General features: G+C 72.9%; 56 protein-coding genes and 1 pseudogene (2 of these 57 only partly in view). 28 read left to right on the plus strand and 29 right to left on the minus strand.

Features of this window, described 5'->3' with window-relative positions; genetic code table 11:
* The 8 genes from ABZ386_RS37645 to ABZ386_RS37680 all read right to left on the minus strand — a co-directional run.
* Nucleotides 1-873 carry the 5' portion of an MCE family protein gene (locus ABZ386_RS37645; RefSeq protein WP_358968093.1) on the minus strand. Its footprint begins 222 nt before the window's first position, so the window shows 873 of its 1095 coding nt (coding positions 1-873); it begins with the start codon at nucleotides 871-873; the stop codon falls past the left edge of the window.
* Nucleotides 870-1907, minus strand: a complete 1038-nt coding sequence (locus ABZ386_RS37650) for an MlaD family protein (protein ID WP_355723136.1) — start codon at nucleotides 1905-1907, stop codon at nucleotides 870-872. Before ABZ386_RS37650 ends, ABZ386_RS37645 begins: the two co-directional genes overlap by 4 nt.
* Nucleotides 1904-3148, minus strand: coding sequence for an MCE family protein (locus ABZ386_RS37655; RefSeq protein WP_358968096.1), 1245 nt, complete (start codon nucleotides 3146-3148; stop codon nucleotides 1904-1906). The genes ABZ386_RS37650 and ABZ386_RS37655 overlap by 4 nt, the downstream gene beginning before the upstream one ends.
* 5 nt (nucleotides 3149-3153) lie before the next feature.
* Nucleotides 3154-3957 carry an ABC transporter permease gene (locus ABZ386_RS37660; RefSeq protein ID WP_351347405.1) on the minus strand — a complete coding sequence of 268 codons (804 nt, stop codon included), beginning with the start codon at nucleotides 3955-3957 and terminating at the stop codon, nucleotides 3154-3156.
* Between the two features lie 3 nt (nucleotides 3958-3960).
* The gene (locus ABZ386_RS37665; protein ID WP_355723144.1) at nucleotides 3961-4731 is read right to left on the minus strand and encodes an ABC transporter permease; all 771 of its coding nucleotides are present in this window, start codon (nucleotides 4729-4731) and stop codon (nucleotides 3961-3963) included.
* Entirely contained in the window at nucleotides 4728-5657 is a 930-nt protein-coding gene (locus ABZ386_RS37670; RefSeq protein WP_358968099.1) for an ABC transporter ATP-binding protein, read from the minus strand. The genes ABZ386_RS37665 and ABZ386_RS37670 overlap by 4 nt, the downstream gene beginning before the upstream one ends.
* 145 nt (nucleotides 5658-5802) lie before the next feature.
* The gene (locus ABZ386_RS37675; protein WP_358968102.1) at nucleotides 5803-6882 is read right to left on the minus strand and encodes a sigma-70 family RNA polymerase sigma factor; all 1080 of its coding nucleotides are present in this window, start codon (nucleotides 6880-6882) and stop codon (nucleotides 5803-5805) included.
* A gap of 55 nt (nucleotides 6883-6937) precedes the next feature.
* Nucleotides 6938-7975 (minus strand): lytic transglycosylase domain-containing protein, encoded by a 1038-nt coding sequence (locus ABZ386_RS37680; protein ID WP_356505162.1) that lies wholly within the window; start codon nucleotides 7973-7975, stop codon nucleotides 6938-6940.
* Between the two features lie 222 nt (nucleotides 7976-8197).
* On the opposite strand from ABZ386_RS37680, the gene ABZ386_RS37685 reads away from it, so the two are divergent.
* The 7 genes from ABZ386_RS37685 (at nucleotide 8198) to ABZ386_RS37715 (ending at nucleotide 13882) form a co-directional block, all read left to right on the plus strand.
* Nucleotides 8198-8449, plus strand: coding sequence for a hypothetical protein (locus tag ABZ386_RS37685; protein ID WP_356671291.1), 252 nt, complete (start codon nucleotides 8198-8200; stop codon nucleotides 8447-8449).
* Entirely contained in the window at nucleotides 8446-8814 is a 369-nt protein-coding gene (locus tag ABZ386_RS37690; RefSeq protein WP_114256191.1) for a helix-turn-helix domain-containing protein, read from the plus strand. Before ABZ386_RS37685 ends, ABZ386_RS37690 begins: the two co-directional genes overlap by 4 nt.
* A gap of 143 nt (nucleotides 8815-8957) precedes the next feature.
* Nucleotides 8958-9470: a 2-oxo-4-hydroxy-4-carboxy-5-ureidoimidazoline decarboxylase gene (uraD, locus tag ABZ386_RS37695; protein ID WP_351347393.1), complete on the plus strand. Its 513-nt coding sequence runs from the start codon at nucleotides 8958-8960 to the stop codon at nucleotides 9468-9470.
* Between the two features lie 2 nt (nucleotides 9471-9472).
* Complete coding sequence (gene uraH / locus ABZ386_RS37700; protein WP_355727758.1) at nucleotides 9473-9868, plus strand: hydroxyisourate hydrolase; 396 nt, start codon at nucleotides 9473-9475, stop codon at nucleotides 9866-9868.
* 2 nt (nucleotides 9869-9870) lie between these two features.
* Nucleotides 9871-10794 (plus strand): factor-independent urate hydroxylase, encoded by a 924-nt coding sequence (gene pucL / locus ABZ386_RS37705; RefSeq protein ID WP_114256194.1) that lies wholly within the window; start codon nucleotides 9871-9873, stop codon nucleotides 10792-10794.
* 109 nt (nucleotides 10795-10903) lie between these two features.
* Nucleotides 10904-12283, plus strand: a complete 1380-nt coding sequence (locus ABZ386_RS37710; RefSeq protein ID WP_356505166.1) for an 8-oxoguanine deaminase — start codon at nucleotides 10904-10906, stop codon at nucleotides 12281-12283.
* A 213-nt stretch (nucleotides 12284-12496) separates the two neighbouring features.
* Complete coding sequence (locus ABZ386_RS37715; protein ID WP_358968107.1) at nucleotides 12497-13882, plus strand: nucleobase:cation symporter-2 family protein; 1386 nt, start codon at nucleotides 12497-12499, stop codon at nucleotides 13880-13882.
* Nucleotides 13883-13894: 12 nt separating this feature from the next.
* Here ABZ386_RS37715 and ABZ386_RS37720 read toward each other — a convergent pair whose 3' ends face one another.
* The 3 genes from ABZ386_RS37720 to ABZ386_RS37730 all read right to left on the minus strand — a co-directional run bounded on the left by ABZ386_RS37720 (nucleotide 13895) and on the right by ABZ386_RS37730 (nucleotide 16310).
* Nucleotides 13895-14317 carry an acyl-CoA thioesterase gene (locus ABZ386_RS37720; protein ID WP_351347384.1) on the minus strand — a complete coding sequence of 141 codons (423 nt, stop codon included), beginning with the start codon at nucleotides 14315-14317 and terminating at the stop codon, nucleotides 13895-13897.
* Nucleotides 14318-14395: 78 nt separating this feature from the next.
* Nucleotides 14396-15025 carry a hypothetical protein gene (locus ABZ386_RS37725; RefSeq protein WP_351347382.1) on the minus strand — a complete coding sequence of 210 codons (630 nt, stop codon included), beginning with the start codon at nucleotides 15023-15025 and terminating at the stop codon, nucleotides 14396-14398.
* 76 nt (nucleotides 15026-15101) lie between these two features.
* Entirely contained in the window at nucleotides 15102-16310 is a 1209-nt protein-coding gene (locus ABZ386_RS37730; RefSeq protein WP_356505216.1) for a pyridoxal phosphate-dependent aminotransferase, read from the minus strand.
* Between the two features lie 86 nt (nucleotides 16311-16396).
* Between ABZ386_RS37730 and ABZ386_RS37735 the strand changes: the two genes are divergently transcribed.
* A complete protein-coding gene (locus ABZ386_RS37735; protein WP_351347380.1) occupies nucleotides 16397-17023 on the plus strand; it encodes a helix-turn-helix domain-containing protein in 627 nt (208 codons plus the stop codon).
* 174 nt (nucleotides 17024-17197) lie between these two features.
* On the opposite strand, the gene ABZ386_RS37740 is transcribed toward ABZ386_RS37735, so the two are convergent.
* From ABZ386_RS37740 to ABZ386_RS37750, 3 genes are read right to left on the minus strand one after another with little or no spacing between them, the layout of a single operon-like run.
* Nucleotides 17198-17998 carry a hypothetical protein gene (locus tag ABZ386_RS37740; RefSeq protein WP_358968111.1) on the minus strand — a complete coding sequence of 267 codons (801 nt, stop codon included), beginning with the start codon at nucleotides 17996-17998 and terminating at the stop codon, nucleotides 17198-17200.
* Nucleotides 17998-19263 carry a VWA domain-containing protein gene (locus tag ABZ386_RS37745; RefSeq protein ID WP_351347376.1) on the minus strand — a complete coding sequence of 422 codons (1266 nt, stop codon included), beginning with the start codon at nucleotides 19261-19263 and terminating at the stop codon, nucleotides 17998-18000. The genes ABZ386_RS37740 and ABZ386_RS37745 overlap by 1 nt, the downstream gene beginning before the upstream one ends.
* A 44-nt stretch (nucleotides 19264-19307) precedes the next feature.
* Nucleotides 19308-20801 (minus strand): IucA/IucC family protein, encoded by a 1494-nt coding sequence (locus tag ABZ386_RS37750; RefSeq protein ID WP_358968113.1) that lies wholly within the window; start codon nucleotides 20799-20801, stop codon nucleotides 19308-19310.
* A gap of 112 nt (nucleotides 20802-20913) precedes the next feature.
* Between ABZ386_RS37750 and ABZ386_RS37755 the strand changes: the two genes are divergently transcribed.
* Entirely contained in the window at nucleotides 20914-22455 is a 1542-nt protein-coding gene (locus tag ABZ386_RS37755; protein ID WP_351347372.1) for an IucA/IucC family protein, read from the plus strand.
* On the opposite strand, the gene ABZ386_RS37760 is transcribed toward ABZ386_RS37755, so the two are convergent.
* On the minus strand, nucleotides 22446-23396 hold the full coding sequence (locus ABZ386_RS37760) for a hypothetical protein (protein WP_358968114.1): 951 nt from the start codon (nucleotides 23394-23396) through the stop codon (nucleotides 22446-22448). The two genes, ABZ386_RS37755 and ABZ386_RS37760, sit on opposite strands and share 10 nt — an antisense overlap.
* 162 nt (nucleotides 23397-23558) lie before the next feature.
* Between ABZ386_RS37760 and ABZ386_RS37765 the strand changes: the two genes are divergently transcribed.
* Nucleotides 23559-23972 carry a (2Fe-2S) ferredoxin domain-containing protein gene (locus ABZ386_RS37765; RefSeq protein ID WP_351347368.1) on the plus strand — a complete coding sequence of 138 codons (414 nt, stop codon included), beginning with the start codon at nucleotides 23559-23561 and terminating at the stop codon, nucleotides 23970-23972.
* On the opposite strand, the gene ABZ386_RS37770 is transcribed toward ABZ386_RS37765, so the two are convergent.
* The 3 genes from ABZ386_RS37770 to ABZ386_RS37780 are packed head-to-tail and all read right to left on the minus strand — an operon-like array spanning nucleotide 23967 to nucleotide 27903.
* Nucleotides 23967-26045, minus strand: coding sequence for an iron ABC transporter permease (locus ABZ386_RS37770; RefSeq protein ID WP_358968116.1), 2079 nt, complete (start codon nucleotides 26043-26045; stop codon nucleotides 23967-23969). The genes ABZ386_RS37765 and ABZ386_RS37770 overlap by 6 nt on opposite strands.
* Before the next feature lie 8 nt (nucleotides 26046-26053).
* Nucleotides 26054-27037: an iron-siderophore ABC transporter substrate-binding protein gene (locus tag ABZ386_RS37775; RefSeq protein ID WP_355717313.1), complete on the minus strand. Its 984-nt coding sequence runs from the start codon at nucleotides 27035-27037 to the stop codon at nucleotides 26054-26056.
* On the minus strand, nucleotides 27034-27903 hold the full coding sequence (locus ABZ386_RS37780) for an ABC transporter ATP-binding protein (RefSeq protein ID WP_358968119.1): 870 nt from the start codon (nucleotides 27901-27903) through the stop codon (nucleotides 27034-27036). The genes ABZ386_RS37775 and ABZ386_RS37780 overlap by 4 nt, the downstream gene beginning before the upstream one ends.
* Nucleotides 27904-28069: 166 nt before the next feature.
* Here ABZ386_RS37780 and ABZ386_RS37785 point away from each other — a divergent pair, with 166 nt between their 5' ends.
* On the plus strand, nucleotides 28070-28975 hold the full coding sequence (locus tag ABZ386_RS37785; RefSeq protein ID WP_351347360.1) for a HipA family kinase: 906 nt from the start codon (nucleotides 28070-28072) through the stop codon (nucleotides 28973-28975).
* Complete coding sequence (locus tag ABZ386_RS37790; RefSeq protein ID WP_355717306.1) at nucleotides 28972-29241, plus strand: SelT/SelW/SelH family protein; 270 nt, start codon at nucleotides 28972-28974, stop codon at nucleotides 29239-29241. Before ABZ386_RS37785 ends, ABZ386_RS37790 begins: the two co-directional genes overlap by 4 nt.
* Before the next feature lie 11 nt (nucleotides 29242-29252).
* On the opposite strand, the gene aceB is transcribed toward ABZ386_RS37790, so the two are convergent.
* Both aceB and ABZ386_RS37800 read right to left on the minus strand, forming a co-directional pair.
* Nucleotides 29253-30878 (minus strand): malate synthase A, encoded by a 1626-nt coding sequence (aceB, locus tag ABZ386_RS37795; RefSeq protein WP_351347356.1) that lies wholly within the window; start codon nucleotides 30876-30878, stop codon nucleotides 29253-29255.
* 205 nt (nucleotides 30879-31083) lie between these two features.
* A complete protein-coding gene (locus ABZ386_RS37800) occupies nucleotides 31084-31698 on the minus strand; it encodes a nucleotidyltransferase family protein (RefSeq protein ID WP_356505181.1) in 615 nt (204 codons plus the stop codon).
* 223 nt (nucleotides 31699-31921) lie between these two features.
* Between ABZ386_RS37800 and ABZ386_RS37805 the strand changes: the two genes are divergently transcribed.
* Nucleotides 31922-32251 (plus strand): DUF5955 family protein, encoded by a 330-nt coding sequence (locus tag ABZ386_RS37805; protein ID WP_114256241.1) that lies wholly within the window; start codon nucleotides 31922-31924, stop codon nucleotides 32249-32251.
* 19 nt (nucleotides 32252-32270) lie between these two features.
* On the opposite strand, the gene ABZ386_RS37810 is transcribed toward ABZ386_RS37805, so the two are convergent.
* Together ABZ386_RS37810 and ABZ386_RS37815 are read right to left on the minus strand one after the other, a co-directional pair.
* Nucleotides 32271-32957, minus strand: coding sequence for a DUF6304 family protein (locus tag ABZ386_RS37810; protein ID WP_358968123.1), 687 nt, complete (start codon nucleotides 32955-32957; stop codon nucleotides 32271-32273).
* Nucleotides 32954-33751, minus strand: coding sequence for an IclR family transcriptional regulator (locus tag ABZ386_RS37815; protein WP_114256243.1), 798 nt, complete (start codon nucleotides 33749-33751; stop codon nucleotides 32954-32956). Before ABZ386_RS37815 ends, ABZ386_RS37810 begins: the two co-directional genes overlap by 4 nt.
* Before the next feature lie 163 nt (nucleotides 33752-33914).
* Between ABZ386_RS37815 and allB the strand changes: the two genes are divergently transcribed.
* Together allB and alc are read left to right on the plus strand one after the other, a co-directional pair.
* On the plus strand, nucleotides 33915-35255 hold the full coding sequence (gene allB, locus ABZ386_RS37820; protein WP_351347351.1) for an allantoinase AllB: 1341 nt from the start codon (nucleotides 33915-33917) through the stop codon (nucleotides 35253-35255).
* A gap of 36 nt (nucleotides 35256-35291) precedes the next feature.
* A complete protein-coding gene (gene alc / locus ABZ386_RS37825) occupies nucleotides 35292-36407 on the plus strand; it encodes an allantoicase (RefSeq protein WP_358968125.1) in 1116 nt (371 codons plus the stop codon).
* Nucleotides 36408-36644: 237 nt separating this feature from the next.
* Here the strand turns inward: alc and ABZ386_RS37830 are convergent, their stop codons facing one another.
* Nucleotides 36645-37388 carry an SDR family oxidoreductase gene (locus ABZ386_RS37830; protein WP_351347347.1) on the minus strand — a complete coding sequence of 248 codons (744 nt, stop codon included), beginning with the start codon at nucleotides 37386-37388 and terminating at the stop codon, nucleotides 36645-36647.
* Nucleotides 37389-37569: 181 nt separating this feature from the next.
* Here ABZ386_RS37830 and ABZ386_RS37835 point away from each other — a divergent pair, with 181 nt between their 5' ends.
* From ABZ386_RS37835 to ABZ386_RS37855, 5 genes are all read left to right on the plus strand, one after another.
* Complete coding sequence (locus ABZ386_RS37835; RefSeq protein ID WP_351347345.1) at nucleotides 37570-38196, plus strand: dihydrofolate reductase family protein; 627 nt, start codon at nucleotides 37570-37572, stop codon at nucleotides 38194-38196.
* A gap of 63 nt (nucleotides 38197-38259) precedes the next feature.
* Complete coding sequence (locus ABZ386_RS37840) at nucleotides 38260-38724, plus strand: helix-turn-helix domain-containing protein (RefSeq protein ID WP_355717289.1); 465 nt, start codon at nucleotides 38260-38262, stop codon at nucleotides 38722-38724.
* A gap of 137 nt (nucleotides 38725-38861) precedes the next feature.
* A complete protein-coding gene (locus ABZ386_RS37845) occupies nucleotides 38862-40205 on the plus strand; it encodes an SCP2 sterol-binding domain-containing protein (protein ID WP_358968128.1) in 1344 nt (447 codons plus the stop codon).
* A 58-nt stretch (nucleotides 40206-40263) separates the two neighbouring features.
* A complete protein-coding gene (locus ABZ386_RS37850; RefSeq protein WP_351347339.1) occupies nucleotides 40264-41226 on the plus strand; it encodes a PDR/VanB family oxidoreductase in 963 nt (320 codons plus the stop codon).
* Between the two features lie 56 nt (nucleotides 41227-41282).
* Nucleotides 41283-41669 (plus strand): hypothetical protein, encoded by a 387-nt coding sequence (locus ABZ386_RS37855; RefSeq protein WP_358968130.1) that lies wholly within the window; start codon nucleotides 41283-41285, stop codon nucleotides 41667-41669.
* A gap of 40 nt (nucleotides 41670-41709) precedes the next feature.
* Here ABZ386_RS37855 and ABZ386_RS37860 read toward each other — a convergent pair whose 3' ends face one another.
* The 3 genes from ABZ386_RS37860 to ABZ386_RS37870 form a co-directional block, all read right to left on the minus strand.
* On the minus strand, nucleotides 41710-41907 hold the full coding sequence (locus ABZ386_RS37860; RefSeq protein ID WP_355717279.1) for a CocE/NonD family hydrolase C-terminal non-catalytic domain-containing protein: 198 nt from the start codon (nucleotides 41905-41907) through the stop codon (nucleotides 41710-41712).
* Nucleotides 41908-41970: 63 nt separating this feature from the next.
* Entirely contained in the window at nucleotides 41971-42849 is an 879-nt protein-coding gene (locus ABZ386_RS37865) for an alpha/beta hydrolase (RefSeq protein ID WP_358968132.1), read from the minus strand.
* A 17-nt stretch (nucleotides 42850-42866) separates the two neighbouring features.
* The gene (locus ABZ386_RS37870) at nucleotides 42867-43568 is read right to left on the minus strand and encodes an SDR family oxidoreductase (RefSeq protein WP_351347331.1); all 702 of its coding nucleotides are present in this window, start codon (nucleotides 43566-43568) and stop codon (nucleotides 42867-42869) included.
* A gap of 252 nt (nucleotides 43569-43820) precedes the next feature.
* Here ABZ386_RS37870 and ABZ386_RS37875 point away from each other — a divergent pair, with 252 nt between their 5' ends.
* The 3 genes and pseudogenes from ABZ386_RS37875 (at nucleotide 43821) to ABZ386_RS37885 (ending at nucleotide 45819) form a co-directional block, all read left to right on the plus strand.
* Nucleotides 43821-44951, plus strand: a complete 1131-nt coding sequence (locus ABZ386_RS37875; protein ID WP_358968135.1) for a 4Fe-4S binding protein — start codon at nucleotides 43821-43823, stop codon at nucleotides 44949-44951.
* Nucleotides 44952-44998: 47 nt separating this feature from the next.
* Nucleotides 44999-45191: pseudogene (locus ABZ386_RS37880) on the plus strand (ABC transporter); the annotation flags it as partial.
* 58 nt (nucleotides 45192-45249) lie between these two features.
* Complete coding sequence (locus ABZ386_RS37885; RefSeq protein ID WP_358968138.1) at nucleotides 45250-45819, plus strand: TetR/AcrR family transcriptional regulator; 570 nt, start codon at nucleotides 45250-45252, stop codon at nucleotides 45817-45819.
* 157 nt (nucleotides 45820-45976) lie between these two features.
* Here the strand turns inward: ABZ386_RS37885 and ABZ386_RS37890 are convergent, their stop codons facing one another.
* Together ABZ386_RS37890 and ABZ386_RS37895 are read right to left on the minus strand one after the other, a co-directional pair.
* Nucleotides 45977-46363 carry a ribonuclease domain-containing protein gene (locus tag ABZ386_RS37890; protein WP_351347323.1) on the minus strand — a complete coding sequence of 129 codons (387 nt, stop codon included), beginning with the start codon at nucleotides 46361-46363 and terminating at the stop codon, nucleotides 45977-45979.
* 85 nt (nucleotides 46364-46448) lie between these two features.
* On the minus strand, nucleotides 46449-46655 hold the full coding sequence (locus tag ABZ386_RS37895) for a hypothetical protein (RefSeq protein ID WP_351347321.1): 207 nt from the start codon (nucleotides 46653-46655) through the stop codon (nucleotides 46449-46451).
* A gap of 236 nt (nucleotides 46656-46891) precedes the next feature.
* On the opposite strand from ABZ386_RS37895, the gene ABZ386_RS37900 reads away from it, so the two are divergent.
* The 3 genes from ABZ386_RS37900 (at nucleotide 46892) to ABZ386_RS37910 (ending at nucleotide 51658) form a co-directional block, all read left to right on the plus strand.
* Nucleotides 46892-48109: a histidine kinase gene (locus ABZ386_RS37900; RefSeq protein WP_358968162.1), complete on the plus strand. Its 1218-nt coding sequence runs from the start codon at nucleotides 46892-46894 to the stop codon at nucleotides 48107-48109.
* A 280-nt stretch (nucleotides 48110-48389) separates the two neighbouring features.
* Nucleotides 48390-48548 carry a hypothetical protein gene (locus ABZ386_RS37905; protein ID WP_356505201.1) on the plus strand — a complete coding sequence of 53 codons (159 nt, stop codon included), beginning with the start codon at nucleotides 48390-48392 and terminating at the stop codon, nucleotides 48546-48548.
* Entirely contained in the window at nucleotides 48545-51658 is a 3114-nt protein-coding gene (locus ABZ386_RS37910) for a CHAT domain-containing protein (RefSeq protein WP_351347317.1), read from the plus strand. The genes ABZ386_RS37905 and ABZ386_RS37910 overlap by 4 nt, the downstream gene beginning before the upstream one ends.
* Before the next feature lie 7 nt (nucleotides 51659-51665).
* Here ABZ386_RS37910 and ABZ386_RS37915 read toward each other — a convergent pair whose 3' ends face one another.
* A complete protein-coding gene (locus ABZ386_RS37915; RefSeq protein WP_351347315.1) occupies nucleotides 51666-53537 on the minus strand; it encodes a caspase family protein in 1872 nt (623 codons plus the stop codon).
* 364 nt (nucleotides 53538-53901) lie between these two features.
* On the opposite strand from ABZ386_RS37915, the gene ABZ386_RS37920 reads away from it, so the two are divergent.
* Both ABZ386_RS37920 and ABZ386_RS37925 read left to right on the plus strand, forming a co-directional pair.
* On the plus strand, nucleotides 53902-54738 hold the full coding sequence (locus tag ABZ386_RS37920; RefSeq protein ID WP_358968141.1) for a hypothetical protein: 837 nt from the start codon (nucleotides 53902-53904) through the stop codon (nucleotides 54736-54738).
* 99 nt (nucleotides 54739-54837) lie between these two features.
* Nucleotides 54838-55018, plus strand: the 5' end (the start) of a protein-coding gene (locus ABZ386_RS37925) for a response regulator transcription factor (RefSeq protein WP_351347311.1). It continues 494 nt past the right edge of the window; only the first 181 of its 675 coding nucleotides appear in the window; it begins with the start codon at nucleotides 54838-54840; its stop codon lies beyond the right edge, outside the window.

Consider the following 55018-nt stretch of genomic DNA (forward strand, 5'->3'; position numbering starts at 1 on the left):
CAGGCCGGAGAGCTGGATGCCGAGCGCGGCGGAGCTCTTGAGCAGCTTGTGGATCGCGGCGCGTCGCTTGGCGATCTCCTTGAACAGCTTGTCGCCGTCCTCGACCAGCGCGGAGAAGTCCTTCGAGCGGTCGGCCAGCACCCCGGTGACCCCGTTGGCGTGGTCGAGGAGTTCGCGCAGCTCCTTGTCGCGCGAGGCCACCGTCCGGGAGATCCGCGACAGGCCCTTGATGGAGGCCCGTACCTCGGCGGGCGAGTCCTCGAAGGTGGTGGAGACGGTGTCCAGCGCCTTCGCGAGCCGCTCCGTGTCGACCTCCTCGGTCGTGGTCGTCAGGTCGCTGAACGCCTGCACGACGTCGTACGCCGACACGGTCCGCCGCAGCGGGATCTCGCTCCCCGGCTCCAACTGGCCCGGCCCCTTGGGGTGCAGGGCGAGGTACTTGGCGCCGAGGATGGTCTTGACCCGGATGGAGGCGCCGGTGCCGGTGCCGAGGCCCGGGTCGCCCTTGACCTTGAAGGTGACCTTGACGTGGTCGCCGTCCAGGCCGACCTCCTCGACCTTGCCGACCTTGACCCCGGCGATCCGCACCTCGTCGCCCGGCTTGAGCCCGCCCGCCTCCGAGAAGGCGGCGCTGTACCGCGCGCCGCCGCCGATCAGCGGCAGGCTGTCGGCGTTGAACGCGGCGAACGTCAGCAGGGCCAGGACGGTGAGGCCGGCCGCGCCGATCACCACGGGGTTGCGGTCGCGGAACGCCTTCGCACACGGCCGGCGCAGCCGCAGGCGCGACAGCCCCGGCAGTCTCGGCGGCATGATCCGCACCTTCATCACAGGCTCGGGGCGGCGGGCCCGCCGCCGGAGGACACGCCGGGTCATCCGCCGCACCTCGCCCTCGCCACGTGCAGCTCGGGAGTGAGCACCTGCTTGGTCTTCGGCAGGACGATCCGGCCGTCGAAGTCGCAGAGGTAGAAGTTGAACCACGAGCCGTAGGACGCCGTCCCCGTCAGCTCGTTCAGCTTGTTCGGCAGCCGCTTCAGCACGCCCTCCACGGTCTTCTCGTTCCTGTTCAGCGTTCCGGTGAGATCGGTCAGCCCGGCGATGTCGTCCTTCAGCGGCGGACGGGCGTCCCGGAGCAGCCCCGAGGTGGCCTCGGTCAGGTCGCCGATGCCCACCAGCGACTCCCCGATGGGCTTGCGGTCGGCGGACAGCCCCGAGATCACCCGCCGCAGCTGCTTGAGCAGCCCGGAGAAGCGGGCGCCGCGCTTGTCGAGCGTGGCCAGCACGGTGTTGAGGTTGTCGATCACCGAGCCGATCAGCTGGTCGCGGTCCGCCAGGGTCGTCGTGAGCGACGCCGTGTGCGCGAGCAGGCTGTCGACCGTGCCGCCCTCGCCCTGGAGGGTCCTGATGATCTCGGTGGCGAGCTGGTTGACGTCCTGCGGGCTGAGCGCGGCGAACAGCGGCTTGAAGCCGTTCAGCAGCGCGTCGAGGTCCAGCGCCGGCTGCGTCCGGGACAGCGGGATGGTGCCGCCGGGCCGCAGCCGGGTACCGTCGCCCGCGCCCTCGGTCAGGGCGATGTACCGCTGCCCGACCAGGTTGCGGTAGCGGACGACCGCGCGGGTGCCGGTGAGCAGCGGACGGTCCTCGCGCACCGTGAAACTGACCTCGGCCAGCGTCCGGTCCTTGATCCGGATGCCCTCCACTTCACCGACCCGCACGCCGGCGACCCGGATGTCGTCGCCCTCCTCCAGGCCGGTGACGTCGCTGAACACCGCCCGGTAGGTGTGCTCCGGGGTGAAGGAGAGGTTGACGATGGTGGCGGCGAGCAGGGCCGTAGCCGTGACCGTCACCAGCGTGAAGAGGCTGAACTTGATCAGCGGGCCGGCCGTCCGGCGTGCCTTCGACGTGCTCATGCGACGCTCACCGCCGTCCCCCGGGCCAGCGGTCCGAACAGCAGGGTCGCCACGGGCGGCACCTCGTCGGCCGGTACGCCCAGGACGGGCGCCACGAGCGAGCCGACGGCCCGCTGCTCGGCCGAGGTGGCGGACACCTCGCCGGGCGGCGCACCGCCGCCCGGACTCCCCGCCGACGTACCGTCGTCGAGCTTGGGCTTCGGTGCCGGCACCGGCGGGTGCGGCAGGCCCCGGCAGTCCGGCCCCGACCGGTCGGCGTAGCGCGGCTCCTCGCCGGGCCGGTACGCCCCCTGCGGCCGGACGACCTCCAGGGTGATCCGCATCGCCCCGCCCCGGAACGCCTCCTCCGACACCCGCTCCTGCCGCACCAGGCCGTCCAGCAGGCACGGATACTCGGGCGAGTAGCGGGCGAACAGCTCCAGCGTGGGCCGGGAGACGCGGCCGAGGGTGATCAGCCGGTCGCCGTTGTCGTCGAGGAAGTCCTCCGCGGTGCCCGCGACCGTCGCGGTCGTGCGGAGCCCTGCGGCCAGCCGGTCCTGCTTCTCCACGAGGGTCCGGCTGGTGGTGACGGTGTTGCGCAGGATCCTCATCAGGTCGGGGGCGGCGTCGCCGTACACCTCGGCGACGTCGGCGAAGCGCGCGATGTCCTCCTTCAGGGACGGCAGATGCGGGTTGAGCCGGCGCAGATAGCCCTCGACGCGGGTCAGGTTGTCGCCGACGCGGTCGCCCCGGCCCTCCAGCGCGGTGGCGAACGCCGAGAGCGTGGCGTTGAGTTCCCCGGGCTTGACCGTGCGCAGTAGCGGCAGCAGGTCGTTGAGCAGTCGCTGCACCTCCATCCCCGCCTTCGTGCGGTCCTGGGTGATGACGTCCCCGGCGCGGATCGGCCGGTCCGGGGAGCGATCGGGCGCCACGAGGTCGACGTACTTCTCGCCGAACAGCGTCTTGGGCAGCAGCCGGGCGTGCACGTCCGCCGGGATGTACGGGACGTACTCCGGCTTGAGCGCGATGCCGAGCGTCGCCTTCGTACCGTCGGCGCGCACCTCGCGCACCTCGCCGACCAGCAGCCCGCGCAGCTTGACGTCGGCGCGCGGCTCCAACTGGTTGCCCAGGCTGTCGGCCTCCAGCGTGACGCGCACCACCGGCGTGAACGCCTGCCGGTAGACGGCCACAGCGAGCGACAGCAGCAGCGCGAGCACGGCGAGGAACGTGAGGCCGTACAGGCGCAGTCGGACGGTTCTCATCGGCCTCACCCCGCGATCCGTACGGTCGTGCTCGCGCCCCAGATCGCGAGACTGAGGAAGAAGTCCAGGACGTTGATCGCGACGATCGACGTCCGCACCGCGCGGCCCACGGCGACACCGACACCGGCCGGTCCGCCGCTCGCGTAGTAGCCGTAGTAGCAGTGCACGAGGATGATCAGCACGGCGAAGACGATCACCTTGCCGAACGACCAGAGCACGTCGACCGGCGGCAGGTACTGGTGGAAGTAGTGGTCGTACGTGCCCGTCGACTGCCCGTAGTAGACGGTGGTGATGGTCCGGGCGGCCAGGTACGACGACAGCAGCCCGACCACGTACAGCGGGATCACGGCGACGAACCCGGCGATCATGCGGGTGGTGACGAGGAACGGCAGCGAGGGCACGCCCATCACCTCCAGCGCGTCGGTCTCCTCGCTGATCCGCATCGCGCCGAGCTGGGCGGTGAACCCGGCCCCGACCGTCGCCGACAGCGCGAGCCCGGCCACCAGCGGGGCGATCTCCCGGGTGTTGAAGTACGCCGACAGGAACGCCACGAAGTTGGAGGTGCCGAGCTGGTTGAGGGCCGCGTAGCCCTGCAGGCCGACCTCGGTGCCGGTGAAGAACGACAGGAAGGCGATCACCCCGACCGTGCCGCCGACGACCGCGAGCGCGCCGCGCCCGAAGCTGACCTCGGCGAGCAGCCGCAGGATCTCCTTCTTGTAGCGGCGCAGGGTGCGGCCGGTCCAGGCCAGCGAGCGCCCGAAGAAGGACAGTTGGGTGCCCAGCTCCTCCAGCCGGTGCAACAGCGCCATGCCTCAGCCCCTCTGCGGAACGACTTGGAAGTACACGGCGGTCATCACGAAGTTCGTCACGAACAGCAACATGAACGTGATCACCACCGACTGGTTGACGGCGTCGCCCACGCCCTTCGGCCCGCCCTTCGCCGTGAGCCCCTTGTACGAGGCGACGATCGCCGCGATCGCGCCGAACACCAGCGCCTTGACCTCGGCCGCCCACAGGTCGGAGAGCTGCGCGAGGGTGGTGAAGGAGGCGAGGTAGGCGCCCGGCGTGCCGTTCTGCAGGATCACGTTGAAGAAGTAGCCGCCCGCGACGCCGACCACCGACACCAGGCCGTTGAGCAGCACCGCCACCAGCATCGAGGCCAGCACCCGGGGCACGACCAGCCGGTGGATCGGGTCGATGCCGAGGACCTGCATGGCGTCGATCTCGTCGCGGATCCTGCGCGCCCCGAGGTCCGCGCAGATCGCCGTGCCGCCCGCGCCCGCGATCAGCAGCGCGGTGACGATCGGCGAGGCCTCCCGCAGCACCGCGAGCACCGAGGCGGCACCGGCGAAGGACTGGGCGCCGAGCTGCCGGGTCAGGCTGCCGATCTGCAGCGCGATGACCGCGCCGAAGGGGATCGAGACGAGGGCCGTGGGCAGGATCGTGACGCTCGCGATGAACCACGCCTGCTGGATGAACTCCCGCACTTGGAAGGGGCGCCGGGGCACGGTCCGCACGACGTCCAGCGCCATCGCGAACAGGTGGCCCGACTGCCGCAGCGCCCCGGTCGGTGACACGCTCACGCGTCCGCCCCCTCTCCGCGGTGCAGCTCGGCCTCGTGTCTCGCGATCGCCTGCCAGCGGGGCGGGCGGGTGATGCCCGGGCCCGGCAGCAGGCGGGGCGTCGGCTCCCGCACCACGGGAGCCTCGGTGAGCTGGGCCAGCTCCTGCTCGACCTGTGCCGCGTCCTTCTCCTCAGCCATGCCGATCGGCCCCTGCATCCTGCCGTTCAGGAACTGCCGTACGACCGGCTCGTCACTGGCCAGCAGCCGCTCGCGGGGCCCGAACATCACCAGCTCGCGGCGGAACAGCAGCCCGATGTTGTCCGGGACCTGCCGGGCCGAGGCGATGTCGTGCGTGACGATCAGGAAGGTCGCGTCGATCTGCGCGTTCAGGTCGACGATGAGCTGGTTGAGGTAGGCCACGCGCACCGGGTCGAGACCCGAGTCCGGCTCGTCGAAGAGGATGATCTCCGGGTCGAGGACGAGCGCCCGGGCGAGCCCGGCCCGCTTCCGCATCCCCCCGGAGATCTCGCCGGGCAGCTTCTCCTCGGCGCCGATCAGCCCGACCATGTCCATCTTCTCCAGCACGATGCGCCGGATCTCGCTCTCGGGCTTGCGGGTGTGCTCGCGCAGCGGGAAGGCGATGTTGTCGTACAGGTTCATCGAGCCGAACAGCGCGCCGTCCTGGAACAGCACGCCGAACAGCTTCCGCACCTCGTACAGCTCGTGCTCGCGGAGCCGGGTGAGGTCACGTCCCTGGATCGTGATCGAGCCGCGCTCCGGCTTCAGCAGCCCGACGAGCGTCTTGAGGAACACCGATTTGCCCGTGCCGGAGGGGCCGAGCAGGACCGAGACCTCCCCGGCGGGCAGCGTCAGCGAGACGTCCTGCCAGATGACCTGGTGACCGAAGGACTTGGTCAGCCCTTCCACACAGATCTCGACACCCATCCGGTCCACCCTTCAGCCGTGGAGCAGCTCCGACATCTGCTCTACGGGGAGGGGCGGGGCGTCCGTCGCGGCACAGGCCGGTTTTTTTCGGACGGGTTTCCGGGCGGGTTTCCGGACGGGTTTCCGGGCGGCTCGGCGGACGCCCCTACGGGAGCGCGCTCGGGGTGGGGACGGCCGAGGGAGAACCCGACAGGGCGGGAGTGTCCGAGGGGAGCGGCGGAACCGACGGCACCGACTGGACGGACGTCCCGGCGGGGACGGACGGGACCGTCGGGACGGCGGGTTCCACCGGCACGTCGGGGAGGGCCGGCAGCTCGGGCACGTCCGGCACCTCGGGAGCCGACAGCCCCGGCAGCGGGGAGACCTCCGGCAGGTCCGGCACCGACAGCGGCAGCAGGGAGCCGTCGGCGGGAGACGCCTGCGGCTCCGGCCGGGACAGGACGGCCGGGGACTCGGCGGGCCGGGGCACGGACATCCGGTCGGTGCCGTCGGGCCGCAGCACCGTCGCCGCGCCCGGGGAGGCCACGGCCGGCCGCGGAGCCGGACCGTCCCCGCCCTCGTCCAGCGCGTACGGCAGCACCAGCACCCCCGCCACGGCCAGCGTCGCCGCCGTCGAGGCCACCGCCACCGCCTGGGTCTTCCCGCTCCCGTGCGGCCGCCCGCGCCCGAGCAGGAACAGCACGGCACCGAGGGTCCCGGCCAGCGAGGCGCGCAGCGTGCGGCGGGCCCGGGCCAGCAGCGACTCGACGGTCCGGTAGCTCAGCCCCATCCGCACGGCGACCTGGCCGACGTCCAGGTCCTCCGACTTCAGCCGCAGCGCCTCCGCCTGGCGGGCGGGCAGTTCCCCGCTGCGCACGGCCAGCCAGCGGGCCTCCGCCCGGTCGCACACCACCTCCTCGACGGGCGCCGGGCCGGGCGCGACGAGCGTGGGGCTGGTGCGCACCTCGGCCTCGCGGTTGACCTGCCGGTACCGGTCGACGCACAGCCGCATGGTGACCGTCGTCAGCCAGGCGCCCAGGCGCTCGTCGTCCAGGTCCGGGCGCTCCGCGGCGCGCAGCATCGCCTCGTGCACGGCGTCCTCGGCGTCCTCCTGGCTCATCGACCTGCGCCGGGCCACCTTGAGCAACTGCTCGCGGTGGCTCCACATGCGCTCCCAGCGGTCGTGCGCCGCCTGTCTCCCGGCCGGCGTGTTCGCATGCGTCTCCGCAGGCATGTCCGTCGCCATGAGGGGCCCCTTCGTGCTCGCCCGCCGGGCCCGTGCCGCCCGGCGGGTGGCGACATTACCGCCCGGTAGCGGCGGTTGTGGAGGGGGTGGAGGCCATCGGATCCGTACCGTTGCTGGTCAGCGGGGCGTCACCGGGCAGCAGACCGGCACCGGGGAGGTCCACGCCGGGGTCGGTGCCGGGGAGGGGGCCGGGGAGCCCGGGCTTCTCCGTCTCCGTCGGTCCGTCCGCCGGACGGGACCGCGCCGGGGCGGGCGAAGGGGGCGCGCCGGGCGCGGTCGGCGTCCCCGTCCGGGGAGCGCTCGGCCGGGCGGACGGCCTCGTCGACGGCTGGGGCGTGGAGGCGGGGTGCGACGGCTCCGGTCGCCCCGGGGACGTCCCGGGACGGTCCGGCACCACCCGGTGCCCCGACAGGAAGTACGCGTACCAGGCGAGGACCGTGCGCAGATACGCCCGCGAGTGGTTGTAGCCCAGGATCGCCCGGTCCAGGTCAGCCGGGTCGGACAGGTTCCGGCCGCCGGCGCACAGGTAGTGGCCGGCGGCGAGCGCGGCGTCGAAGACGTTGTCCGGGTCGGCCCGGCCGTCGCCGTTGCCGTCCGCGCCCCAGCGGGCCCAGGTCGACGGGATGAACTGCATCGGGCCGACCGCCCGGTCGTACGCGGTGTCCCCGTCGTACGCACCGCCGTCGGTGTCCCGGATCAGGGCGAAGCGGACGCCGTCCAGCCGGGGGCCGAGGATCGGCGTCACGGTCGTGCCGTCCGAGGTCACCCGGCCGCCGCGCGCCTGCCCGGACTCCACCTGGCCGATGGCGGCCGTCAGCTGCCACCGCAGCCGGCATCCGGGAGCGGTGCGGGCGAGTTCCGCCTCGGCGTGCCGGTACGCGGCGAACACGGTCTCGGGCAGCGCACCGCCGGACACCCGCGCCCGGGGCTCGTCCCGCCGGGCGGCCCGCAGCGGCGGCAGGTCCGTACGGTACGGACTGTCGCCCGACACGCTCGGCCCCCGCCCGCCGGAGGCCTGCTGCGTCGGCGCCGACGCCCGGGCCGGTGCCGCCCCCGGTGCCTGCGACGCCGTCAGCACGGCGAGGGCGGCCACCGCCGCAGCCGTACCCCTGGCCCCTTTGAGCCCACCCCTGAACACACGCCCTGCCATCTCCCCGTCCCCTCCCTGTGCGGATCCGTCCTCTGCTCTACGCGGCAGGGGCACGGGTCCGTCGCACGCGCGGTGGCCGGCTTCCGGCGCCGCGTCCCGGAGCCGGCCGGCAGGGGTCGTCGAAGAGGCTGCACGAATCTCCGTGCCGCGCGTTAGGTTGAGCGCGTGCGACTGAGAGTGGAGTTCACGACCGAGCCCTTCGACCTGGACGAGGCGCCCGCGCACGCCGTGGTGGCCCGCGAGGTCGTCGAGGCCGCCGAGCTGGACGCCGTGGACGTGGGCCCCTTCGGCAACACCGCGGAGGGCGGTGCCGACGCGGTGCTCACCGCCGTGGACGCCCTGCTCCGCAGGACCCTGGAGGCGGGCGCCACCCGGATCACGCTCCAGGTCAACGTGGTCGAGGGGGGCGAGGCATGAGCGGCCCGGGGGACGAGCCGTTCATCGCGGCCGTCAAGCCGCTGGTCGACGCGATGGGCGGCGAGATGATCCCGCCGGACGAGGCCGGCCCCGACGACGTCGTCCTGTCCTGGGAGGGCCGCGACGCCGTCGCCGTGCGGCTGCCGCAGCTCGCCGACTCCCTGGACCACATCCTCGCCGCCATGGAGCGCCGCAAGGGCATGCCGCTGGCCGACCTGGACCGCAAGGCCAAGCAGGAGGTCGTGCGGATACTCGAGGCGCGCGGCGCCTTCTCCGTACGGCACGGCGTGGAGACCGTGGCGAGCGCCCTCGGCGTCAGCCGCTTCACCGTCTACAACTACCTCAACCGCGAAAAGGGGGCCTGACCGGGCCGCTGCCCGGTTTCGCCGCCTCGCCGGGTTTCGTCACACGGAATTTTCAACAAACTGTTGACGTGCTGTCGGGGGAGGGCGTTAGCTATCGGCACGCCCGTTCAGCACGACGGCCGTTCGCGGCCACGGAGGCTCCCGTGACGTCCACTTCCACGCCGCCGGGCCTGGCCCGTTTCAACACGCTCGAGGAGCACGCGGCCCTCGCCGCGCTCCACGAGGTGTGCGCCTCCTCGGCGTGGGCCCGGCGCCTGCTCGCCGCCCGCCCCTGCGCCACCGTCGAGGACCTGTACGCCGCGAGCGACGCCGCCATGGCCGAGCTGACCGCCGAGGACCTCGCGGAGGCGATGGCCGGGCACCCGCCGATCGGCCGCCCCAAGCCCGGCGACCCCGCCTCCGCCCGGGAACAGCGCGGCATGGCCGGCGCCTCCGCGGAGCTGAAGGCGGAGATGCTGGAACTGAACCTGGCCTACCAGGAGAAGTTCGGCCACGTCTTCCTGATCTGCGCCACCGGCCGCACCGGCGAGCAGATGCGCGACGCGGTCAAGGAGCGGATCGGGAACGCGCCGGAGCGGGAGCGCGAGATCGTCCGCACCGAGCTGGGCAAGATCAACCGCATCCGCCTGGCCCGACTCGTGGAAGAGGAAGCCTGATCATGAGCACCAGCACCACCGCATCCGTGTCCACGCACATCCTGGACACCAGCGTCGGCCGCCCCGCCGAGGGCGTCGCCGTCCGGCTCTCGGCCCGCTCCGGGCGGCAGGCGGACTGGCAGACGCTCGGCGGCTCCGCGACCGATGCGGACGGGCGGTGCAAGGACCTCCCGGCGCTGCCGGAGGGGACCACCCACGTACGGCTCGACTTCGCGGTCGAACCGTACTTCGAGAAGAAGCAAGCCGATGCGCAGCAGGACGCCCCCGCGAATCGGGACAGCGGCGCCGGTGTGTTCTTCCCGGAGGTGGCGATCACGTTCGCCGTCGTGCCGGGCGAGCACTACCACGTACCGCTGCTGCTCAACCCGTTCGGCTACTCCGTTTACCGAGGGAGCTAGCTATGCCCACCATCCTGGGACAGAACCAGTACGGCAAGGCCGAGAACCGAGTCGTCAAGATCACGCGGGACGGCGCCACCCACCACATCAAGGACCTGAACGTCTCCGTGTCGCTGAGCGGCGACATGGACGAGGTCCACTACTCCGGCTCGAACGCCAACGTCCTGCCGACCGACACCACCAAGAACACGGTGTACGCGTTCGCCAAGGAGCACGGCATCGAGTCCGCCGAGCAGTTCGGCATCCACCTCGCCCGCCACTTCGTCACCAGCCAGGAGCCGATCCACCGCGCCCGCATCCGCATCGAGGAGTACGCCTGGGAGCGGATCGAGGCCTCCGACGCCAACTCGAAGTTCATCGGCGCCGACGAGGTCAAGCACTCCTTCGTCCGCAAGGGCCAGGAGGTCCGGCTGACCCAGATCACCTACGACGGCTCGTCGTGGGAGGTCGTCTCGGGCCTGAAGGACCTGGTGGTCATGAACTCGACCAACTCCGAGTTCTGGGGCTACGTCAAGGACAAGTACACGACCCTCAAGGAGGCCTACGACCGCATCCTGGCCACCGAGGTCTCCGGCCGCTGGCGGTTCAACTGGACCGACGACGAGCAGCGCATGCCGAACTGGGAGAAGTCCTACGAGCAGGTGAAGAAGCACATGCTCCAGGCCTTCGCCGAGACGTACTCGCTCTCGCTGCAGCAGACGCTGTACCAGATGGGCGCGCGGATCATCAATCACCGCAGCGAGATCGACGAGGTCCGCTTCTCGCTCCCCAACAAGCACCACTTCCTGGTCGACCTGGAGCCGTTCGGCCTGAAGAACGACAACGAGGTGTACTACGCCGCCGACCGCCCCTACGGCCTGATCGAGGCGACGATCCTCCGGGACGGCTGCGAGGCGAGGATCCCCGTGGACCTCACCAACCTCTGACGTTCCCTCTTTCGGCACCCGTGGCCGGGGAACCCGTCTCTCCGGCCACGGCACTCAAACTCCCCGGGGTCCTGCCGTGCCCTCTCCACATCAGCGCAAAGGACGAACCATGGCAGCAGACCGGCGCATCGTCATCGAGAACTGCGCGATCGCGACCGTCGACGGACACGACACCGAGTACGCCTCCGGGCACGTCGTCCTCGCCGGCAACCGCATCGAATCCCTCGGCGCGGGCCCGGCCCCCGAGGGCCTGGACAACGTCGCCCGCCGGATCGACGCCTCCGGCCACCTCGTGACACCCGGACTGATCAACACCCACCACCACTTCTACCAGTGGATCACCCGCGGCCTGGCCACGGACCACAACCTCTTCGACTGGCTGGTCGCGCTGTACCCGGTCTGGGCGCGCATCGACGAGCCGATGGTCCGCGCGGCCGCCCAGGGCTCGCTCGCGATGATGGCCCGCGGCGGCGTCACCACCGCCATGGACCACCACTACGTCTTCCCGCACGGCTCCGGCGACCTGTCCGGCGCGATCATCGGCGCCGCCCGCGACATGGGCGTCCGCTTCACCCTCGCCCGCGGCTCCATGGACCGCAGCGAGAAGGACGGCGGCCTGCCCCCGGACTTCGCCGTCGAGACCCTCGACGGGGCCCTCGCCGCCACCGAGGAGACCGTCCGGCAGCACCACGACTCCTCCTTCGACGCCATGACCCAGGTCGCCGTCGCGCCCTGCTCGCCCTTCTCCGTCTCCACCGAACTGCTGCGCGACGGCGCCCAGCTGGCCCGCCGCCTCGGTGTCCGGCTGCACACGCACGGCTCGGAGACCGTGGAGGAGGAGAAGTTCTGCCACGAACTGTTCGGCATGGGCCCGACCGACTACTTCGAGTCCACCGGCTGGCTCGGCGAGGACGTGTGGATGGCGCACTGCGTCCACATGAACGACTCCGACATCGCCGCCTTCGCCCGGACCCGGACCGGCGTCGCCCACTGCCCCTCCTCCAACGCCCGCCTCGCCGCCGGCATCGCCCGCGTCCCCGACATGCTCGCCGCCGGCGTCCCGGTCGGCCTCGGCGTCGACGGCACCGCCTCCAACGAGTCCGGCGAACTCCACACCGAGCTGCGCAACGCCCTCCTCATCAACCGCCTCGGCGGCCACAAGGAGGCCGCGCTCAACGCCCGCCAGGCGCTGCGCCTCGGCACCTACGGCGGCGCCCAGGTCCTCGGCCGGGCCGCCGAGACCGGCTCCCTGGAGCCCGGCAAGCTCGCCGACCTGGTCCTGTGGCGGATGGACACCCTCGCCCACGCTTCCATCGCCGACCCGGTGACCGCCCTGGTCTTCGGCGCGGCGGCCCCGGTCACCGCTTCCTTCGTGGGCGGCCGGCAGATCGTCGAGGACGGGCGGCTGCTCACCGCCGACGAGGACGCCATCGCCCGCGCCACGCGCGACGAGGCCCGGCGCCTGGCGCGGATCGCCGCCGAGGCCTGACCCCACCCGGATACTCCGGCCGGGAGGGACGGCTCCCGGCCGGTGGCCGTGGACCCGAGCGGGGTCCGCGGCGGCCGTCTCCGGGGCGCGCACACACGCGCGCCCCGGAACGGCCAACCCGTCACCAGGTCCCGCACGACCACCCGCACCACCTCCTTGACACCCACGGCCGCCGCTCGGCGCCGCCGTGTAACCGACCGGAGGGACGCCGCCGTGGCCGACCACCCCGTTGACGAAAAACTCCCCGCGCTCAAGATGGCGACGACCGGCCTGCAGCACGTGGCCGCCATGTACGCGGGAGTCGTCGCCCCACCCCTGATCGTCGGCGCGGCCATCGGCCTGACCGCCACCGACCTGACCTTCCTCACCGGCGCCTGCCTGTTCACCGCGGGCCTCGCCACCTTCCTGCAGACCCTCGGCATCTGGAAGATCGGCGCCCGGCTGCCGTTCGTCAACGGCGTCACCTTCGCCGGTGTCGCCCCGATGACCGCGATCGTCGCCTCCACCGAGGACAAGTCCGACGCCCTGCCGGTCATCTTCGGCGCGGTCATCGTCGCCGGACTCCTGGGCTTCCTCGCCGCCCCCGTCTTCTGCAAGGCGATCCGCTTCTTCCCGCCGGTCGTCACCGGCTCAGTGATCACCCTCATCGGCATCTCGCTGCTGCCCGTCGCCTTCGGCTGGGCGCAGGGACCGAACCCGGCCGCGCGGGACTACGGCTCGGCGACGAACCTGGGCCTCGCGGGCGTGACGCTGCTGATCGTGCTGCTGCTGCGCCGCTTCACCCGGGGCTTCGTCAAGCAGATCGCCGTCCTGCTGGGCCTGGTCGCCGGCACGCTCATCGCGATCCCGTTGGGCGTCACGGACTTCGGCCCGGTCGCGGACGCGGACGTCATCGGCTTCCCGACGCCGTTCCACTTCGGCGCCCCGCAGTTCCAGCTCGCCGCGATCATCTCGATGTGCGTGGTGATGGTGGTGTCGATGACCGAGTCGACCGCCGACATGCTGGCCCTCGGCGAGATCGTCGACCGCCCGGCCGACGAGAAGACCATCGCCGCCGGCCTGCGCGCCGACACCCTCGGCTCGGCGATCAGCCCCGTCTTCAACGGCTTCATGTGCAGCGCCTTCGCGCAGAACATCGGCCTGGTCGCGATGACGAGGATCCGCAGCAGGTACGTCGTCGCGGCCGGCGGCGGATTCCTGGTCCTCATGGGCCTGTGCCCGATGGCCGCCTCGCTGATCGCCGTCGTACCGCGCCCGGTCCTCGGCGGCGCGGGCGTGGTCCTCTTCGGCTCGGTCGCCGCCAGCGGCATCCAGACCCTGGTCCGGGCCGGCCTCGACAAGGACAACAACGTCCTGATCGTCGCCGTCTCCCTGGCCGTCGGCATCATCCCCATCACGGCGCCGGAGTTCTACCACGCCTTCCCCGAGACGGCCCGGATCGTCCTGGACTCGGGCATCTCGACGGGGTGTGTGGCGGCGGTCCTGCTCAACCTGGTCTTCAACCACCTGGGCGACAGCGGCCGGGAGGCCCACGACGTGACCCACCCGATGGAGCCGGGCGAGGAACTCACGGGCACGCCGAAGGCACCAGCCGCGTAGCGCTCCGGAGCCCTAGAGCCCGAACAGGCCCGGGTCCGCCGCCAGCTTCCGGAAGACCTCGGCGGGGTCGGCGACCAGCCTGCGCTCCTTCAGGTCCAGGATCCCGCCGACCGCCGTGATCTCGGCGGCCACCGTGCCGTCGGGCTTGCGGACGGTCTGCTCGATACGGAACGTCTTGCCGTCGCCCCACTCGAAGGCGCAGGTCACCTCGACCTCGTCCCCCGCGAGCAGCTCCCGCTTGTAGCGGATGGTCGTCTCCAGCGCCACCGGTCCCACCCCCTGGGATATGAGACCGGCCTGGCTGATCCCGGCCGCCTCGAGCAGCGACCAGCGGGCGTGTTCCGCGTAGTTGAGGTACACCGCCTGGTTGAGGTGCCCCTGCACGTCCGTCTCGTAGCCACGGACGGTCACAGGGACGGAAAACGGCTCGCTCACGGCTTTCCCTTCTCGCACCGGGTTCTCGCACCGGATTCTCGTGTCATGCGCAACGATCCACCGATCTTGGCATGCCCATCACGCCCGGCGCGGGGAAGCCAGGAGAAAGCGGGTCCCGGTGCGCGGCTCGCGGTGCTCGCTCACCTGCCAGCCTGCCCCCTCCAGGGTGGCCGCGCAGGCGCGCAGCGCCCCGCCGTCCGGCTCGTGGACGGCGACGGCCTCCGGCTGCGGGGTCTCCCGCACCCGGTAGCCCCCGTCGTCCGGCCCGGCCGGAGGGTGCCCGGCCGCCTCCAGGGCGAGCGCGGCGGCCTGCACGAGATGCGTGCGCTCCCAGCCGCACGGCCGGTCCACCGCCCCGTCCCGGTTGGTCATGCGGCGCAGCTCCAGCAGGCCCTGCCAGGCGCTGTGCACCTCACGGCGCCGGGCGGGGCCGGACCGCGGAGGGTCCGGTTCACCACCGGTCCGTGCCGCGAACACACCCGTGGCGGCGGGAGCCTCCCCGGCGGGCCCGGGCACCTGTGTGATGCCCTGCCGGACCCGATGCCCCTCCGGCGTCAGGAAGTGGTCGTGCGGCGGCCGGGGGTGCCGGAAGGCGAGCCCGCGCTTCACCAGCGCCGTGAGCTGCGCCTCCGTACCTCGCAGCCGGCCGGTCACCGGGTCGGCGGCGTCGATGACCCGCCGCTGCGCGGCGGTCGGCGGTCGGGTCACGGCGTGCTCCTCTCCGGCCGGTCTCGGGCACTGGCCCACCTGCTCGAAGGCTACGACCCGCCACTGACAACCGCCCCTACTGGCGGTAGCCGCCGAGGAACCGCCCGATCCGCCCGATCGCCGCCTCCAGGTCGTCCGCGTGCGGCAGGGTCAGGATGCGGAAGTGGTCCGGGGCGGGCCAGTTGAAGCCCGTGCCCTGGACCACCTGGATCTTCTCCCGCAGCAGCAGGTCCAGGACGAACTTCTCGTCGTCGTGGATGCGGTGCACCTTGGGATCGAGGCGCGGGAAGGCGTACAGCGCGCCCTTCGGCTTCACGCAGGTCACGCCGGGGATCTCGTTCAGCTTCTGCCAGGCCACGTCCCGCTGTTCCAGCAGCCGCCCGCCGGGCCTGGTCAGCTCGCCGATGGACTGCCGGCCGCCGAGCGCGGCCTGGATGGCGTACTGGGCGGGCGCGTTGGCGCACAGCCGCATGGACGCCAGCATGGTGAGGCCCTCAAGGTAGTCCTTCGCGTGCTGCTTCGGGCCCGTGACCACCAGCCAGCCGGAGCGGAAGCCCGCCACGCGGTACGTCTTGGACAGGCCGCAGAAGGTGAGGACCACCAGGTCGGGGGCGAGCGCGGCGGCCGAGTGGTGCACGGCGTCGTCGTAGAGGATCTGGTCGTAGATCTCGTCGGCGAAGACCATCAGGCCGTGGCGGCGGGCGAGGTCGAGGATGCCCTCGACGATCTCCTTCGGGTAGACGGCGCCGGTGGGGTTGTTCGGGTTGATGATCACGACCGCCTTGGTGCGATCCGTGATCTTGGACGCCATGTCGGCCAGGTCCGGGTACCAGTCGGCCTGCTCGTCGCAGAGGTAGTGGACCGCCTTGCCGCCCGCGAGAGTCGTCACCGCCGTCCAGAGGGGGAAGTCGGGGGCGGGGATCAGGACCTCGTCGCCGTCCTCGACCAGCGCCTGGACGGCCATGGAGACCAGCTCCGACACGCCGTTGCCGAGGAAGACGTCGTCGACGCCGACCTCCAGCCCGAGCGTCTGGTAGCGCTGGGCGACGGCGCGGCGGGCGGAGAGGATGCCGCGCGAGTCGGTGTAGCCGTGCGCCTGCGGCAGCATCCGGATCATGTCCTGGAGGATCTCCTCCGGCGCCTCGAACCCGAAGAGCGCGGGGTTGCCGGTGTTCAGGCGCAGCACGCTGTGGCCCGCCTCCTCCAGCGCGTTGGCATGCTCTATGACCGGGCCGCGGATCTCGTAACAGACCTCGCTGAGTTTGCTCGACTGCCGGAACTCCATGCGCCGCTTCCCCTCGCTCACTGGTGTTGCTTGGTTTTACCAAGCAGCAGCTTGGAAAGTCCAACAACTTGTCTAGACTGCGTCGCATGCCACCTCGCCGAAGCTACGACCAGTACTGCTCCGCCGCCCGCGCGCTCGACGTCGTCGGCGACCGCTGGACCCTGCTGATCGTCCGGGAGTTGCTCGCTGGTCCCCGCCGCTACACGGATCTGCACGCGGACCTGCCCGGCGTCAGCACGGACGTACTCGCCTCGCGGCTGAGGGACATGGAGCGCGACGGCCTCGCCACCCGCCGCCGGCTGCCACCGCCCGGCGCGGCCACGGTCTACGAACTCACCCCGCGCGGAGGTGAGTTGCTGCCCGTGCTGCAGGCGCTGGGGGAGTGGGGGCAAAGCGAGCTCGGGGAGCGCCGGCCGACGGACGCCGTACGGGCACACTGGTTCGCGCTGCCCCTGCTGCGCCTGCTGGACGGGGAGGGGCTCGTCGAAGTCCGCCTGGAGGAAGGGCGGTTCCATCTGCACGCCGGTGCCGAGGAGGGGCCGGTGTACGGCGACGGACCCGCCCCCGCGGAGCCCGACGCCCTGCTGGTCCTGGACACCGCCACGTGCACGGCGCTCAGCCGCGGCGAGCTGGACCTGGTCCGGGCCGTGCGGGAGGGCCGGGTCGAGGTGACCGGCGACGGCGCCCTCGCGAAGACCCTCCGCGAGGCATGAGAGAAGGCCCGCACAGGGCGGGCCTTCTGATGACGTGCCAGGCGCCGGACGACGGAACCGTCAGCCGCCCGGCGGCTCCCGTGGCGGCCGGGGGTGGCGGGGTCGGTTGGGCGCCGGGCGGCACCCGTGTCGGCCGCGGACGACGGGGCCCGACGGTCGCGGGCGACGGGGTCGTCAGGCGCCCGGCGGCACCCGTGTCGGCCGGCCCGAGCCGCGGGTCAGCGCGTACCCGGCGATCCCCGCCAGCGCGGCCAGGAAGCCGCCCGTCGCGGTCCACACCCACCGGTCCGACCACCAGCCGGATGCCCAGCCGTCCTCCGGTTCGAGCCCGGCCAGCACCGCCGCGTCCTCCCGCTCCGCCCCGGACCTCGTCGCGATCCCCGGCACCAGCGGCTCGGCCAGCGAGCCGTCCACCGCCGCCGAGCCCCCGATGTCCTCGGAGTCCACCCGGATCCGGGTGTCGACCGGGAGGCCGAGGTCGGCGGTGGTGACGCCGTTGGCCGTCAGCCGCACGTAGTACGTGCCGGGCAGCGGGTCGTTGCCCCACGGCTCCGACCAGGCACGGACCGTGCGCAGGACGCAGGCCAGCTCCACGGAGGCCGCGTCGGCCGCAGCGGTGCGCGTCTGCGCCCCGTACTGGCAGGCCTGACGGCGGCGCAGACCGTCGTAGACATCGAGCTGCCAGGTCTGGGCGGCATGGGTGTCCGGCAGCTTCACCGTCGCCCTGACCGTGGGGCGCTGCCCGGTGTCCGCGGGGAACGACCAGTACAGGTAGTCGCCGGTGGACCCGCTCGCGGTGGCCTCCTGCCCCTGCTCGACCTCGGTCGCCGTACGGAACGACGTACCGGCCCGCGTGGGGGCCGACCCGCCGTCCTGCGACGGAGTCGACGGAGTCGGGGAGGCGTCGGCCGCGGCCGGGGCGGCCGCCAGGCCCAGGGTCAGCAACGCGGCGCTCAACGCGCGTACCACTAGCATCAGTTGGTCCTCCAGACGGCGACCCGCCAGCGCGACAGCCAGCCCCATACGAGACCGGCCAGGAAGCCGGTGAGGATCAGGACACCCAGCAGCCACCAGCCGCGGCCGAGGCCGAAGGCGGCCACGTCGGCCGCCCGGTCCGGACCGTCCACGACGTCGACGGTCAGCTCCAGCGGCAGACCGGGCGTGGCCTTCACACCGGAGGCCGCCGAGAAGGAGTGCGACACGGCCAGACAGACGGCCTCGGCCGGTGCGTCCTCCTCGTCGCTCGCGGCCTTCGGATAGCGCAGACCCGTCGAGATCACGTCCGTACGGCCGGTGCCCGCCGCCTCGCCGCGCACGATCTCGCGGCCCTTGGCCGTGACCGCGCGCAGCAGGACGCCGTAGCCGGGGTTCACGGCCCGGTCGGCCGCGACGCTCACCGAGGCGCGCAGCTCCTTGCCCGGCGGGACGTCCACCCGGTACCAGCGCTGCTGCCCGAACTCCTCCCGGTCGCTGTACAGCCCGGACTTCAGCGTCGGGGCCTCGGCGCACTCGGCGGCGCCCCGCGTCGGCACCGGCGTCACCACCGGCTCGGCCGCCCGGTCCACCAACTCGTTGACCCGGTCGGTGAGTTCGTCCTGGTGCTCCACCGAGGTGTAGGTGCCGCCGGTGGCCTCGGCGATGCAGCTCAGCTGCCGGCTCAGCTTGGCGGTGGGCACCAGTCCCAGCGTGTCGATGGTCAGGCCGATGCCCTTGGCGGCGATCTCCCGGGCCACCTCGCACGGGTCGAGCGGGGCGCAGGTGTCCTCGCCGTCGCTGATCAGCACGATGCGCTTGGAGCCGTCGCCGCCCTCCAGGTCGTCGGCCGCCTTCAGCAGGGCCGGGCCGATCGGCGTCCAGCCCGTCGGGGTGAGCGTGGCGACGGCCGTCTTGGCCTCGGTGCGGTCCAGCGGGCCGACCGGGTAGAGCTGCGCGGTGTCCTTGCAGCCCGTCTTCCGGTCGTCGCCCGGGTAGTTCGCGCCGAGGGTGCGGATGCCGAGTTCGACCTCCTCGGGCGTCGCGTCCAGCACCTCGTTGAACGCCTGCTTCGCGGCGGCCATCCGCGACTGTCCGTCGATGTCCCGCGCCCGCATCGAGCCGCTCACGTCGAGGACGAGGTCGACCTTGGGGGCCTCCTGGCCCGTGGGTTCACCGGCGGCCGCTCCGGCCGGGAAGGCGAGCCCGGCCGTCAACGCGGCGAGCAGGGCACAGACGCCCGCCGCCAGCCGTTTACTTGTGATCATCGGCGGATCTTATTGATCACCGGGGGCGGGCTCCAAAACGGGCCTCAGCGCAGGGGATTGGGCAGCTCCGCCCACTGGTCCCCGGGCGTCTGCGGCGAGAGCCGCATCAGCGTCAGCGCCTTCGTGGGCAGGGGATCGGCGCGCAGCGCGGCGAGATCCGGCGTGTCCGGGAGATCCCGTACGGCCGTCTCCAGCGCCGTCGAGAGGGCCTCGCCCGACCCGGCCGTCCCGGCCAGGGCTCCTGCCACGAGTGAGCCGAACAGCTTGCGGCGGAGCGTGCGTTCGTCGTCGGTGACCATGCGGGCCGGCAGGTCGGGCACCGCGATGCGGTGCCGGGCGAGGCGGGCCGGGCTGACGCGGATGTCGGCCAGGTCGCGGTAGACCAGCCGCAGCGGCTCGCCCGCCGGTGAGAGGACCACCAGCAGGTTCTGGCCGTGTGCCTCCAGGGCCACGCCCAGCTCCAGCAGCCGCAGGCCCACCGTGAGCGTTAGCCGCGCGAAACCGGCCAGCCAGCCGGGGGAGCGGGGCAGTTCGGTCGTGGCGAGCGCCGCCACCGGCAGGATCCGTTCACCGCTGCCCGCGTACGTGCGCGGGGACTCCCGCAGGACCGCCGCGAAGTCCGGGGAGCCGGCCGCCGCCGCGCCCAGGGTGCGGGTGACGTGCAGCAGGCCGTCCGTGCGCGCCGCCGGAACCCCGGCGAACTCCGACAGCACCGCCGACGCGGCGACCGACGGCAGCGAGATGTCCCGCACCGAGGACGTCAGCCGGGCGCTGAGCGACGTCTTGACGTGCGGCCCGCCGGGCAGGGCGAGCGTGCGCAGGGACATCAGCGGATGCCCCGGACTCCGCTCCTCGCACGTCCGCTTCAGCACATGCGCCGCCTGCCAGGGATGCACCGGCAGCACCACGTGCTCCCCGTCCCGCAGGTCCCCCGGCCACACCCCCGTCACCAGGCACTCCTCCGCCCGCACCGGCACCAGTCCGAGCTCCACCACCGGCCGGTGCTCAGGCCCGTAGGCGAGCTGTTCGGCCACCGAGAAACCGGGCCGGGACCGGCACGTCGGGTGGAAGGGATGCCCGTCGACGATCCGCTGCTCCCACGCCCAGTCGCTCTCCGGCCACGCCTCCCGCTCGCCCTCCTGCCCCGCCCGCGACAGCGCCAACGAGGCCACGCTGTGCCCGAGTTCGGCGGCGAAGGCGGCGGAGTGCGGGACGGCGAGGTCCGTCACCAGCCGCGCCGGATCGTCGTATGCCGTCCCGTCGAGCCGTACGGAGGTGACGTACGCGCCGGTCGCGTACGGATCCGGCCGCGGGCCGTGCAGCCGGCGGCCGTCCGACAGGCGCAGGGTCAGCCCGTCCCGGCCCGGCTCCCCGCCGGTGACCCAGGGCAGCGGATCATGCGTGAGGCCACGCCACAGCCGCGACAGGACGGCCGCCCGGGCGCCGGGCAGTTCGGCCTCGTACCGCGGCAGGAGGCCGGGCCGTACGACGGCGAGTTCCTCGGCGACCTCGGCCTCGGCGGTGGGGGGACGGTGCACGGGCGGGCTCCTCGGGTACGAATAGGGCGTCACGGCGGGACGGCGACGACCGCATACTGATCATCTCCGCCCGGAACGCCGGCCGGAACGCTGGAAGGACCGTAGGGAACGAGTGGAACGCGTGGACCTCATGCCCCCGCCCGCCGACGACGACTCGGCCCACGGCGACGACACTGCCACCGGCCTCGCCGGGCGCGCCGACGCGTACGCCGCCGTGCCGCTGCTGAACTGCCTGCTGCGGGAGGTGGCCCGGCCGGTCCGGCAGGAGGGCGATCACCGGGTCTACCGGCTGCCCGGCGGGGGCCGCCTGCTGCGCGTGCGCGGGACGCGGCGGCCCGCCGAGCCCGAGGTGCGGGTGGCGGGTGGCTGGCGGCGCGTCGGCCACACCGAACTGGTCAAGCTCGTCGCCGAGGAACTGCGCCGGCACACCGGGCTGTCCAACCACGAACTGCCCGCCGAGATGATCGACAGCCGGGACGCCGTGGCCGCGCTGCTGGCCGCCCGGGCCCGCGCCACCCCGCCCGGCGACCTCTACCTCCGCTCCGAGCAGTGCCTCCTCACCGGCCACACCCACCACCCGGCCCCCAAGGCACGCGGCGGCGGCCCGGCCGCCGGCTGGCTGCCGTACGCGCCCGAGGCGTACGCCCGCTTCCCGCTGACCCTGCTCGGCCTGCGCGAGGACACCGTCGTCGAGGAGGGCGACACCTCGGCCCTGGACGCCCTCGGCACCGCCCCGCCCGGCTACCGGCTGCTGCCCGCCCACCCCTGGCAGCTCGACCTGGCCGCGCGGGAGCTCGACGCGGCCTTCGCGGACGGCCGGCTCGTCCGGCTCGGCACGACCGCCTTCGACACCTGGCCGACGGCCGCGATCCGCACGCTCTACGCACCCGAGCCCGACCTCTTCCTCAAGTTCAGCCTCGACGTGCGCATCACCAACGACATCCGCCGGCTCTGGCGCCACGACCTGCTCGCCCTGCGCCGGACCGACGCGGCGGTGTGCTCGGCGCTGGCGGCGTCCGACGGCCCTCCGGCCTGGCTGAGCGACCGCGGCTACCGCACCGCCGACTTCGCCTTCGAGGCCCTGGCCGTCCTCGTCCGCGACGGCTTCCACGACCGTCTGCTGCCCGGCGCGACCCCGCTGCTGGCCGCCGGACTCGTCGAGGGCTTCGACGGCAGCCCGCTCGACCGCGCCGCCGCCCCGGAGGCATGGTGGGCGGCCTACCTGGCGCAGGTGGTGCCCCCGGTCCTCACGGCCTTCGCCCGGGACGGCGTCGTCCTGGAGGCCCACCTGCAGAACACCCTCGTCGCGGTGGACGCCGACGGCACGCCCGTGCAGGCGCTGTACCGGGACGCCGAGGGCGTGAAGCTGCTGCCGGAGGTGTCGCGCGAGGCGGGCTGGGAGCGGCTCGTGTACTGCCTGGTCGTCAACCACCTCACCGAGATCGCCGGCGCCCTCGCCGCACGCCGGCCCGGCTTCGACCCCTGGCCCGCCGTCCGCCGCGAACTGGCCCGCCACGACGTCCCGGAGATCCCCGCCCTGCTCACCTCGCCCACCCTGCCCGCCAAGACCAACCTGCTGCTGCGCTGGACCGGCGCGGACGGCGCCGACGCCCGCTACCTGCCGCTGCCCAACCCGCTCCGGCATCAGCCGTAACCGGCCCGGGCGAACGAGCACGGGTGGCCGAGCGAGCGGAAGAACGCGGCCAGTTCGGACCTGAGGCGGGAGTCCGGGCGGCGGGTGAAGAGATAGCCGGTCAGGCAGCCCGTGTGGGCGACGAAGACGCCGTCGGCGCCGAACCGCTCGCGGTGCGCCAGCACGCCCTCGAACGTCGCTTTCGGCAGCACCTCCTGGGACAGCACGGCGCTGCTGGTCGCGGCCCGCGCCACGGCCGCCGCGTCCCCGCAGGCGAAGCCCTTCAGCAGGTCGGTCAGGCACTGCTCGTACGCGGCCCCGCGGCGCCGGTAGTGCTCCAGCAGCAGGGGCGTGACGGCGGCGGTGTCCACGGTGCCGGGCTCGGTCACGTAGGCGGTGTGGAAGCCGATGTCCGTGCCCAGGCGCCGGACCAGCCGGTGCCGGCCGCTGAGATACAGGGCGAACTCGTCGAGGAAGACGCTGTCGGCACGCTCGATCGCCGCCAGGACGCCGACGACCACCTCGGTGTCGTACGGCAGCGAGAAGAGCCGGAACAGGCAGCGCAGGGTCGCCACGATGTCGGCGGTCGAACTGGCCATGCCGACACCCACCCGCAGCTCGGAGCGCGCGGTCCACTCACCGGGCGGCAGCCGCAGGCCGTAGTGCTCCAGGAAGAGCCGGACCGCGGTCGCCGACTTCTCCCCGAGCGGCGACGGTGGCGGGGGCGCGCCGGGCACCGCTCCGGGGTTCACCCCCGGGCCGGGCACCGCCCCGGGGGTGAACGACACCCGGGAGTGGCGGCCGACGGGGAACGACACCACCGCGATGTCCGGATCGGGGCCCGCCCGCAACGGGCCCTGGTACAGCTCGCCGAGCGTGCCGTGGCAGACACCGGAGGCGACGCCGGACACGACGCGGGGCACGCCGGGGGAGGGCGTGCGCGGACTCGTCCGGTCACCCACGTGCGCACCTCCCTCCCCGGGGTGATCTTCGGGAAACCACCCCATGGAATGATCGCCCAGGCAGGCCAGGAGACCCATGGGCGGGCTCCCCGGACGAACCACCGGAGTGGCCCCCCGACGAACGCCCGGGGAGGATCTCCCCGGAGAGAGGGCAGGTGCGGCATGTCCGCGACGCCGTCCGACGCGGCGAACGACGATCCCCTGGACGACACGGCGGCCACCGGCCCCGTGCCGTGCCGCGTCGTCGTGTGCCGGGACTGCTGCTGCGGCAGCCCCAAGGTGACCGGGGTCGATCACGCGGCCCAGACCGAGCGCCTGCGCGCCGCGGCGCCGGTGCGGGTCTCCGACTGCCTGGACGTGTGCGACCAGGCCAACGTCATCGTCGTCCAGCCGTCCTCCGCCGGCCGGGCCGCCGGCGGACGGCCGGTCTGGCTCGGGCTGGTCAACGACCCGGCGGCGACCGAGGACGTCGTCTCGTGGGTCCGCCAGGGCGGCCCCGGCGTCGCCCCGCTGCCCGACATCCTCGACCTGTACGTCTTCAGCCCCCTCACCCGGCGGCGCCCGGACGGCTCATGACCTCGCCGCTCCCCGGCCGCGCACCAGCAGACGCAGGAAGTACGGCGTACCGATGATCGCCGTCATCAGGCCGGCGCCCAGCTGCGCGGGGGCGATGACCGTACGGCCGAGCAGGTCGGCCGCGCAGACGAGCGCGGCGCCGAGCAGGACGGCGACCGGCACCACCCGCGCGTGCCGCCGGCCCACGAGGGCACGTGCCGCGTGCGGCGCCACGAGCCCCACGAAGCCGATGGTGCCGGCCGAGGCCACGGCGGTCGCCGCGAGCAGCACCCCCACCACCAGGAAACCGAGCCGCGCCCGGGGCAGCCCGAGGCCGAGCAGCCGCGGGGTGTCCTCGTCCAGCGAGACCAGGTCCAGCTCCGTGCGCCGGGCGACCGCGACGGCCAGCCCCAGCGCCAGCACGAGCGCGACGGGCAGCACGTCGGCCGTGGTCCGCCCGTAGGTCGAACCGGACAGCCAGGTCAGCGCCTTGGTGGCGTTGAACGGGTCGGTGAGCACGATGAGCAGGCTGATCAGCGCCGTGGAGCCGGCCGCCATGCCGATGCCGACGAGGACCAGCCGGTGCTGCCGGTAGCCGCCCCGGGCGGCGAGCCCGAAGACGACGGCCGAGGCCAGCGCGGCGCCGCCGAACGCGGCCCCCGCGATGCCCCAGGAGCCCACGGCGGGCACGGTGGTCACCAGCAGCACGGCCCCCAGCGCGGCCCCGCCGGAGACGCCCAGCACGCCGGGTTCGGCGAGCGGGTTGCGGGTCACGGCCTGTACGAGCGTGCCGGCCAGGGCGAGCGCCGCGCCCGCGCACAGCGCCGCGAGCACCCGCGGCACGCGGGTGTCCAGGACGAAGGAGACGGTCTGACCTGCCCTGCCCTGCGCCCAGTTGGCGACATCGCCGAGCAGGAGCTTGCTGTCGCCCAGCAGGACACCGGCCAGCGTGACGCCGACGACCACGGCGACCAGGACGGCCACCGTGACCAGGAACGCCGTCCGGCTGGGGACGCGCAGCCGGTCCGGCGCGTCGGCACCGGCCGTGTCCCGCAGCCGCAGGGCCGTCACCACCAGGAACACGGCACCGACCAGGCTGGTGACGATGCCGGTGGGGACGGCCACCGCCGTGTCCGCCGGGATCAGGGCCCGCAGCAGCACGTCCGAGCCGAGCACGACAGCGGCGCCGGCCAGTCCGGCCGCGGGCAGGGCCGCCCGGGCGCGGACGAAGCCCCGGAACCGGCGGGCGAGCGGACGGACCAGGGCGGGTGCGCACAGCCCGACGAAGCCGATGGGCCCGGCGAGCGTGACGGCCGCCGCGGACAGCAGCGCGGCGAGCACGACGACCGTGACGCGGGTGGCGCGGACCGGGACGCCCAGCCCGCGCGCCGCGTCGTCCCCGAGGGCGAGCGCGTCGACCCGGCGGGCGACCAGCAGCAGGCCGGCGAGTCCCGCCAGGGCGACGGGCAGCAGTTGCAGGACGCCGTCGAAGCCGTTCTGGCCGATGCTGCCCTGGTTCCACTGGTAGAGGCCCTCCGTCTGCTGCGGGAACAGCAGGAGCAGCCCTTCCGTCACGGAGTTCAGGCCCAGCGCGAGCGCCGTGCCGGCGAGGACCAGCCGTACGGTGCCCGTGCCCAGGCCGGACAGGGCGAGCACCACGGCCGCCGCCAGCAGCCCGCCCGCGAAGGCGACGCCGGAGGAGGCGAGCAGCGGCAGCGAGACGCCGGTCGCGCCGACCAGCCCGAGCGCCAGGTACGAACCGGCGTTCACGGCGAGGGTGTCGGGCGAGGCGAGCACATTGCGGCTGACGGCCTGGAGCACGGCTCCCGCGATGCCGAGGACGACGCCGACCAGGAGACCGGCGGTCATCCGCGGCAGCCGGGAGGCGATCACCACGGAGGCGTCGGACGGATCGGCCCGCCCGGTCAGGGCCTTGAACACGTGCGCCGGTCCGACGGCGGCGGTGCCCTGGGTGATGTCGACGACGGCGAGGACGGCGACCAGCAGGGCGAGTCCGGCCGTCACCGCGGCCGCGCCCGCCCGGGACGCGGCCGCCGTTGGACGGGTGGCGGGGGGCGCTTCGGTGACGGCCATGACGGGCGTTACTTCGTCAGCGCGTCGACGAGGGCGTCGATGTACGCCTCCATCGACCCGGGACCGCCGAACATCCAGATGCCGTCGGGCAGCCGGTGCACCTCGCCCGCCTTCACGAACGGCAGGGAGGTCCACACGGCGTTCTTCGCGAGCGCGCCGGTGAACGGCGTGCTGGCCTTGTCGCCGTCGTTGCCTATGTAGGCGAACCGGGTGTCGTCCGGCAGGCCGGTGAGGCCCTCGACGTCGGTGGTGCCGAGGCCGTAGACCGGGTCGCCCTTGACCTTCCAGGCGTTCTTCAGGCCGAGTTCCTCGTTGACGGCGCCGAGCAGGGAGCCGCTGGTGTACGGGCGCACGGAGACCTGGTTGGAGGTGACGTAGCCGTCGGCGAAGGCGATGGAGGCGCCGTCGAGCTTCGCGTCGGCGAGGGCCTTCTTCCCCGCGGCGACCTTGGCCTCGAAGTTCTTCCGGGCCGTCCTCGCCTTGTCGGTGGTGCCGGTGGCCTTGGCGATCAGGTCGAGGTTCTTGAACATCTGCCCGATCTGGTCGGAGGCGTCGGCCGACTTGATCTCCAGCACCGGGGCGATCTTCCGCAGCTGCTTCACGGCCGCGTCGGGCAGGTCGGAGCTGGCCACGATCAGGTCGGGGGAGAGCGAGGCGATGGTGTCCATGCTCGGCTCGCCGCGCGTGCCGATGTCCTTCGGCTCGTTCTTCAGCGGGACGGCGGTGTCCCAGGTCTTGTAGCCCTTGACGTCGGCGACGCCCACGGGGTCGACGCCGAGGGTGATGAGACTCTCGACCTCGTTCCACTCGGTGGCGACGACCTTCTTCGCGGGACCGTCGAGTTCGACCTTCGCGCCGGTGGAGTCGGTGAGGCTGATGGCCTCGGAGGTCTTCCCCTTCGCGCTGTCGGCGGCGGGCTCGGTGGTGCCGCAGGCGGCGAGGGTGAGCGCCGCGGCGGTGGTGGCGGCCGCGGTGAGCAGGAGACGTCTCATGAGGTGGTGCCGAGCCTTTCGCTTCGGGTGGTGCGGGTGTGGTGGCGGCCGATCGGGCGGGTCCGCAGCCGGCCGGTGAGGGGGTCGGTGTCGACGTCGATCCGGATGCCGTAGACGGCGGTGAGCCGTTCCGGCGTCAGGACGTCCTCGGGTGGGCCGTCGGCGACGATGCGGCCCGCTTCGAGCAGGGCGATCCGGTCGGCGAGGGCCGCCGCCTGGTCGAGGTCGTGCAGGACGACCCCGACGGCGATCCCGTGGTCGTCCGCCAGGTCGCGGACGAGGTCGAGGAGTTCGACCTGGTACCGCAGGTCGAGATAGGTCGTCGGCTCGTCCAGCAGCAGCACGCCGGTCTCCTGCGCGAGGCAACTGGCGAGCCACACGCGCTGCAGCTGCCCGCCGGACAGGTGGTCGGCGCCGCGCTCGGCGAGCTCCGTGACCCCGGTCAGCGCGAGCGCCCGTTCCACCGCGTTCGACGCGTCCGGGTCCGGGCGGCCGAAGCGGCCCCGGTAGGGATAGCGGCCGAACTCGACGAGGTCCCGCACGGTCAGCCCGCTGGGCGTGGGCCGCCCCTGCGTCAGCAGGGCCACGTACCGCGCGAACTCCCGGGCGGACAGGGCGAGGCCGTCGGTGCCGCCGTCGATGCGGAGCTCGGCCCGCCGGGCCCGCTGCAGCCGGGCGATGGTCCGCAGCAGCGTCGACTTCCCGCTGCCGTTGGGGCCGACCAGGGCGGTCACCTCGCCGGGGCGCAGCGTGATCGCCGCGTCGTGCACGACGTCCGTGCCGTCGTACGACACGGTGACGTGCGTGGCCGAAAGTCGATGCCCGCGCAGACGCGCTCCGCCGGCGGGTTCTTCACCAGATCTCACGGGTGAAGGTTAGCCTAACCTAATTTCCAGGCGGGGGGCGGTCACCGAGGGCGGTGCGCCTCACCGCTGACGGCAGGCCCACGGCGGCGGACGGCGCCTCGGTGTCGCCCTCGATTAATATGCTCATTTCGTGCCGGAGGCGGAATGAGACGGGCGGCCTGGGAAAGTGTTGAGAGAGGTTCTCGCGACCCGCTACCTCACGCCCCTACGTGAGGGCGGCTCGCTGCCGGCGCTCGTCGAGGCCGATGACCTGGGCATGTACGTCGTGAAGTTCACCGGCTCCGCGCAGGGCCGCAAGGCGCTCGTCGCCGAGGTGATCGTGGGCGAACTGGCCCGTGCCCTCGGACTGCGGTTCCCCGAGCTGGTCCTCGTGCACTTCGACCCGGCGGTCGCCGCGGGCGAGCCCCACCAGGAGGTGCGGGACCTCCACAGCGCGAGCGCCGGCGTGAACCTCGGCATGGATTACCTGCCGGGCGCCCGGGACTTCACCCCGGAGGTCGCGAAGACCTTCCCGGTCGACCCGCTGGAGGCGGGCCGGATCGTCTGGCTGGACGCCCTGACCGCCAACGTCGACCGCACGGTCCACAGCTCCAACCTGATGATCTGGCCCACCCTGGGCGTCGCGCCCCCGCGCCTGTGGCTGATCGACCACGGGGCGGCCCTGGTCTTCCACCACCGCTGGGACGGCACCGACCCCGCCAAGGCCTACGACGTCCGGCACCACGCCCTCGGCCACTACGCCCCGGACGTGCGGGCCGCCGACGCGGAGCTGGCGCCCAAGGTGACCGAGGAGCTGCTGCGGGAGATCGTGGCGGAGGTGCCGGACGCCTGGCTGACCGGCTTCGCCTCTCCCGGCGAGGCCCGCCAGGCGTATGTGGCGTACCTGCACGCGCGCGTGGGCGCCTCGGCGCAGTGGCTGCCCACCGACTTCCCCAGCCGGGAGGAGGTCGCCGCCGAGCAGGCCCTGCGGACGGCGAGGAACCAGCAAGGACGCCCCGCGTGGCTGAGGCAGGTCCCCGATCTGCACGGCAGGCCCGCGGTCGAACAGGACGGGTCGGTGCACATCCGATGAGTGGCCGTGTCGAGATCGAGTACTGCACGCAGTGCCGCTGGCTGCCCCGCGCGGCCTGGCTGGCGCAGGAACTGCTGACGACCTTCGAGACCGAACTGACGGAGCTGGCCCTGAAGCCCGGCAAGGGCGGCGTGTTCGTCGTCCGCGTCGACGGCGAGGTCGTCTGGGACCGCCGCGAGCAGGGCTTCCCCGAGCCGACGGCCGTGAAGCGGGCCGTACGCGACCGAGTGGCCCCGGGGAAGACCCTGGGCCACTCGGAGCGCTAGCGGTCCCGCCGTCAGCCCTTGAGCTGCTCGTACGCCGGCAGCGTCAGGAAGTCCGCGTAGTCCTCGTCGAGGGAGACCTTCAGCAGCAGGTCGTGGGCCTGCTGCCAGTTGCCCGCCGCGAAGGCCTCGTCGCCGATCTCGGCGCGGATGTTCGCGAGTTCCTCGGCGGCGACCTTGCGGGCCAGGTCGGCGGTGACCTGCTCGCCGTTGTCGAGGACCACACCGGCGTTGATCCACTGCCAGATCTGCGAGCGGGAGATCTCGGCGGTGGCCGCGTCCTCCATGAGGTTGAAGATGGCGACGGCGCCGAGGCCGCGCAGCCAGGCCTCGATGTAACGGATGCCGACCTGCACGGCGTTGACCAGGCCCGCGTACGTCGGCTTGGCGTCCAGCGAGTCGACGGCGATCAGGTCGGCCGCCTTGACGTCGACGTCCTCGCGCAGCCGGTCCTTCTGGTTCGGCTTGTCGCCGAGGACCTTGTCGAAGGACTCCATGGCGATCGGCACGAGGTCGGGGTGGGCGACCCAGGAGCCGTCGAAACCGTCGTTCGCCTCGCGGTCCTTGTCGGCGCGGACCTTCTCGAAGGCGACCTTGTTGACCTCGGCGTCCCGGCGGGACGGGATGAACGCCGCCATGCCGCCGATCGCGTGGGCGCCGCGCTTGTGGCAGGTGCGGACGAGGAGTTCGGTGTAGGCGCGCATGAACGGGGCCGTCATCGTCACCGCGTTGCGGTCCGGCAGGACGAACTTGGCGCCGCCGTCACGGAAGTTCTTGACGATGGAGAACAGGTAGTCCCAGCGGCCCGCGTTCAGCCCGGAGGCGTGGTCGCGCAGCTCGTAGAGGATCTCCTCCATCTCGTACGCGGCCGTGATCGTCTCGATCAGCACGGTCGCGCGGACGGTGCCCTGCGGGATGCCGACGTAGTCCTGCGCGAAGACGAAGACCTCGTTCCAGAGGCGGGCTTCGAGGTGCGACTCCGTCTTGGGCAGGTAGAAGTACGGGCCCTTGCCCAGGCCCAGCAGGCGCTTGGCGTTGTGGAAGAAGTACAGGCCGAAGTCGACGAGCGCGCCGGGCACCGGGGCGCCGTCCGCGTCGACGAGGTGACGCTCGTTCAGGTGCCAGCCGCGGGGGCGCATGACGACCGTGGCGAGTTCCTCGTTCGCCTTCAGGGCGTACGACTTGCCCGACTTCGGGTCCGTGAAGTCGATGTTCCGGGTGTAGGCGTCGATCAGGTTGAGCTGGCCGAGGACCACGTTCTCCCAGGTGGGCGCCGAGGCGTCCTCGAAGTCCGCGAGCCACACCTTCGCGCCGGAGTTGAGCGCGTTGATGGTCATCTTGCGGTCGGTGGGGCCGGTGATCTCGACCCGCCGGTCGTTCAGGGCGTCCGGGGCCGGGGCGACCCGCCAGGAGTCGTCGGCGCGGATCGCGGCGGTCTCCGGGAGGAAGTCGAGGGTGGAGGTGCGGGCGATCTCGGCGCGGCGCTCGGCGCGGCGGGCGAGGAGCTCGTCACGCCGGGGCGTGAACCGCCGGTGCAGCTCGGCCACGAAGGCGAGCGCCGCTTCGGTGAGGACCTCTTCCTGCCGGGGCAGGGGCTCGGCGTCGACGATGGCCAGCGGGGACGGCGCTGGAGCGGACATGAACGGTCACTTCCTTCAGCGAGCTGTGAAGACGAGTCGGCGGTGGCACCCGGTGCCAGTCTTCCCGGATACGGCGTTCGGCGCCCGGGGAGCCGGCGGGCGCTTCTGAACAGTGGATAGTAGTTTCCTCATGGTGGAAGTTCAATCGTGTGTTGATGTCGAGATTCTCTGAGTCGAGGCAAGGTGGCGCTCCGTGCCACCTCGCTCACTCCAGGTGCGCCAGATCGGCCTCCGTGTCGATGTCGAAGGGCCGGGCCACGTCCCCGCACTCGACGAGCGAGATCGCCGGCTCGTGCTCCTTCAGATACGCGCGTGCCCCCTGGTCCCCGAGGGCAGTCGTGGCGATCCCCGCCCAGTGGGCGGCGCCGAACAGGACCGGATGGCCGCGCACTCCCTCGTACGCCGCCGAGGCGAGCGACTCCTCGCCCTCGTAGGCCGCAAGGACCCGGGCCACCGCCTCCGGTCCGATGCCGGGCTGGTCGACGAGCGCGACCAGGGCCGCCCGGGCGCCCGTACCGGCGAGCGAGTCCAGCCCGGCCCGCAGGGACGTCCCCATGCCCTCCTCCCAGCCGGGGTTGTCGACGAGGACGCACCCCGCCAGGGCGGCCCGTGCGCGTACCTCCTCGGCCCGCGCGCCCAGAACCACGTGCACACGGGCGCAGCCGCCCTCGCGCAGCACCCGCACCGCGTGCTCCACGAGCGGTCTGCCGCGGTGGGGGAGCAGTGCCTTGGGGCGCCCGCCCAGCCGCCGCCCGCCACCCGCGGCCAGCAGCAGCCCCGCAACCGCACCCGCCCCGTCCGTCGTCTCCCTTGTCGTCATGGAACCTGCATACCGCAGCAGGGCCGCCGCGCCCCGGGTCTCTCGCGCCCCCGGGCCGGAAAGTCACGCAGCGAAACAAGTCGATGACGCAATGGACTGGCGCCTGACGGCCCGCGTCGTTTACTGTCGCCCGCACCGACCGGCCGGGCGTCGGGCCGAGGCCCGGTGTGGGGGACTTCGTGTCGGAAGGGCACGCGCACGGCGAGGTGCGAGGGGGAGGACTGTGTTGCGGAGCGTGGAGCAGAAGCGGCAGCGGCCCGTGGCCGGCGACGAGGCGGATCCGCGCGTGACGGAGCTGCGCTCCGCCGTGTCCCGGCTGCGCCGACGGCTCGCCGCCCATCCCGGCGAGTTCGCCGACCGGAGCATCGCCGAGGAGGAACTCGCCGCCCTGGACGCCATGGCCGCCGACGGCATCCCCGAGATCCCGCGGCTGCACAGCTCCCTGCTGCTGATCGCCGGCGCGATCGGCTCGGTGAGCGCGCTGTCCCCCGGGCTGGCGGAGGTCCGCCGGGCGGTGGACCTCTTCGGAGGGCCGGTGCGCGGCCAGGGCTAGTCAGGGCGCCTGGCCTGCGCTACGGAAAGGTGCCCCGGTAGCCCGCGTGCGCGCCCCGGGGCTCGAAGTCGCCGCAGAGCCAGGTCTCCTGGACCACTTCGGTGTGCGCCGGCCAGAGGGCGAAGATGCCCCGGGGGCCGTGTTTGCCGTCGACCTGCCGGTAGCGGGCCTTGACGTCCCGGAAGCAGGCCAGACCGGCCATCAGGCCGTGGCCGACCGGGCTGTAGTCGGACCAGGCGCACGCGATGCAGGCCTTGAGCCGGGTGCCCGGGGGCAGTTCGCGCTGGATCGCGTACAGGCCGTTCTCGAAGTCCCCGCAGTCGTCCGCGCCGCCGTACTCCCGCCCGTCCAGACGCAGCGTGAGGACCAGGCTCTCCCGGTCCGCGCCGGACGCGGTGCCCGCGGCCGGGTCCGGCAGGCGCAGGGCGCAGTGCAGCACCCCTTCCCGGACGCCCTGCCCGGCGCCCTCGACGGGCAGGGGCAGCCGCCATTCCAGCAGGCAGGAGCAGAGGGCGCCGTGGAGGAAGCGGAACATCGCCTCGGGCGGCTCACCGGCCAGCGCGCCCAGGTCGTCCATGCTGTCGCCCTCGAAGAGGACGCCCCGGATCGTCGTACGGATCAGCTCCCGGCCGTCGGTCTCGAAGACGACCTCCTGCGAGCCGTGCCGGTCGGTGTACCGGCCGGGCCAGCGCTGTAAGCCCGTCACGCGGGGCTCTGGCTGGCCAGGGCCTCGGACAGTTCGCCGGCGACCTGCTGGAGCACCGGCACGATCTTCTCCGTCGCCGACTCCGTGACCCGGCCGGCCGGGCCGGAGATGGAGATGGCGGCGGCGGTGGGGGAGTCGGGCACCGAGACCGCGAGGCAACGGACCCCGATCTCCTGCTCGTTGTCGTCGATCGCGTAGCCCTGGCGGCGCACGTCCTCCAGCGCCGCGAGGAACCCGTCGGGCGTCGTGATCGTCTTGTCCGTGGCGGCGGGCATGCCCGTGCGGGCGAGCAGGGCCCGCACCTCCTCCGGCGGGAAACCGGCGAGCAGGGCCTTGCCCACGCCCGTGGAGTGCGGCAGCACGCGCCGGCCGACCTCGGTGAACATCCGCATCGAGTGCTTCGACGGCACCTGCGCCACGTAGACGATCTCGTCCCCGTCCAGCAGCGCCATGTTCGCCGTCTCGCCGGTCTCCTCGACCAGCCGGGCGAGGTACGGCCGCGCCCAGGTGCCCAGCAGCCGGGAGGCCGACTCGCCGAGGCGGATCAGGCGCGGGCCGAGCGCGTATCGCCGGTTGGGCTGCTGACGTACGTACCCGCAGGCCACCAGCGTGCGCATCAGGCGGTGGATGGTCGGCAGGGGCAGTCCGCTGCTCGCGGACAGTTCGCTCAGGCCGACCTCGCCGCCCGCGTCCGCCATCCGTTCGAGCAGGTCGAAGGCGCGCTCCAGGGACTGGACGCCGCCGTTGGCGGAGGAGCGGGCGGAGTCGGTGGTGCTGGCGCTGGACGTCGGCACGGGGCGTTCCTTTCGGGTAGCATTTCGCTTCCCGGGATGTTAATTCCGCTTCGTGGAAAAGTCCAGGGATGGGGTGCTGGTGTGCCCTGTAGCAGTGTGCCCTTGACGGGGCCGGAACGGGAGTGAAGACTCCTTCAACAGAACGTTGAAGAAAGGGGTTCGGGTGTCCGACGCTGAACTGGTGCTCCGCTCGACACGTGTCATCACTCCCGAGGGGACGCGCGCCGCATCGGTCGCGGTCTCCGGCGGCACGATCACGGCCGTCCTCCCCTACGACGCCCCCGTACCGGCGGGGGCCCGTCTGGAGGACCTGGGCGACCACGTCCTGCTGCCCGGCCTGGTCGACACCCACGTGCACGTCAACGACCCGGGCCGCACCGAGTGGGAGGGCTTCTGGACCGCCACCCGCGCCGCGGCGGCCGGCGGCATCACGACCCTCGTCGACATGCCCCTCAACTCCCTCCCGCCGACCACCACCGTCGCCCACCTGCGCACCAAGCAGCAGGTCGCCGCCGACAAGGCGCACATCGACGTCGGCTTCTGGGGCGGCGCCCTGCCCGACAACATCAAGGACCTGCGCCCGCTGCACGAGGCCGGCGTCTTCGGCTTCAAGGCGTTCCTGTCGCCGTCCGGCGTGGACGAGTTCCCGCACCTGGAGCGGGACCCGCTCGCCCGGACGATGGCCGAGATCGCCGCCTTCGACGGCCTGCTCATCGTGCACGCCGAGGACCCCCACCGCCTCGCCTCCGCCCCGCAGCAGCCCGGCCCCCGGTACGCCGACTTCCTCGCCTCCCGCCCCCGGGACGCCGAGGACAGCGCCATCGCCCAGCTCATCCGCGAGGCCAAGGCCCTCGACGCCCGCGTGCACGTGCTGCACCTGTCGTCCAGCGACGCCCTGCCGATGATCGCCGAGGCGCGGGCCGAGGGCGTGCGCATCACCGTGGAGACCTGCCCCCACTACCTGACCCTCACCGCCGAGGAAGTCCCCGACGGCGCCAGCGAGTTCAAGTGCTGCCCGCCGATCCGCGAGGCCGCCAACCAGGACCTGCTCTGGCAGGCGCTGGCCGACGGCACCATCGACTGCGTCGTCACCGACCACTCCCCGTCCACCGCCGACCTCAAGACCGACGACTTCGCGACGGCCTGGGGCGGCATCTCCGGACTCCAGCTGAGCCTCGCCGCGGTATGGACGGAGGCCCGCAGGCGCGGACACGGCCTGGAGGACGTCGTCCGCTGGATGTCGGCGCGGACCTCCGAACTCGTCGGGCTCGACGACCGCAAGGGCGCCATCGCCGCCGGCCGCGACGCCGACTTCGCCGTCCTCGCCCCCGACGAGACCTTCACCGTCGACCCCGCCTCCCTCCAGCACCGCAACCGCGTCACGGCCTACGCGGGCAAGACCCTGTACGGCGTCGTGAAGTCCACCTGGCTGCGCGGACAGCGCATCGTCGCGGACGGCGAGTTCACCGAACCGAAGGGGCGGCTCCTCACCCGGACCCACTGAATCCCCCCGGCCACCCGAAAGGAAGACCTGATCATCGTGACGGCGATTCCCAGCTTCACCGGCGACGCGAACCCCTACGGAGGCGGCGACCCGTACGCGGACTACCGCACCGCCGACTTCCCCTTCACCCAGTACGCCAACCTCGCCGACCGGCGCCTCGGGGCCGGGGTCATCGCCGCCAACGACGAGTTCTTCGCCCAGCGCGAGAACCTGCTGGTGCCCGAGCGCGCCGAGTTCGACCCCGAGCACTTCGGGCACAAGGGCAAGATCATGGACGGCTGGGAGACGCGCCGCCGCCGGGGCGCCTCCGCCGAGCACCCGTGGCCGACCGCCGAGGACCACGACTGGGCGCTGGTCCGCCTCGGCGCCCCCGGCGTGATCCGCGGGATCGTCGTCGACACCGCCCACTTCCGCGGCAACTACCCGCAGGCCGTGTCCGTGGAGGGCACCTGCGTCGCGGGCTCCCCGTCGCCGGAGGAACTCCTCGGGGACGACGTGAAGTGGACGACCCTGGTGCCGCGCACCCCGGTCGGCGGCCACGCGGCGAACGGTTTCGCCGTCGCCGTCGAGCAGCGCTTCACCCACCTGCGGGTCAACCAGCATCCCGACGGCGGCATCGCCCGCCTGCGCGTCCACGGCGAGGTCGTCCCCGACCCCGAGTGGCTGGCGGTCCTGGGCACATTCGACGTCGTCGCCCTGGAGAACGGCGGCCAGGTCGAGGACGCCTCCGACCTCTTCTACTCGCCCGCCACCAACACCATCCAGCCGGGCCGCTCCCGCAAGATGGACGACGGCTGGGAGACCCGCCGCCGCCGCGACCAGGGCCACGACTGGATCCGCTACCGGCTCGCCGCCCAGGCGCAGATCCGCGCCCTGGAGATCGACACCGCCTACCTCAAGGGCAACAGCGCCGGCTGGGCGTCCGTGTCGGTCAGGGACGGTGAGGACGGCGACTGGCAGGAGATCCTGCCCCGCACCCGCCTGCAGCCCGACACCAACCACCGCTTCGTCCTGCCCGCCCCGGCCGTCGGCACGCACGCGCGCGTGGACATCTTCCCGGACGGCGGCATCTCCCGCCTGCGCCTGTTCGGCTCCCTGACCCAGGAGGGCACGAGCCGGCTTGCGGCCCGCCACCAGGAACTGGGCGGCTGACGCGGCTGCCCCGTGCGGCGCACCGGCCCTGACCGCGCGGGTGCTGGGGCGCACCGGTCTGGCCGCGCGGGTGCTGGGGTGCACCGGTCTGGCCGCGCGGGTGCTGGGGCGCACCGGCCCTGACCGCACGGGTGCTGGGGCGCACCGGTCTGGCCGCGCGGGTGCTGGGGTGCACCGGTCTGGCCGCGCGGGTGCTGGGGCGCACCGGCCCGACCGCACCGGTGCGCCCCGTGCGTCTCAAGCCGCGTGGCCGCCGTCGACCGCGAACTCCGCCCCGGTCACATAAGCGGCCCCGGCCAGGTAGGCGACCATCGACGCCACCTCGTCCGCCGTCCCGAACCGGCCCAGCGCCGTCATCGCCGCCTGCCCGGACGCGTACGGCCCGTCCGCCGGGTTCATGTCCGTGTCGATCGGCCCGGGATGGACGAGGTTCGCGGTGATCCCGCGCTCGCCCAGTTCCCTGGCCAGGGCCTTGGTCAAGCCGGTCAGCGCGGCCTTGCTCATGGCGTACAGCGTGCCGCCGGGCCCCGGCACCCGCTGGGCCAGGCAACTGCCGATCGTGATGATCCGCCCGCCCTCGCCCATCCGCGCGGCGGCCGCCTGGGACGCCAGGAAGACCCCGCGCACGTTGACCGCGAGGACCCGTTCCACGTCCGCGAGCGACAGGCTCTCCAACGGCCCGAGCACACCCACGCCCGCGTTGTTCACCAGGACGTCGAGCCCGCCGAGCGCCTCGGCCGCCGCGTCCACGACACCGGCCGCGTCGGCGGCCTCCGCCGCGTCCGCCCGCAGCGCCACCGCCCGGCGCCCCAGCGCCTCCACGGCCCGTACGACGTCGTCGGCCGCCTCCTTGCCGTGCACGTAGCCGACGGCCACGTCCGCGCCCTCCCGGGCCAGCCGCAGCGCCGTCGCCGCTCCGATGCCACGGCTCCCGCCCGTCACGAGAGCCACCTTGCCGTCCAGAGTTCCTTGAGAAGTCATGGATCCATCCCAGCGCCCGGCGGCCGGCGAAGCTGGCGGCGAACGGACATCGAGACTCCGGGCCGCCGGCGACCGGGCGGCCCGGGAGGCAGCCGCACGGCCCAGCGATGAGTTGCGGGTGCCGGCGGAGTCTGAACCGATGACAGCAGACCCGTCCGCCCCCGGAAGGAAGGCACCTGCCATGGGCAAGCTCGTCTCCACCCTCTTCGTCACCCTCGACGGCGTCTACCAGGCCCCCGGCGGGCCGCACGAGGACACCCGCGGGGGCTTCACCCACGGCGGCTGGAGCTTTCCGTACGCCGACGACGACTTCGGCCGGTTCATCAGCGAGGTCTTCACCCGCCCGGGCGCCTTCCTGCTGGGCCGCCGTACGTACGACATCTTCGCCACGTTCTGGCCCAAGGTGACCGACCCCGCCGACCCGGTCGCCTCCGGGCTCAACTCGCTGCCGAAGTACGTCGTCTCCTCGACCCTGACGGACCCCGAGTGGGCGGGCACCACCGTGCTCTCCGGCGACCTCGCCAAGGAGGTCACGGCCCTGAAGGAGCGCACCGACGGCGAGCTCCAGGTGCACGGCAGCGGCGCCCTGCTCCGGTCGCTGCTGGCGCTCGACCTGGTCGACACGCTCCACCTGCTGACCTTCCCGGTGGTGCTGGGCACCGGGTTCCGGCTGTTCCCGGAGGGCTCCGTGCCGACCGCGTTCGAACACGCCGGAGGGAGCGTCACCGGCGCGGGCGTCTCGATCCAGACGTACAACCTGGCGGGCCGACCGCAGTACGGCGAGTACACCCTGCCGGAGAACGACTAGCCGCCGCGTCCCGAGCCGGCTCGCACCCATCAGTTGCTTGACGCAACGTGCTAAATTCGCAGCATGTTGGGCCGAACGTACGACAGTCAAATCTGCTCCATCGCCCGGACTCTGGAGATCGTGGGCGAGCGCTGGACCTTGCTGATCATTCGCGACGCGCAGCTCGGCCTGCGCCGGTTCGAGGAATTCCAGGACAGTCTCGGCATCGCCCGCAATGTACTGACCAACCGCCTTTCCAAGCTGGTCGACGACGGGCTGCTGGAGCGGGTCTGTTACCAGGAGCGGCCCGCCCGCTACGAGTACCGGCTGACGAGCAAGGCCCAGGGCTTGCTCGCCGCGTTGCTCGCCCTGATGCACTGGGGCGACGAGCACGCCGAGGATCCGGCCGGCCCGCCGCGGATCGCGAACCACGCGGGATGCGGAGGCGACGTCCGGGAGCGGCTCGTGTGCACCCGGTGCGGCCAAGCGGTGGGCCCGGACGCCGTCCAGCTGCTTCCCGGCCCAGGGCTCACCGACTCGCCGGCCTGACCCCCGGAACGCTCCCCGACGCCGACGGACCCGTCGGCCGTCGGCTGGGCCGTAAGTTGCTTCACGAAACTCGCCCGGCTAGGGTGCGAGTTGCTTCATGAAACTTGCCGATACTCCGCCCCGTGAGGTGACACTCGATGGCCAGGAACAAGCTCGAAGACCATCCCACCGTCGTCCAGGCCCGACGGCGCGGCCGCACGGCCGACCGGCCCGCCGGGCCGCTCGACGCGTCCTGGTTGCGCCGGCTGTGTCTCGACGCGGGCGCGGACGACGTCGGCTTCGTCGAGATCGACCGGCCGGACATCGCCGACCAGCGAGAGGACCTGAGCGCCGCGCTGCCGGGTGTCCAAACGTTGATCAGCATCGTGACCCGGATGAACCGGGAGAACATCCGCACTCCCGCGCGCTCGGTCGCCAACCTGGAGTTCCATCACACCGGCGACCACACCAACGAGGTCGGCCGGCACGTGGTGGGCGAGCTGGAAGCGATGGGCGTGCGCGCCATCAACCCCGCGATGGGTTTTCCGATGGAGATGGACAAGTTCCCCAGGAAGGCGTGGGTCGTCTCGCACAAGCCGGTCGCCGTGGCGGCGGGGCTCGGCAAAATGGGTATTCACCGCAACGTCATCCACCCCACATTCGGCAACTTCATCCTGCTCGGCACCATCCTCATCGACGCCGAGGTCAGCGAATACACCCGGCCCATCGAGTACAACCCCTGCCTGGAATGCAAGCTGTGCGTGACGGCCTGCCCGACCGGGGCGATCGCCTCCGACGGCCACTTCAACTTCTCCGCCTGCTACACGCACAACTACCGCGAGTTCATGGGTGGCTTCGGCGACTGGGCCGAACAGGTCGCGGAAAGCCGCGACGCCCACGACTACCGTTCGCGAGTGAGCGACAGCGAGAGCGCCTCGATGTGGCAGAGCCTGTCCTTCGGTGCCAACTACAAAGCGGCCTACTGCATGTCGGTCTGCCCGGCCGGTGAAGATGTCATCGGCCCCTGGCTGGACAATCGCAAGGCACATCTGACCCAGGTCGTGCGCCCGCTGCAGGACAAGGAAGAGACCGTCTACGTCGTCCCCGGTTCCGACGCCGAGCGGCACGTGGCCGACCGGTTCCCGAACAAGCGCACCAAGCATGTGGCGATGAGCCTGCGGGCGAACAGCATCGACGGTCTGGTGGAAGGCCTGCCGCTGATCTTCCAGCGCGAACAGGCCAAGGACATGTCCGCCACCTACCACTTCACCTTCACCGGCGACGAGTCCCGCCAGATCACCGTGACCATCCGGGACCGCGAACTCGATGTCGCCGACGGACACCACGGCGAGCCGGATCTCAGGATCACCGCCGACACCCGCACCTGGCTGCGTTTCCTCGCCAAGCCGTCCCTGCTGGCGCGGGCGCTGGTGCGTCGCCAGATCAAACTCCAAGGCTCCCCCCGACTGCTGCGCGACTTCGGCCGCTGCTTCCCTTCCTGATCGGGCACTGGCGAAAGCGCATCCCCGCATCATCCCTGTGAGAAATGAAAGGCGGATCATGAGCACTCTCGGCACCGACGTCGAGCTCGACCTCGTACTGGAACGCAAGGAAACGATCGCCGAAGGTGTCGTGCTGCTGACGCTGCGCCACCCGGAAGGCCGTCCACTGCCGGAATGGCAGCCGGGAGCCCATATCGATCTGATACTGCGAGCCGACCTGGTCCGGCAGTATTCACTGTGCGGGGACCCGGGGGACCGGTCCCGCTTTCAGGTCGCGGTGCTGCGTGAACCGGAAAGCCGCGGCGGGTCGAGCCACGTGCACGACGTGCTCACGGAAGGCGAATCGGTGCGCATCCGCGGGCCGCGCAACCATTTTCCGCTCGTGAAGGCCAAGAAATACCTGTTCATCGCAGGCGGAATCGGCATCACCCCGATCCTGCCCATGGTGGCAGCCGTCCACGCGACCCGCGCCGACTGGCGCCTCGTCTACGGGGGCCGCACCCGCGCCTCGATGGCGTTCGGTGAGACGCTGCGGCGAGCCTACGGAGAGCGGGTGAGCCTGCGGCCGCAGGACGAGTACGGGCTGCTGGACCTGGCTTCCCTGCTCGGCAAGCCGCAACGGAAGACAGCCGTCTACAGCTGCGGTCCCGAACCGCTGCTCGCGGCGGTCGAGGCCGGCTGCGAGAAGTGGCCGAGCGGATCTCTGCACCTGGAGCGCTTCGCCCCGAAACCGGACCTCACCGCCGGGCCGCAGAGCAGCTTCGAGGTCGAGCTGGCCCAGTCCGGGAAGAAGCTGCGGGTGTCCGAGGACATGTCCGTGCTCGAGGCCGTCGAAGCTGCCGGTGTGCCGGTGATGACCTCCTGCGAGGAGGGAATCTGCGGGACCTGCGAGACGAAGGTGCTGTCCGGGGAGATCGACCACCGCGACTCGGTCCTTACCGATGAGGAGCGCGCCGCGGGCGACACCATGATGATCTGCGTCTCCCGAGCCAAGGGCGACCGCCTGGTCCTCGACGTCTGATCCGTTTCGGACGGGGCGTTTCACGCCCGGGGCTCCTCGGGCGTGGTGCGCAGGACATGGTGGGAGGGTTCGGTGCGCGCGCGGACCAGGTGGCGGCTGATGACGAGGCACTGGATCTGGTTGGTGCCCTCGAAGATCTGCAGTGGACGGTGTCGGTGGACAACGCGAAACCGGAGAGCCGCCCCGATGTGCTCACCTTCACCACCGACCCGCTGACCGCACCGCTGGAGATCTTGGGAGCACCCGTCGTCGAGCTGGCGCCCACCAGGAGCGGACACCGGATACGTCTGTTGACAGCCGGCGGCTCCCACCCGCGGTACGTACGCAACGAGGGCACCGGTGAACCGCCCGGCACCGGACGCGAGTTGCGGCCGTGCACGCACACCGCCCACCACGACAGGGGCGCGGTGTCCCGGCTGCTCCTGCCGACGCCGTCCGGGTGAGGAGCGGGCGCCCGGTCGGAGACGATCCGTCCCTCGCCCGTTACCGCACCACCGGCAGGACGATGCGGGAAGGGCGGTCGGGGTCGTGGAAGATCTGCTGGCGGGCCACTCGGGCCGTGGTCGCGCTCGCCTCGGGTTCGCCCGTGTTGAGGTTGCGGTCCCAGCGCGGGAAGTTGCTGGAGGTGACCTGGACCCGTATGCGGTGCCCTTGCCTGCCACGACGCCTTGTGGAGGACATGGTCGACCGGGTCTCCTCCGACGCGACACCCCCGATCGGGGTGACCACGGCGGGCTGGGACCGTCACGCCACCGCGTTCAGCAGGCCGGCCAGTACGTCGGGCCGTTCCAGGGCGATGAAGTGGCCGGCCTTCGGCACCTGCGTGAAGTCGGCGGCCGGCAGCAGCCGCCTGTTGGCCTCTCGGTCCGAGGGACGGGACCAGTCGTGCTCCCCGTAGACGAGGTGGACGGGGGCCTTGACCTCGGGGTAGCGAGGGCGGGCCGCGATGAGGCTGGGCAGGGCCTGGTACACGGCCCGGGCGACGGTCGGGTAGCCGGGGCGCTTGCCCACCTGGAGCAGCTCGTCCACGTAGTCCTCACGCAGTGCGCTCTTGTCGCCGAGGCCGCCCTGCAGGATCTTGCTGAGGGCGGGCTTGGGCTCCACCCCGGCGATCACCGGGCCCACTCCCGGTGCGAGGACACCGCTGACCACCACGCGGGCGAGGAGGCCGGAGCGGGCGATCCCGCCGGGGAAGTCGTAGGTGTTCACCGCGACGACGCGCCTGACCCGCTCGGGCAGTTCGGCCGCGGTGGTCAGGGCGAGCACCGCCCCCATGGACTCCCCGACCAACGTCACGTCGTGCAGGTCGAGTTCGGTGAGGAGACGGGTGACGCCCGCGCGCATGGCCGGCTCGTCGTACGACGCCCCCGGCACGATCTCGGAGTAGCCCATCCCCGGGAGGTCGAGGGCGTACACGGTGTACTGGTCCGAGATCAGCGGGATGAGGTGGCGGAAGTGCTCGGCCTGGGTGCGCACGGTGTGCAGCAGGACCAGCGGGGCACCGCTGCCCGCCTTGAGGTAGCGCAGCGTTCCCTCACGGCTGTGGCCTCCCGTGCGCGGAGCGATGGTGTGGCTGGTGGTCCCGGGAATGTGCAGCGTGGGACGTGATTCCTGTCTGGGCATCTCGCCGTCTCCCTGTCCTACTCGGCCAACTGGGCGTACAGCCCGGCCAGGTCGCCGGCGAGGCCCGCCTTGACCTGACGCGAGATGTCGTCGGCGAGCACCTCGTACGCGCCCGTCTCGACGCCGTCGAGGGCGAGCGCGGCGACGTCACGAGGGTCGGACTTGGGCGCGTCGACATCCGCCGCCAGGTCTGTGTCCACGTACCCCACGTGCAGTCCGGTGACGGCGATGCCGCGCGGCTGCAACTCCAGGCGCAGGGAGTTGCTCTGCGACCACAGGGCCGCCTTGGAGGCGCTGTAGGAGCCGCCGAGGGCCAGCCAGGACAGCACGGAGTGGACGTTGAGGAGGTGGCCGCCGCCGTTGCGCTCGATGATCGGCACGAAGGCGCGGGTGACCAGCAGCGGACCGTAGAAGTTGGTCTCGAACTCCCGGCGCACGTCGTCGACCGGGGAGTCGAGGAAGGAGGCGCCGACCGCGGCGCCCGCGTTGTTGATCAGTACGGTGACGTCCTGCGCCTGGGCGGCGGCCGCCGCGACGGAGGCCGGGTCGGTGACCTCCAGGGCCACCGGGACCGCGTCGGGGTGCGTCACGGTGCGCGGATCGCGGGCCGTGGCGTAGACCTTGCCGGCACCGCGCGCGTACAGCTCCTCCACCAGCGCCTTGCCGATGCCGCGGCTGCCGCCGGTGACGAAGACGCTCGCGCCCTTCAGAGCGGTCATGACTACCTCCAGAGAATGGGAAACCGATCGGTTTCCATGTCCCCGCTACGGTAAACCGATCGGTTTCAAGGCGCAAGCGTGAAGGGGAGGGGCGTCGCTCGGCTGCCGGGCTCGGCGGTTTCACGGCTCGGAGGGTTGCCCGCGGCTCGGGCTTGCCTGGGGGAAACCGATCGGTTTACGGTGGCGAAACGATCGGTTTCTCGCCGTTGCCTCAGATGGGCGGGTCCCGACCCCGAATCACCAGGAGCACGGATGACTGCCGCGCGCGACGCCGAGGGGCAACCGACGGCCCCGACTCCCAGGCTTCCGGCGAAGCTGGCCGCCCACCCGTCGGTGCAGGCCGTACTCGCCCGGCGCAGAGCCGGTGACGCGGCGCGTCCGCCGGCCGTGATCGACGCCGCCTGGCTGCGCGAGCTGTGTCTCGCGGCCGGCGCGGACGATGCCGCCGCGGTCAGCCTGGACCACCCCGACCTGGCCGGCGAGCGCGAACACGCGCAGTCCGCGCTGCCCGGCACCCGCTCCCTGATCGCGATGACGGTCCGGATGAACCGCGACAACTGCCGCTCCCCGGCGCGCAGTGTGGCCAACCAGGAGTTCCACCAGGCCGACGAACAGGCCAACCACGCCGCCCGCAGCGTCACCCAGGCCCTCCAGGACGCCGGCTACCGCGCGCTCAATCCCTCCGTCGGCTTCCCTCAGGAGATGGACCGCTTCCCCGGGGAGCGGATCTGGGTGGCGGCGCACAAGACGGTCGCGGTGGCCGCCGGGCTCGGCGTGATGGGCCTGCACCGCAACGTCATTCACCCGAAGTTCGGCAGCTTCGTCCTGCTGGTCACCGTCCTGGTGGACGCGGAGGTGAGCGAGTACGGGCAGGCGCTGGACTACAACCCCTGTATCGACTGCAAGTTGTGCGTCGCCGCCTGCCCGGTCGGCGCCATCGCCAAGGACGGCGCCTTCGACGCGCTGGCCTGCACCACGCACAACTACCGCGAGTTCATGAGCGGCTTCACCGACTGGGCGCAGACGGTGGCCGACAGCGTGGACGCCGCCGACTACCGCTCCCGGGTCACGGATTCCGAGAGCGCCTCCATGTGGCAGAGCCTGTCCTCGCCTCCCGGCTACAAGTCCGGCTACTGCGTTGCCGTCTGCCCCGCGGGCGAGGACGTCCTGGGCCCCTACCTGGACGACCGCAAGGCGTTCATGGACACCGTGCTGCGACCGCTCCAGGACAAGAAGGAAACCCTGTACGTCCTGCCGGGCTCGCACGCGCAGGAGTACGCCCGGCGCCGTTTCCCCCACAAGCCCGTCAAGGAAGTCACCGGCGGCTGGCAGCCCCCGGCGCAGCGTTCCACTTCCCTCGAGCGAGAGAAGCGCACGTCATGAGCGGCATGCACCCCTTCCGCGTCCTGCGCGGCAAGCCTCGGTGGAGCGCCGTCGCGGTCTCCGGGATCGGGGCGCTCACCCTGCTCGCGGTCTGCGGCACGCCCGGCATGCTGGTGGTCACGCTGGTCTTCATCGGGATGGCGGGGCTGGGTCATGATGGCGGCCGGACTCGTGGCGGCCGCGCTGTTCGGCTTCGGCGTACTGGGGTGGTACGACCGTAAGGGGCTGCACCGCATCCCGGACCCGCCCTGGAAACCGATCAGTTTTCAACGCGCGGGAATCGAGTTAACCTCCCCATATGACCACCGAAGTGAAACCGAGCCCCAGGGAGCGGCTGCTGGAGGCGGCGGCCACGCTCACCTACCGGGACGGCGTCGGCATCGGCGTCGAGGCGCTGTGCAAGGCGGCGGGAGTGTCGAAGCGCTCCATGTACCAGCTGTTCGAGAGCAAGGACGACCTGCTCGCGGCGAGTCTGGAGCGGCGCACGTCCGCCTATGCGGCGGCACTCCTGCCCGCGGCGGACGACGGCCGTTCACCCCGGGAACGGATCCTGCACGTCTTCGAGCAGGTGGAATCGCAGTCGCTCAAGCCCGAGTTCTACGGCTGCCCCTTCCTGGCCGCGCAGATCGAACTCAAGGACCGGAGCCACCCCGCGAGCCGGGTCGCCCGTGGGGTCAAGGCGAACCTGACCGCCTTCTTCCGTGCCGAGGCCGAGCGGGGCGGGGCGGGCGATCCCGAGCTGCTGGCCCGGCAGCTCAGCATGGTCTTCGACGGCGCCAGCGCCCGTGCGGGCATCGGAGCGGACGAACTGACGGGGCTCGTCGCGCCCACGGTGATCACCCTGCTCGACGCGGCGGGCATGCGCTGACGCATCGCCCCTCCGGAGCGCTTCCCTGTCGCCCGGCGCTCGGCGGAGCCCTGCCCTGCGTCCCTCTCTCTGCTTGCTCGCCCTGCTTGGGCTCGCAGCCGAAACCGATCGGTTCGCAGTGGGGGAAACCGATCGGTTTTCGGCGAGCGTTCTCGGCTCAGCAGCCGTAGTCGACCAGGTCGAACGACTCGTAGTGGTCGGCCGTGTAGTAGTCCTCCTGGTGCTCCTCGCCGGTGACGATGCGGCGAGCTCCGCGCGTGGACGAGCCCGGAGTGATGACGGTGTACTCGTGGTAGTAGCCGGACGCCTGGCTCGGCAGGATGCCTTCCCGGTTCTGGAAGACGGTGCCGTCCTGGTCGTACGGGAAGGGCCCGCCCTGCTCGATCAGGTCGAGCGTGTCATGTGCCTGGGAGGGCAGATCGCTGTAGCAGATGCTGCCGACCGCGGCGGCCGCCGGGGTGGCGGTGACGGTGCCGCCGACGAGGAGGGCGGAAAGGACGGCGGCCGCGGCGCCGATGCGGGTGATTCGTGGGGGGAATCTCATGCCGTCATGATGACGCGCGTAGACAGTGGCATGTCAATGTCAATCTCGGAGATTCACCCCTCAAGTCCGATGATTTTTCGGGAAGTTAACCTCCGCCGGACCTCCGGCTCCCGGCCGCGGCGAACAGGGCGACGCCCAGTACGAGCAGCGCGACGCTCGCGTAGACCTCGAAGCCGTCGAGGAACCCCAGCCGTTGCACGACGCCCCAGTTCCAGTCGGTGAACTCGTGCACCAGGCCCGCCACGCCCTGCAGGAGGGCGAGGACGCCGAGAATCTCCAGCACCTGCTTCATTCCTCGAGCCTCGTCCCGAGGGCCCGCCGCGCGCATCGGCCGCGGGGCGGGCACTCCGGAACGGAAGTTCCCTCTCCGGCTCGGCCGGCCGCGCCGAAAGTCTGCGGTGCGGCGACTTTGGTCGACGATCTCTCCCGAGGAGAGGTGGAACGGGCCTCGGCTGCGTAGATTTGTCGACCGTGAAGCGTGACGACGTGGGGCAGGCCTCCCCGGTGCCGTGGGGAGAGACACCCGCGCTGTTCACCGGGCGGAGATGGTTCATCCCGTCCGCGCTCCTCCACGAACTCGAGCCCGACGCCACCCGGGCCGGACGGCGGCCCCGGCGCACCGCCCGGGACTGGGTCGTCGACTTCTCCTGCTTCCTGCTGGCCGTCGTGGTGGGCGCGATCGCCGTCGAGGCGCTCCACCACAACCCCCACGTGCCGCCCGGACTGGCCGTCGTCGACCAGGTGGTCGGCGCACTGGCCTGCGCGGCGGTCTGGCTGCGCCGCCGCTGGCCGCTGGGGCTGGCCGTGGCCATGACGCCCGTCACCTTCGTCTCGGACACCGCGGGCGGCGCGGGCCTCATCGCCCTGTTCACGCTCGCCGTGCACCGCCCCTTCCGGTACGTGGCCTGGGTGGGCGGGGTCAACGCGGCGCTGGCCCCGCTGTACTACTGGCTGCGTCCCGACGCGGACGTCCCGTACGTGGTGAGCGTGCCCTTCGCCGTGGTGCTCACCGTGGCGATCGTGGGCTGGGGCATGTTCGTACGGGCCAAGCGGCAGCTGCTGCTGAGCCTGAGGGACCGGGCCCGGCGGGCCGAGACGGAGGCGCGGCTGCGGGCCGAGCAGGCGCAGCGGCTCGCCCGCGAGGCCATCGCGCGGGAGATGCACGACGTGCTCGCCCACCGGCTGACGCTGCTGAGCGTGCACGCGGGCGCCCTGGAGTTCCGGCCCGACGCGCCCCCGGCGGAGACGGCGCGCGCGGCGGGCGTGATCCGGGAGAGCGCGCACGAGGCCCTGCAGGACCTACGGGAGATCATCGGCGTCCTGCGGGCGGGTGAACCCGACGACACGGGCCGGCCGCAGCCGACCCTCGCGGCGCTGGACACGCTGGTCGCCGAGTCCCGTGAGGCCGGCATGAAGGTCTCCCTCGACCAGCGCGTCGACGACCCCGCCACCGTCCCCGCCTCCGTCGGCCGCACCGCCTACCGGATCGCCCAGGAGGGCCTGACCAACGCCCGCAAGCACGCGCCCGGCGCGGAGGTCACCGTGTCCGTCGGCGGCGCACCGGGCGAGGGTCTCGCCGTCGCCGTACGCAATCCGCCGCCCGAGGGCGAGGTGCCGCCCGTCCCCGGCTCCGGCCAGGGTCTGATCGGCCTGACGGAGCGGGCGACCCTCGCGGGCGGCCGCCTGGAACACGGCGCCACTCCGGACGGCGGATTCGAGGTACGGGCCTGGCTGCCGTGGTCGTGATCCGAGCCCGCGGGCCGGCACGCGGCCGCGGGCCTGCATGAGGCCGCGTGCCCCTCAGGGCCGCCCGGCTGTGCGGCACCTCGCCAGCCCGTGCGGCCACCCGCCCGTGCGGCCACTCGCCTACGAGGCCGCCAGCCCGTGCGGCCGCTCGCCCTGCGGCCGGTCGCTCGTACGGCCGCTCGCCCTGCGGCCGGTCGCGGGTCCGCCGCCGCGGCCGGCGGCCTGAGGGCCTGGACCGAAGCACTTGTGGCCGGTGAGGTGGCCGGCGGATCATGGGCATATGTCGCCCGTCGCACCGCAGTTGGAGGTCGCGTCCGTGCCGCGGGAGGTGACGGCGGTCCGGGCGGGGTTCGGGTGGCCGTCGGAGCGGGAGCCGGCCGACCGGGTCGCGATCCTCTGCGACGACCGGGGCGGGGCGCGAACGAAGGGCGTGATGTGACGACACCGTACGACCCGCAGGCACTGCTGTGGGAGATCGAGCAGCGGACGCGGGGCGTCGTCAGCGGTGAGGATCTCGCCGGGCTGGCCGCGCTGGTGCTGGACCGGCTGGGCTGTACGACGGCCCGCCAGGCGTACGACCGCCTGTACGCGGACTGGGCCGGACTGCCCCGGGGCGGTGTCGCGTCCGGGCTGCGGGCCGGTCAGGTGCTCAGCCTGCTCCCGTTGCTGCGGCTCGAAGGGCCGCTCGCCGACACGCGGCAGGAGGAGGAACTGTGGCAGGCGATGTGGGAGCACGGGCCGGCGGACGAGACGTGGAAGGCGAACGTCGTCGTCAAGCACAGCGCGTGGGGCCTGCGGCACCTCACCGACCCCGCGCAGCTGGAGGCGGCGCTGGCCCGGATCGAGCGGGCCCGGGCCGCGCACCCGCCCGGCACCCGCATCCGCGAGAACCTGGACATGGCCCATGCCGGACTGCGGACCTATCTCGGCCAACTGGGCGGCGGCGAGGACGATTTCGACACGGCCGTCGACGACATGGCCCGGCTCGCCGAGTCCTCGGACCTGACACCGGACCAGCGTCTGGTCATGGCCGCGCAGATCGCCCTGCTCCGCATCCACCAGGCCTTCCGCCGCGCGGACGAGCCGGCCCTGGCCGAACAGATCCAGGTACTCGAAGCCGCCCTCACCCGGCTGCCGGCCGACCACATGGACCGGTTCGCGTTCGAGTCGCACCTGGAAGCCGCCCGGGGCTCCCTGACCTACCTGCGGGCCCAGCGCACCGGCCGGTTCGAACCGGCCGCCGAAGGAGCGGACGCCGCGACGCCCACCCATGAGATCCGGCGCCGGATCGCCACCCTGCCGGTCAACGCCCAGGCCGACAAACTGGCCGAAGCGGCCTTCGCGGTGGGGCAGCGCGCCCTGCTCGCCATGGACCACCAGGGGATGCTGGAGTCCCTGGCCCTGCGGGAGGCCGCGCTGGAACTGCTCGAACCCGACGACGACCGGTGGATCCGCGTCGCGGGCGGGCTGGGCGTCAGCCACTGCGTCATGGCCGACCTGCAGTTCGCACCACCCGCCGACCGCCCCCTCCACCTCGACCAGGGCATCGCCTGGCTGCGCCACACCCTGAGGCTCACCGGCGGACCCCACCACCCGCTGTGGGGCGGCACGGGCTTCAACCTGGCCAAGGCCTACCGCCTGCGGGGCGACGCGCACGCGCACGACAGCCGCGTCAGACGCCTGAACTACGACGCCTCCCGCCGCGTCGGCCTGGAGTGCCTGCGCGCGGCCGCCTGGAGCTCCCTGCTCCAGTCCGGTACGGCCCATGCCGCGCAGACCGCCCGGATGGCGGGCGGCCAGGCCCTCGACGTGGCCCGCTGGTGCCTGGCCGACGGCGCCCACACCGACGCCGTACGGGCCCTCGACGCGGGGCGTGGTCTCGTCCTGCACGCGGCGACCGTGGCCACCACCGTGCCCGACATGCTGAGGGAACTCGGCCGGCCGGAGCTCGCGCGGGAATGGCAGGACGCGGGCAGCGTCCCCGAACTGGGGGAGGAGATGCTGTTCGCCGCGCAGACCGCGGTCGCCGGGCCCTCCAGCCGGCTGCGCCGGCGGGTCCTGGAGGCGCTGGCCGGCTCCCCACGGCACCAGGCACTGCTGGACGTGCCCTCACCCGCGGACATCGGCAACGCGCTGCGCGCCCTGGGCGCCACGGCACTGGTCTACCTCGTGCCCGGCGACGGGGCCGTCCCCGGACTCCTCGACTCCCGGCCCGGCTCCCGGTCCGACTCCGGCGCGGCCGTCGTCGTCACCGCCGACGGCACCACCCGCTCCCTCGACCTGCCCGACCTCACCCTGGACGCACCCCCACTCACCAGGTACCGCGCCACCGGCGCCCCGGGCCGTGCCGCCGACGGCCCGGACGACGCCGGGGCGGCCGCGGGCCGGGGGACGGGCATCCCCGGCGCCGCCACCCGCGCCCCGGGCAGCGGCACGGGCTTTTCCGGCGCCGGCTTCCCCGACAGCGGCACCGGCTTCCCCGACAGCGGCACCGGCTTCCCAGGCAGCGGTACCGGCTTTCTCGCCTCCGCAATGGGCGCCCCGGGCACCGGCACCGGCTTCCCCGGCCACTCCACCCCCGCCCCCGGCCGCGACGCCGGTGGTCCGCTCGTCGCCGAGTCGCCGTCCGGGCCCGCCCCGAGCCCGGAGGCGAGTCGGCACGCCCTGGAGGAGCTGTGCGCCTGGGCCGGTACGGCGGCGATGCGACCCGTGCTGAGCCGGCTGCCGCGCGGCTTCGGCCGGGTGCCCTCGCTGGTGCTCGTCCCCATGGGCGACCTGGGTGTGGTGCCCTGGCACGCGGCCCGCGTGCCGGGCCGGCGCCGCTCGCACGGATACGCCTGCGAGGAGGCGGCCATCTCCTACACGCCCTCCGCCCGGCTGCTGTGCGAGGTGGCCGCCCGGCCCGCCACCGGCACCCGGCAGACCCTCGTCGTCGGCAACCCCACCCGCGATCTGCACCACGCCGGCGAGGAGGCCGAGGCCGTCCACCGCGTCTTCCACCCGGACGGCGACCTCCTCGGCCCCGGCACCGCCACACCCGCGGCCGTCACCGACTGGCTGCGCCGGCAGCGGGGCGGACTGCTGCACCTGGCCTGCCACGGCGTGGTGCGCCAGGGGGAGCGGCACAGCGCGTATCTCGCCCTGTCCGGCGGGCGGTTGGCGGCGGAGGAACTGACCGAGGGCGCGACCCGCTACCGCGGCCTGGACCTGGTGGTGCTCGCCGCCTGCCGCACCAACGTCTCCGGGCACGGCTACGACGAGGCGTACAGCCTGTCCACCGCGTTCCTCGTCGCGGGCGCCCGCTCGGTCATCGGCTCCCTGTGGCCGGTGCCCGACGAGGCGACGTCCCTGCTGATGTACATGACCCACCACTTCATGAGCCGGGAGGGCCTGCCGCCGGGCCGGGCGCTGCGCAGCGCCCAGTCGTGGATGCTGAACGACCGCCGCGAGGCGCCGCCCGGCATGCCGGACCGGCTGCGGGACCGGGTGGGCGACATCCGCGGCGACGACCTGACCGCCTGGGCGGGCTTCACCCACCTCGGCTGGTGACGGCTCCTCACACCTCCGTGCGGACGACGACCTGTGCCGTCCCCCACCGGCCCGCCCCGTACGCCGGACCGCCCGCGTCCCGGCCGCCCTCGGTGCCCGCCCCGACCAGCCGCAGCAGACCGCCGCCACCACCGGCCGGCGCCGGGCTCAGGCGCGCTCCGGAGGGCGCGGCGGGGGACCAGGCGGGCAGCCGGAAGGGGGCGAGGTTCAGTTCGTCCTCCGCGACGATCACCTTCAGCCAGTCCCGGGTGAAGGCACCCGGCACCGGTGCGCGCCCCTGCGGCAGCCGCAGCCACACGGGCTGCCCGCGCCGGGCCCACCCGGCCCTGCCGTCCCCGATGAACTCGCCCTCGAACAGGTGCGGGGACGAGCCGTAGCTGTCCGTCAGGTCGAGCAGGACCGCCCACAGGTCCCGCCCGGAGGAGTTGTGGATCCCCACCCGCACCTGCGGCTCCCGGCCGCCGGGCGCGTACCCGCAGACGATCTCGCCGTCCGCCGCGTGCCGCAGGCTGCCCACCGGCGTCTCCTCGACGGTGATCCGCACCAGCGACGACAGCAGCGGATCGGGGTTGGCGAGATCCCGGATGTGGTGCCAGCGCGCGATGTGCGCCAGGCAGTCGGCGACGCGCGCCGCGTCCGCGGGGGAGCGCAGCGGCAGGTCCGGCACGGGATGACCGGCCCCGCCCGACACCCGCGCCCGGCCGCCCCCGGCCGCCACCCGCAGCCGCAGGGGGCCCGCTTCCGCGGATTCCGAGGAGGGCCCGTCCGGCGCGAGGGCCAGTGCGGGCACCGCCTCGACGGCCTCGGCGACCAGGCGCACGGCGACCGCCTCACCGGACAGCGCCACGACGGTCGGCGGGAACGCCAGCGCCGACGGGGTGACGGCATGCGCCAGCCGCTCCTCCTCAGCCGTCGGCCGCCAGCCGACCGGTTCCACCAGGGCCGACTCGGGGCGCACCTCCCGCACCACCACCGCACGCGCCCCGGCGTCCCCGAGCAGCGCGAACTCGGCGCCCGCCGAGCGCAGCCCGTGCGCCGCACCGCAGTTGACCTCCCACCCCCACGGCGTGTGCCGCAGCAGGAACGGCGAGGCCGGCACCGGCTCGCCGGACAGGAAACCCCCGTCCTCCGGCCCGCGCAGCTCGGGATGCTGGAGCAGGCTCAGCGCGCGCACCCCGCCCTCGGTGAGCGCGTGCACCTCGCCGTACGTGGCCGTGGGGCCGAGCCGGTCCAGCGCGCTCAGCAGCGCATGGCTGAAGCACCCCCGGATCCGGCCGTCGAGGAAGTGCTCGTACGCGCGCTCCTGCGGCCGGCAAGCGGCCAGCAGCACGTGCCGGCCCGGCTCGGGCCCCTGCCCTCCGCCGTCGCGGGACGTCCCGCGCCACCAAGGCTGCCAGGGCACACCCCGCACCGCGGCACCCGAGGGCACGCCGCCGTCCTCCCGCGTCGCACCGCCCGAATGGCAGCAGTCCAGCACCGCGACGACATGCGTGCCGCGCGCGGCGAAGCGGTCGAGGAGCGCGCCGAGTTCGGTGTCCCGCAGCACCGGCTGCCCGCCCGGAACGAGGCTGTCGTGGCACACCAGCGCCTGGGACCAGCCGGTGGCCTCGCCCGGATCGGCGGTCGGGCTCTGGCTGCCGTGGCCGGCGAACCACAGCAGCGCGGTGTCGCCCGGGCCGCTGCGCCCGAGGTGCTCCTCCAGACCCGCGAGCACGGCCGCCCGGGTCGCGCGGTCGTCGTACAGCGTCCGGATGCGGACCGGCGGGCCGCTCCTGCTCCGCAGCCAGCTCTCCGCGGCCCGCACGTCGTTGACGCAGCCGCTCAGCGGCCGTCCCGGGTAGTCGTCGATGCCCACGAGCAGGGCGTACACGGTGCGCATGCGCCGATCCTTTCAGGCGTGCCCCCTTCGCTCCGCGGCCAGTTGACCAGGACGTGGCGATGGCTGATGTTGGTGCCGCCACAACACCACGCGTAACGGAGGGAACACGCACGTGAGTTTCGGGGGACCCACCAACCCGTACCAGCCGCCCCGGCCGCCGAACGGCGGACCCTACCCGCCGCCTCCGGCCACCGGCCCCTACGTGCCGCCCCAGCCGGGCCCGGCACCATGCGGCCCTCCGCCGCCCCAGCCGTACCCTCCCCAGCCCTACCCGCAGCCCCGGCCCTACCCGTACGTGCCGCCAGGAGGGCCGGGCTCCCGGGGGCCGGGGTGGGGCGGCCCGCGCGGTGCCGAATGGCCGTCGGTGCGCGAGCTGTTGCGACAGGGGCAGGGGCGGATCTCCGGCTGCATGTGGCTGGTGCTGCTCGCCCCGTGCACCTGGTTCACGATCGTCCCGCTCGTGGCGTGCTACTCGTTCGCCCGCTCGGCCCGCATCCGCGCCCACCGGCTGTTCCCGCCGCACGGGCACCGGGCCGTCGACGACCGGCAGGTGGTGCGCGTGCAGAAGGCCCGGGCCTGGATCGCGGCCGTCATGTCCCTGCTGCTGCTCGCCGTGTACGGCACTCCGGAGGACGCCGTCGAGGCCCGCGAGCTGTACCTCATGCGGCTGGCGGTCACGCCGCCCCTGTTGCTGCTGAGCGCGCCCGTCGTGATCGCGGTGCTGTTCCGCTGGGCGTCGGCCCAGACGCGGTCGGCCATGCGGGTACGGGTACGGGCCGCGCTGCGGTCGGCCGGCTGGTACATCGGCGCCGTGACGGCCCTGCCGCTGCTCGGCGGGGCGATCGTCCTGCTCGGCCGGGAGCAGGAGGCCTCCTCCGGGTCGCCCGGCGCAGCCCCCTGGCTGATCATCGCGGCGGCCCTGCCCCTGGTCTGGCTCCTGTTCTTCGTCGGGTTCGCCACCGGCCCGGCCATCCGCACCGGCTTCAACACCGCGGCCGTGCACCTGGCGCTCCCGGCCCTCTTGACGGGCACGCTGGTGTGGGAGTTCACGGTCATCAGCCTGCTCGCCGGCGGTCTGCCGCCCGGCCCGCCGGCGATCCAGGTCCTCGCCCTCCTCGGCGGTCCCGCCTCGGTGACGGCGGTGGCCTGGTGGGAGATCCGCCGCCTGCGCGCCCGGCACGGGGTGACGCTGCGCGCCTGACCGCACGGGCCGTCAACTCCGCGCCGGCACCGGGCTGTCGGCGCGGACCCTCGCACATCCACGCCCCGGCGCGCCCACGACCGTGATTACGTAAGGCCCATGACTGCGATCAGACTGCTCCTCGTCGACGACGATCCGCTGGTGCGGGCCGGGCTGTCCTTCATGATGGGCGGGGCCGACGACGTGGAGATCGTCGGCGAGGCCGCCGACGGCGGCGAGGTGGAGGCGCTCGTCGACCGCACCCGCCCCGACGTCGTGCTCATGGACATCCGGATGCCGA

The sequence above is a fragment of the Streptomyces sp. NPDC006140 genome (assembly GCF_040628815.1).
Lineage (GTDB): Bacteria > Actinomycetota > Actinomycetes > Streptomycetales > Streptomycetaceae > Streptomyces.

Coding starts and splice junctions, on each gene's coding strand:
- ABZ386_RS37650 (WP_355723136.1), bottom strand. CDS start 1,907: ATGAGCACGTCGAAGGCACGCCGGACGGCCGGCCCGCTGATCAAGTTC.
- ABZ386_RS37655 (WP_358968096.1), bottom strand. CDS start 3,148: ATGAGAACCGTCCGACTGCGCCTGTACGGCCTCACGTTCCTCGCCGTG.
- ABZ386_RS37660 (WP_351347405.1), bottom strand. CDS start 3,957: ATGGCGCTGTTGCACCGGCTGGAGGAGCTGGGCACCCAACTGTCCTTC.
- ABZ386_RS37670 (WP_358968099.1), bottom strand. CDS start 5,657: ATGGGTGTCGAGATCTGTGTGGAAGGGCTGACCAAGTCCTTCGGTCAC.
- ABZ386_RS37675 (WP_358968102.1), bottom strand. CDS start 6,882: ATGGCGACGGACATGCCTGCGGAGACGCATGCGAACACGCCGGCCGGG.
- ABZ386_RS37690 (WP_114256191.1), top strand. CDS start 8,446: ATGAGCGGCCCGGGGGACGAGCCGTTCATCGCGGCCGTCAAGCCGCTG.
- uraH (WP_355727758.1), top strand. CDS start 9,473: ATGAGCACCAGCACCACCGCATCCGTGTCCACGCACATCCTGGACACC.
- pucL (WP_114256194.1), top strand. CDS start 9,871: ATGCCCACCATCCTGGGACAGAACCAGTACGGCAAGGCCGAGAACCGA.
- ABZ386_RS37710 (WP_356505166.1), top strand. CDS start 10,904: ATGGCAGCAGACCGGCGCATCGTCATCGAGAACTGCGCGATCGCGACC.
- ABZ386_RS37730 (WP_356505216.1), bottom strand. CDS start 16,310: ATGGAGTTCCGGCAGTCGAGCAAACTCAGCGAGGTCTGTTACGAGATC.
- ABZ386_RS37735 (WP_351347380.1), top strand. CDS start 16,397: ATGCCACCTCGCCGAAGCTACGACCAGTACTGCTCCGCCGCCCGCGCG.
- ABZ386_RS37740 (WP_358968111.1), bottom strand. CDS start 17,998: ATGCTAGTGGTACGCGCGTTGAGCGCCGCGTTGCTGACCCTGGGCCTG.
- ABZ386_RS37745 (WP_351347376.1), bottom strand. CDS start 19,263: ATGATCACAAGTAAACGGCTGGCGGCGGGCGTCTGTGCCCTGCTCGCC.
- ABZ386_RS37765 (WP_351347368.1), top strand. CDS start 23,559: ATGTCCGCGACGCCGTCCGACGCGGCGAACGACGATCCCCTGGACGAC.
- ABZ386_RS37770 (WP_358968116.1), bottom strand. CDS start 26,045: ATGGCCGTCACCGAAGCGCCCCCCGCCACCCGTCCAACGGCGGCCGCG.
- ABZ386_RS37775 (WP_355717313.1), bottom strand. CDS start 27,037: ATGAGACGTCTCCTGCTCACCGCGGCCGCCACCACCGCCGCGGCGCTC.
- ABZ386_RS37790 (WP_355717306.1), top strand. CDS start 28,972: ATGAGTGGCCGTGTCGAGATCGAGTACTGCACGCAGTGCCGCTGGCTG.
- aceB (WP_351347356.1), bottom strand. CDS start 30,878: ATGTCCGCTCCAGCGCCGTCCCCGCTGGCCATCGTCGACGCCGAGCCC.
- ABZ386_RS37800 (WP_356505181.1), bottom strand. CDS start 31,698: ATGACGACAAGGGAGACGACGGACGGGGCGGGTGCGGTTGCGGGGCTG.
- ABZ386_RS37830 (WP_351347347.1), bottom strand. CDS start 37,388: ATGACTTCTCAAGGAACTCTGGACGGCAAGGTGGCTCTCGTGACGGGC.
- ABZ386_RS37835 (WP_351347345.1), top strand. CDS start 37,570: ATGGGCAAGCTCGTCTCCACCCTCTTCGTCACCCTCGACGGCGTCTAC.
- ABZ386_RS37840 (WP_355717289.1), top strand. CDS start 38,260: ATGTTGGGCCGAACGTACGACAGTCAAATCTGCTCCATCGCCCGGACT.
- ABZ386_RS37845 (WP_358968128.1), top strand. CDS start 38,862: ATGGCCAGGAACAAGCTCGAAGACCATCCCACCGTCGTCCAGGCCCGA.
- ABZ386_RS37850 (WP_351347339.1), top strand. CDS start 40,264: ATGAGCACTCTCGGCACCGACGTCGAGCTCGACCTCGTACTGGAACGC.
- ABZ386_RS37855 (WP_358968130.1), top strand. CDS start 41,283: ATGGTGGGAGGGTTCGGTGCGCGCGCGGACCAGGTGGCGGCTGATGAC.
- ABZ386_RS37860 (WP_355717279.1), bottom strand. CDS start 41,907: ATGTCCTCCACAAGGCGTCGTGGCAGGCAAGGGCACCGCATACGGGTC.
- ABZ386_RS37865 (WP_358968132.1), bottom strand. CDS start 42,849: ATGCCCAGACAGGAATCACGTCCCACGCTGCACATTCCCGGGACCACC.
- ABZ386_RS37870 (WP_351347331.1), bottom strand. CDS start 43,568: ATGACCGCTCTGAAGGGCGCGAGCGTCTTCGTCACCGGCGGCAGCCGC.
- ABZ386_RS37875 (WP_358968135.1), top strand. CDS start 43,821: ATGACTGCCGCGCGCGACGCCGAGGGGCAACCGACGGCCCCGACTCCC.
- ABZ386_RS37885 (WP_358968138.1), top strand. CDS start 45,250: ATGACCACCGAAGTGAAACCGAGCCCCAGGGAGCGGCTGCTGGAGGCG.
- ABZ386_RS37890 (WP_351347323.1), bottom strand. CDS start 46,363: ATGAGATTCCCCCCACGAATCACCCGCATCGGCGCCGCGGCCGCCGTC.
- ABZ386_RS37895 (WP_351347321.1), bottom strand. CDS start 46,655: ATGAAGCAGGTGCTGGAGATTCTCGGCGTCCTCGCCCTCCTGCAGGGC.
- ABZ386_RS37905 (WP_356505201.1), top strand. CDS start 48,390: ATGTCGCCCGTCGCACCGCAGTTGGAGGTCGCGTCCGTGCCGCGGGAG.
- ABZ386_RS37915 (WP_351347315.1), bottom strand. CDS start 53,537: ATGCGCACCGTGTACGCCCTGCTCGTGGGCATCGACGACTACCCGGGA.